Source organism: Streptacidiphilus sp. MAP12-16 (assembly GCF_041262165.1).
In the GTDB taxonomy this organism is placed as follows: domain Bacteria; phylum Actinomycetota; class Actinomycetes; order Streptomycetales; family Streptomycetaceae; genus Streptacidiphilus.
The window spans coordinates 278,210-324,080 of the sequence record NZ_JBGCBY010000009.1; the positions used below are offsets into that span (position 1 = coordinate 278,210).

At 70.0% G+C, this 45,871-nt stretch carries 47 protein-coding genes (1 of these 47 only partly in view); 21 read left to right on the top strand and 26 right to left on the bottom strand.

Annotation, left to right across the window (positions count from 1 at the left end; all coding sequences use genetic code 11):
* The 5 genes from ABIA33_RS14990 to ABIA33_RS15010 form a co-directional block, all read right to left on the bottom strand.
* Nucleotides 1–389: the start of a glycosyltransferase gene (locus ABIA33_RS14990; protein ID WP_370081492.1), read on the bottom strand. The gene continues 916 nt to the left of window position 1, outside the view; only the first 389 of its 1,305 coding nucleotides appear in the window; it begins with the start codon at nt 387–389; its stop codon lies beyond the left edge, outside the window.
* On the bottom strand, nt 386–1,366 hold the full coding sequence (locus ABIA33_RS14995; protein WP_370081494.1) for an NAD-dependent epimerase/dehydratase family protein: 981 nt from the start codon (nt 1,364–1,366) through the stop codon (nt 386–388). Before ABIA33_RS14995 ends, ABIA33_RS14990 begins: the two co-directional genes overlap by 4 nt.
* A 123-nt stretch (nt 1,367–1,489) precedes the next feature.
* On the bottom strand, nt 1,490–2,122 hold the full coding sequence (locus ABIA33_RS15000; RefSeq protein ID WP_370081496.1) for a sugar transferase: 633 nt from the start codon (nt 2,120–2,122) through the stop codon (nt 1,490–1,492).
* Entirely contained in the window at nt 2,101–3,066 is a 966-nt protein-coding gene (locus ABIA33_RS15005; RefSeq protein WP_370081498.1) for a glycosyltransferase family 2 protein, read from the bottom strand. Before ABIA33_RS15005 ends, ABIA33_RS15000 begins: the two co-directional genes overlap by 22 nt.
* Nucleotides 3,051–4,142, bottom strand: a complete 1,092-nt coding sequence (locus tag ABIA33_RS15010; RefSeq protein WP_370081500.1) for a glycosyltransferase — start codon at nt 4,140–4,142, stop codon at nt 3,051–3,053. Before ABIA33_RS15010 ends, ABIA33_RS15005 begins: the two co-directional genes overlap by 16 nt.
* A 189-nt stretch (nt 4,143–4,331) precedes the next feature.
* On the opposite strand from ABIA33_RS15010, the gene ABIA33_RS15015 reads away from it, so the two are divergent.
* A complete protein-coding gene (locus ABIA33_RS15015) occupies nt 4,332–5,288 on the top strand; it encodes a class I SAM-dependent methyltransferase (protein ID WP_370081502.1) in 957 nt (318 codons plus the stop codon).
* Here ABIA33_RS15015 and ABIA33_RS15020 read toward each other — a convergent pair.
* The gene (locus ABIA33_RS15020; protein ID WP_370081504.1) at nt 5,261–6,022 is read right to left on the bottom strand and encodes a class I SAM-dependent methyltransferase; all 762 of its coding nucleotides are present in this window, start codon (nt 6,020–6,022) and stop codon (nt 5,261–5,263) included. The two genes, ABIA33_RS15015 and ABIA33_RS15020, sit on opposite strands and share 28 nt — an antisense overlap.
* Before the next feature lie 263 nt (nt 6,023–6,285).
* Between ABIA33_RS15020 and ABIA33_RS15025 the strand changes: the two genes are divergently transcribed.
* Both ABIA33_RS15025 and ABIA33_RS15030 read left to right on the top strand, forming a co-directional pair.
* Nucleotides 6,286–7,791, top strand: a complete 1,506-nt coding sequence (locus tag ABIA33_RS15025; RefSeq protein WP_370081506.1) for a polysaccharide biosynthesis tyrosine autokinase — start codon at nt 6,286–6,288, stop codon at nt 7,789–7,791.
* 31 nt (nt 7,792–7,822) lie between these two features.
* The gene (locus ABIA33_RS15030; RefSeq protein WP_370081508.1) at nt 7,823–9,307 is read left to right on the top strand and encodes an O-antigen ligase family protein; all 1,485 of its coding nucleotides are present in this window, start codon (nt 7,823–7,825) and stop codon (nt 9,305–9,307) included.
* Here the strand turns inward: ABIA33_RS15030 and ABIA33_RS15035 are convergent.
* Together ABIA33_RS15035 and ABIA33_RS15040 are read right to left on the bottom strand one after the other, a co-directional pair.
* Nucleotides 9,213–10,337 carry a hypothetical protein gene (locus ABIA33_RS15035; protein ID WP_370081510.1) on the bottom strand — a complete coding sequence of 375 codons (1,125 nt, stop codon included), beginning with the start codon at nt 10,335–10,337 and terminating at the stop codon, nt 9,213–9,215. The two genes, ABIA33_RS15030 and ABIA33_RS15035, sit on opposite strands and share 95 nt — an antisense overlap.
* Nucleotides 10,334–11,803, bottom strand: a complete 1,470-nt coding sequence (locus tag ABIA33_RS15040) for a polysaccharide biosynthesis C-terminal domain-containing protein (protein ID WP_370081512.1) — start codon at nt 11,801–11,803, stop codon at nt 10,334–10,336. The genes ABIA33_RS15035 and ABIA33_RS15040 overlap by 4 nt, the downstream gene beginning before the upstream one ends.
* Before the next feature lie 213 nt (nt 11,804–12,016).
* On the opposite strand from ABIA33_RS15040, the gene ABIA33_RS15045 reads away from it, so the two are divergent.
* Genes ABIA33_RS15045 through ABIA33_RS15055 form a run of 3 tightly spaced genes read left to right on the top strand, consistent with a single transcriptional unit; the run spans nt 12,017 to nt 15,815 of the window.
* Nucleotides 12,017–13,258 carry a DegT/DnrJ/EryC1/StrS family aminotransferase gene (locus tag ABIA33_RS15045; protein WP_370081514.1) on the top strand — a complete coding sequence of 414 codons (1,242 nt, stop codon included), beginning with the start codon at nt 12,017–12,019 and terminating at the stop codon, nt 13,256–13,258.
* The gene (locus ABIA33_RS15050) at nt 13,255–14,769 is read left to right on the top strand and encodes a polysaccharide biosynthesis protein (RefSeq protein ID WP_370081516.1); all 1,515 of its coding nucleotides are present in this window, start codon (nt 13,255–13,257) and stop codon (nt 14,767–14,769) included. Before ABIA33_RS15045 ends, ABIA33_RS15050 begins: the two co-directional genes overlap by 4 nt.
* Nucleotides 14,769–15,815, top strand: coding sequence for an LCP family protein (locus ABIA33_RS15055; RefSeq protein WP_370081518.1), 1,047 nt, complete (start codon nt 14,769–14,771; stop codon nt 15,813–15,815). The genes ABIA33_RS15050 and ABIA33_RS15055 overlap by 1 nt, the downstream gene beginning before the upstream one ends.
* A gap of 1 nt (nt 15,816) precedes the next feature.
* Here ABIA33_RS15055 and ABIA33_RS15060 read toward each other — a convergent pair whose 3' ends face one another.
* Nucleotides 15,817–16,491 carry a LuxR C-terminal-related transcriptional regulator gene (locus tag ABIA33_RS15060; protein ID WP_370081520.1) on the bottom strand — a complete coding sequence of 225 codons (675 nt, stop codon included), beginning with the start codon at nt 16,489–16,491 and terminating at the stop codon, nt 15,817–15,819.
* 130 nt (nt 16,492–16,621) lie between these two features.
* Between ABIA33_RS15060 and ABIA33_RS15065 the strand changes: the two genes are divergently transcribed.
* Nucleotides 16,622–17,320 carry a LuxR C-terminal-related transcriptional regulator gene (locus tag ABIA33_RS15065; RefSeq protein ID WP_370081522.1) on the top strand — a complete coding sequence of 233 codons (699 nt, stop codon included), beginning with the start codon at nt 16,622–16,624 and terminating at the stop codon, nt 17,318–17,320.
* Here the strand turns inward: ABIA33_RS15065 and ABIA33_RS15070 are convergent.
* Entirely contained in the window at nt 17,264–17,560 is a 297-nt protein-coding gene (locus tag ABIA33_RS15070) for a VOC family protein (protein ID WP_370081524.1), read from the bottom strand. The two genes, ABIA33_RS15065 and ABIA33_RS15070, sit on opposite strands and share 57 nt — an antisense overlap.
* A gap of 456 nt (nt 17,561–18,016) precedes the next feature.
* On the opposite strand from ABIA33_RS15070, the gene ABIA33_RS15075 reads away from it, so the two are divergent.
* Together ABIA33_RS15075 and ABIA33_RS15080 are read left to right on the top strand one after the other, a co-directional pair.
* The gene (locus ABIA33_RS15075; RefSeq protein ID WP_370081526.1) at nt 18,017–18,520 is read left to right on the top strand and encodes a hypothetical protein; all 504 of its coding nucleotides are present in this window, start codon (nt 18,017–18,019) and stop codon (nt 18,518–18,520) included.
* A 947-nt stretch (nt 18,521–19,467) separates the two neighbouring features.
* A complete protein-coding gene (locus tag ABIA33_RS15080) occupies nt 19,468–20,928 on the top strand; it encodes a catalase (RefSeq protein ID WP_370081528.1) in 1,461 nt (486 codons plus the stop codon).
* Nucleotides 20,929–21,108: 180 nt separating this feature from the next.
* Here the strand turns inward: ABIA33_RS15080 and ABIA33_RS15085 are convergent, their stop codons facing one another.
* Nucleotides 21,109–21,669, bottom strand: a complete 561-nt coding sequence (locus tag ABIA33_RS15085) for a TetR/AcrR family transcriptional regulator (protein ID WP_370081530.1) — start codon at nt 21,667–21,669, stop codon at nt 21,109–21,111.
* 37 nt (nt 21,670–21,706) lie between these two features.
* Between ABIA33_RS15085 and ABIA33_RS15090 the strand changes: the two genes are divergently transcribed.
* Nucleotides 21,707–22,747 (top strand): epoxide hydrolase family protein, encoded by a 1,041-nt coding sequence (locus ABIA33_RS15090; RefSeq protein WP_370081532.1) that lies wholly within the window; start codon nt 21,707–21,709, stop codon nt 22,745–22,747.
* A gap of 214 nt (nt 22,748–22,961) precedes the next feature.
* On the top strand, nt 22,962–24,350 hold the full coding sequence (locus tag ABIA33_RS15095) for an NADP-dependent succinic semialdehyde dehydrogenase (RefSeq protein ID WP_370081534.1): 1,389 nt from the start codon (nt 22,962–22,964) through the stop codon (nt 24,348–24,350).
* A 441-nt stretch (nt 24,351–24,791) separates the two neighbouring features.
* On the opposite strand, the gene ABIA33_RS15100 is transcribed toward ABIA33_RS15095, so the two are convergent.
* Nucleotides 24,792–25,772: a YihY/virulence factor BrkB family protein gene (locus ABIA33_RS15100; protein ID WP_370081536.1), complete on the bottom strand. Its 981-nt coding sequence runs from the start codon at nt 25,770–25,772 to the stop codon at nt 24,792–24,794.
* A gap of 289 nt (nt 25,773–26,061) precedes the next feature.
* On the opposite strand from ABIA33_RS15100, the gene ABIA33_RS15105 reads away from it, so the two are divergent.
* The 3 genes from ABIA33_RS15105 to ABIA33_RS15115 all read left to right on the top strand — a co-directional run bounded on the left by ABIA33_RS15105 (nt 26,062) and on the right by ABIA33_RS15115 (nt 28,475).
* Nucleotides 26,062–26,958, top strand: coding sequence for an RNA polymerase sigma factor SigF (locus ABIA33_RS15105; RefSeq protein WP_370081538.1), 897 nt, complete (start codon nt 26,062–26,064; stop codon nt 26,956–26,958).
* A gap of 505 nt (nt 26,959–27,463) precedes the next feature.
* Nucleotides 27,464–27,865, top strand: coding sequence for an STAS domain-containing protein (locus ABIA33_RS15110; RefSeq protein WP_370081540.1), 402 nt, complete (start codon nt 27,464–27,466; stop codon nt 27,863–27,865).
* 112 nt (nt 27,866–27,977) lie between these two features.
* Complete coding sequence (locus tag ABIA33_RS15115) at nt 27,978–28,475, top strand: ATP-binding protein (protein ID WP_370081542.1); 498 nt, start codon at nt 27,978–27,980, stop codon at nt 28,473–28,475.
* Nucleotides 28,476–28,626: 151 nt separating this feature from the next.
* Here ABIA33_RS15115 and ABIA33_RS15120 read toward each other — a convergent pair whose 3' ends face one another.
* Entirely contained in the window at nt 28,627–29,355 is a 729-nt protein-coding gene (locus ABIA33_RS15120) for a VOC family protein (protein ID WP_370081544.1), read from the bottom strand.
* Nucleotides 29,356–29,469: 114 nt separating this feature from the next.
* Between ABIA33_RS15120 and ABIA33_RS15125 the strand changes: the two genes are divergently transcribed.
* From ABIA33_RS15125 to ABIA33_RS15135, 3 genes are all read left to right on the top strand, one after another.
* The gene (locus ABIA33_RS15125; RefSeq protein WP_370081546.1) at nt 29,470–29,616 is read left to right on the top strand and encodes a hypothetical protein; all 147 of its coding nucleotides are present in this window, start codon (nt 29,470–29,472) and stop codon (nt 29,614–29,616) included.
* A 125-nt stretch (nt 29,617–29,741) separates the two neighbouring features.
* Entirely contained in the window at nt 29,742–30,197 is a 456-nt protein-coding gene (locus ABIA33_RS15130; RefSeq protein ID WP_370081548.1) for a hypothetical protein, read from the top strand.
* A gap of 40 nt (nt 30,198–30,237) precedes the next feature.
* A complete protein-coding gene (locus ABIA33_RS15135) occupies nt 30,238–30,495 on the top strand; it encodes a hypothetical protein (RefSeq protein WP_370081550.1) in 258 nt (85 codons plus the stop codon).
* A 58-nt stretch (nt 30,496–30,553) separates the two neighbouring features.
* On the opposite strand, the gene ABIA33_RS15140 is transcribed toward ABIA33_RS15135, so the two are convergent.
* Both ABIA33_RS15140 and ABIA33_RS15145 read right to left on the bottom strand, forming a co-directional pair.
* Nucleotides 30,554–31,780, bottom strand: a complete 1,227-nt coding sequence (locus ABIA33_RS15140) for an aromatic acid exporter family protein (protein ID WP_370081552.1) — start codon at nt 31,778–31,780, stop codon at nt 30,554–30,556.
* Nucleotides 31,781–31,924: 144 nt separating this feature from the next.
* Entirely contained in the window at nt 31,925–32,095 is a 171-nt protein-coding gene (locus ABIA33_RS15145; protein WP_370081554.1) for a hypothetical protein, read from the bottom strand.
* A gap of 358 nt (nt 32,096–32,453) precedes the next feature.
* Between ABIA33_RS15145 and ABIA33_RS15150 the strand changes: the two genes are divergently transcribed.
* Nucleotides 32,454–32,783 carry a hypothetical protein gene (locus ABIA33_RS15150; RefSeq protein ID WP_370081556.1) on the top strand — a complete coding sequence of 110 codons (330 nt, stop codon included), beginning with the start codon at nt 32,454–32,456 and terminating at the stop codon, nt 32,781–32,783.
* Nucleotides 32,784–33,035: 252 nt separating this feature from the next.
* Here the strand turns inward: ABIA33_RS15150 and ABIA33_RS15155 are convergent, their stop codons facing one another.
* Complete coding sequence (locus ABIA33_RS15155; protein WP_370081558.1) at nt 33,036–33,947, bottom strand: NmrA family NAD(P)-binding protein; 912 nt, start codon at nt 33,945–33,947, stop codon at nt 33,036–33,038.
* 90 nt (nt 33,948–34,037) lie between these two features.
* On the opposite strand from ABIA33_RS15155, the gene ABIA33_RS15160 reads away from it, so the two are divergent.
* The gene (locus ABIA33_RS15160) at nt 34,038–34,784 is read left to right on the top strand and encodes a TetR/AcrR family transcriptional regulator (protein ID WP_370081560.1); all 747 of its coding nucleotides are present in this window, start codon (nt 34,038–34,040) and stop codon (nt 34,782–34,784) included.
* A gap of 205 nt (nt 34,785–34,989) precedes the next feature.
* Here ABIA33_RS15160 and ABIA33_RS15165 read toward each other — a convergent pair whose 3' ends face one another.
* Complete coding sequence (locus ABIA33_RS15165; protein ID WP_370081562.1) at nt 34,990–35,505, bottom strand: hypothetical protein; 516 nt, start codon at nt 35,503–35,505, stop codon at nt 34,990–34,992.
* Nucleotides 35,502–36,080: a hypothetical protein gene (locus tag ABIA33_RS15170; protein WP_370081564.1), complete on the bottom strand. Its 579-nt coding sequence runs from the start codon at nt 36,078–36,080 to the stop codon at nt 35,502–35,504. The genes ABIA33_RS15165 and ABIA33_RS15170 overlap by 4 nt, the downstream gene beginning before the upstream one ends.
* Nucleotides 36,081–36,301: 221 nt before the next feature.
* Here ABIA33_RS15170 and ABIA33_RS15175 point away from each other — a divergent pair, with 221 nt between their 5' ends.
* Both ABIA33_RS15175 and ABIA33_RS15180 read left to right on the top strand, forming a co-directional pair.
* Nucleotides 36,302–36,733, top strand: a complete 432-nt coding sequence (locus ABIA33_RS15175; protein ID WP_370081566.1) for a GNAT family N-acetyltransferase — start codon at nt 36,302–36,304, stop codon at nt 36,731–36,733.
* A 37-nt stretch (nt 36,734–36,770) separates the two neighbouring features.
* Nucleotides 36,771–37,376 carry a cation transporter gene (locus tag ABIA33_RS15180; RefSeq protein WP_370081568.1) on the top strand — a complete coding sequence of 202 codons (606 nt, stop codon included), beginning with the start codon at nt 36,771–36,773 and terminating at the stop codon, nt 37,374–37,376.
* A 286-nt stretch (nt 37,377–37,662) separates the two neighbouring features.
* Here ABIA33_RS15180 and ABIA33_RS15185 read toward each other — a convergent pair whose 3' ends face one another.
* The 8 genes from ABIA33_RS15185 to ABIA33_RS15220 form a co-directional block, all read right to left on the bottom strand.
* Nucleotides 37,663–38,463, bottom strand: coding sequence for a family 1 encapsulin nanocompartment shell protein (locus tag ABIA33_RS15185; RefSeq protein WP_370081570.1), 801 nt, complete (start codon nt 38,461–38,463; stop codon nt 37,663–37,665).
* Complete coding sequence (locus ABIA33_RS15190) at nt 38,463–39,506, bottom strand: Dyp-type peroxidase (RefSeq protein ID WP_370081572.1); 1,044 nt, start codon at nt 39,504–39,506, stop codon at nt 38,463–38,465. Before ABIA33_RS15190 ends, ABIA33_RS15185 begins: the two co-directional genes overlap by 1 nt.
* A gap of 167 nt (nt 39,507–39,673) precedes the next feature.
* Nucleotides 39,674–40,117: a thioredoxin gene (gene trxA, locus ABIA33_RS15195; protein ID WP_370081574.1), complete on the bottom strand. Its 444-nt coding sequence runs from the start codon at nt 40,115–40,117 to the stop codon at nt 39,674–39,676.
* Nucleotides 40,114–42,741, bottom strand: a complete 2,628-nt coding sequence (clpB, locus tag ABIA33_RS15200; protein ID WP_370081576.1) for an ATP-dependent chaperone ClpB — start codon at nt 42,739–42,741, stop codon at nt 40,114–40,116. Before clpB ends, trxA begins: the two co-directional genes overlap by 4 nt.
* Nucleotides 42,732–43,115 (bottom strand): chaperone modulator CbpM, encoded by a 384-nt coding sequence (locus ABIA33_RS15205; protein ID WP_370081578.1) that lies wholly within the window; start codon nt 43,113–43,115, stop codon nt 42,732–42,734. The genes clpB and ABIA33_RS15205 overlap by 10 nt, the downstream gene beginning before the upstream one ends.
* Entirely contained in the window at nt 43,112–44,104 is a 993-nt protein-coding gene (locus ABIA33_RS15210; RefSeq protein WP_370081580.1) for a DnaJ C-terminal domain-containing protein, read from the bottom strand. Before ABIA33_RS15210 ends, ABIA33_RS15205 begins: the two co-directional genes overlap by 4 nt.
* Before the next feature lie 7 nt (nt 44,105–44,111).
* Nucleotides 44,112–44,633, bottom strand: a complete 522-nt coding sequence (locus tag ABIA33_RS15215; RefSeq protein WP_370081582.1) for a nucleotide exchange factor GrpE — start codon at nt 44,631–44,633, stop codon at nt 44,112–44,114.
* A 6-nt stretch (nt 44,634–44,639) separates the two neighbouring features.
* Nucleotides 44,640–45,871: Hsp70 family protein (locus ABIA33_RS15220; RefSeq protein WP_370081584.1), on the bottom strand; the 1,232-nt coding region annotated here is incomplete at its 5' end.

Genomic DNA, 45,871 nt, shown 5'->3' on the forward strand with positions numbered 1-45,871 from the left:
CGACAGAGCCACGCCGCGAGCCGGCCCAGGAAGCCGCCCTTCGCCGAGTGCGTGTGCACGACCGCGAAGCGCTCGCGCCGGATCAAGCGGATCAGCCGGACCAGAACGAACAGGTCGGCGGGTGCGAGCACCTCGCGGAACCCGGGAATCTCGACAGTCCGCAGGCCGGCCGCCCTGGCGCGGTCCCACAGTTCGCCTCCGGGCACCCCGGCGACCCATACCTCGTACACCCGCGGGTCCATGCCGACGGCCGTCAGCAGCGTGTTGCCGCCGGCCCCGGCCCAGAACCGGGTGATCACGTGCAGCACCTTGACCCGCGGCGGTGTCGGCTGCGGCGGGAGCAGATGGGCCGGTGCGACCGGAGCGGGCGCGGCGGGCCAGTACGTCATCCCGGCACCGCCGCATGTGCCGCGAGTTCGGCTACCTCCGTGGCCCACCGTTCTTCGCGTTCGGCCAGAACCATGGCGGCGAGTCCCTCGCTGATGCCCACGCTCGGCCGATAGCCGAAGGCCTGCCGGGCCAGCGAGATGTCAGCCGCGGTGTGACGTACGTCGCCGTCCTGCACCGGGGTTCCGAGCACCCGCACGGGTGCGGCCAACTCGGAGACCTCGGCGATGACCTGGTTCATCGTCACCCGCTGGCCGCCGCCCACATTGGCGACACCGGTCCACGGGCCGAGTGCGGCCTGCCGCATGGCGGTCACCACATCCCGCACATAGGTGAAGTCCCGGGTCTGCTCACCGTCGCCGTGCAGCGGGAACGGTTCGCCGGTGAACGCGGCTCGGATCAGCCGGGCGAACGCCATGTCGGGCCGTTGGCGCGGTCCGTACACGCTGAACAGTCGAAGCGAGACCGTCGGGACCCCGAAGCAGGTCCGGTAGAGCTCGCACAGTTGCTCGGCCGCGAGCTTGGTCACCCCGTAGGGCGACACCGGCCTGGGACACAGGGTCTCGGCGGTGGGGTATGCCTCGGCGTCGCCGTAGACGGACGAGCTCGACGCGTAGACCAGTCGGTACAGGCGCGCCCCTCGGGCAGACTCCAGCACACACTGCGTCGCCTGGACGTTGCGGTCCAGGTAGAGAGCGAACTGGCGGCCCCAGGATGCGCGGACCCCCGGCTGACCGGCCAGGTGGTAGACGACCTCCGCGTCGGCGAGCAGCTCGTCCAGCGGCAGCGCGAGCACATCACCGCGTCTGAAGGTGAACCGCTCCCGGCCCAGCAGATGCGCGAGGTTTCGCCGCTTGCGCGAAGGATCGTAGTAGTCGGTCATCGCGTCGACGCCGACGACGTCGTCGCCGCAGGCGAGCAGGTGCTCGCACAGATGGGACCCGATGAATCCGGCCGCACCGGTCACGAAGGCTCGCACCCGGAACCACCTCCCTGCCTCCCTGGGTGGCCGCCGTTCGTCCGGTTCGGATCGGGCGGCTCCTTCTGCTCTGACGCTAGGTCAGCAGGGCTCGGGCAAGATCCCATCGCAGCACGAGATCGGCTACGTCATCCGCGCAGGTACGGCCAGCCGGCGCACGGTGCGCAGCACCAGTCCGAGTTCACGCACCAGCGTGGGCGCGGCGAGGAACTCGGCGTCGAGCGCCACCCGGCGCGGCACCAGCACATCGAGGTAGTACGCCTCGGGATCGCGGACTCCGTCGGGAGGCGCCGCGAGCTCCCGCGAGCGGAGCTGGACCGGGCCGGTGATACCCGGGCGGTAGGAGAGCACCCACCGGCACTCCGCGGGGTAGCGGCGGGCCAGCCCCAGGGTCTCGGGCCGCGGGCCGACCAGCGTCATATCACCGCGCACCAGGTTGAGCAGCTGCGGCAGCTCGTCCAGGCTGGTCCGGCGGATCAGCCTGCCCAGCGGCGTCACCCGCGGGTCGGCACCGGTGGTCACGTCGGGACCGTCCGATCTCCAGCGCATGGAGCGGAACTTGTAGAGGGTGAAGGCGATCCCGCCCTCGCCGACCCGCTGCTGGCGGAACAACGCCGGCCCCTGGCTGGTGACCCGTACCAGCAGGGTGAGTACGGCGAGCAGGGGCGAGAGGACCACGAGTGCGAGGAGTCCGCAGGCGATGTCCAGCGCTCGGCGGGTACGGGACGGTGTGGTCACGCGGCCGACGCGGTCCATGGATCGCTCCCTCGGTACGCGCTCGGCATCGACCGCAGCAGCCAGCGCAGGTAGTCCCGGTACCCGGTCGCGGTGTCCCGGACTTCCGCGCGGCTGCCCCGCAGCACCGCCCTGGCGACACGGGCGGTCAGCTCGACGGACAGGGTCAGGGCGACGAGCAGGCTCGCCTTCCAGCGCGGCCAGTGGTGAAACGCGAACAGGCTCCGGCTGCACAGTGAGTAGGAGAGCCGCAGGCCGCGGATCTGGTCCGAGCTGACGTTTCCGATGTGCTGCACCCGCGCGTCGCTGAGGTAGTACGACAGCCAACCGCGCCGGCGAGCCCGCAGTGCGAAGTCCACGTCCTCCTGGTAGAGGAAGAAGCGTTCGTCGAAGCCGCCGAGGTCGTCGAACAGGGATCGGCGCACCAGCGAGAACGCGCCGATCACCTGGTCCACCGCTCCGGAGCCGGTCAGCTCCGCGGCCGCCAGGTGATGCGGGGGGAAGACCGCGGGCAGCGCCCGGTCGAGGCCGGTCATCGTCCCGATGTACGAGGTCAGGGTGGGGAACCGGGAGCAGGAGATGCCGGGCTGACCACGCTCGTCGAGCATCCGGCCGCCGCAGATGCCGACGACCGCGGCTTCCTGGGTGCGCATGAACTCCCCTACCGTCCGCAGCGTGTCCGGGTACAGCTCGGTGTCCGGATTGAGGAACAGCAGGTAGGTGCCGGAGCAGTGCGCGGCGCCCTGGTTGCAGGCTGCCGCGAAGCCCAGATTGCGGCGGTTGTGCACGGTCGTCACCCGGAGCGACGGGAGCTCAAGTCCCTCGGCGGATCCGTCGTGCGAGGCGTTGTCGACGACAACGACCTGGTCGACCGGCAGGACCGAGCGGTCGCTGCGCTCGATCGAGCGGAGGCAGGCCTGGAGCCTGTCCCCGGTGTTCCAGTTCACGATCACGACGTCGAGCATCTGGGCACCATCCCGGGCTGCTCCGTCCCGAGTTCCAGAGCGGACTGCCACTCCGTCAGCCATGCCTGGTAGGAGTACTCCTGGCAGGTGACCTGGTGGGCCTGTGCTCCGTGCCGCTCTCGCGTGGCAGCGGAGCTGTCCAGCAGCCCGAGGATCGCGTCGGTCCACTCCCCCGGGCCGTGTGGTCCGGGCATGCCGAAGCGCGAGAGGATCTCGGCGTTGACCCCGATCGGGCTGGCCACCGCCGGCAGCCCGACGGCCCCGTACTGGAGCAGCTTGTATCCGCACTTCCCCCGGCTGTACGGAGTGTCCGGCACCGGCATCACCCCGATGTCGAGGTCCGCGAGGACGGTCCGCTGGACCGATTCGCTCCAGGCGAGGCGGTCGATGAAGTCCTCGATCGGGCCGAGCGAACGGCGGGTGGTACCGATCAGGGTCAACCGCGCACCGGTCCGGGCGTGCACCTGCGCCAAGGCGTCCGCGATGAGCAGGAGGCATCTCTCGTTGTCCCGCGATCCGACCCAGCCGAGCCGGGGCGGGTCGTGCAACGCGTACTGACTCTTCCGCAGATAGGCCGACGGGGTGACGCAGCTGGGAATCACCCGCACGTCGCGATGGAATCCCGACGCCCACTCGGCCAGGACCGGGCAGCCCGCGACCACCCGGTCGGCGCAGCCCACCGCGGTCAGCGCCTTGGCCGCCTTGGGGGCCAGCCGCCGTGCCAGGCCGCCGCTCCCGTAGTCCCACTGCAGGGCGTCGTCGAAGTCGTACACCGCGAAGTCAGCCCGGGTGATCAACCGTCGTTCCAGGCCGCCCCGGCTGAGCGGGGAAGCCTCGCGGTGGAGCAGCAGCCGCTGCGGTCGTGCGTTGGCGAGCTCGCGCAGCCTGAGTTCCGCCCGGGCCACTGCGGCCGGACGCCGGACCAACTGCGAGGGCCTGGCATCACTGCGGGCAAGGTAGCTGCTGACGACGAATTCGGTGTCGAGCAGGTCCAACCACTCGAAGACGCGTACGCGCGCACTGCCCGCGCCACGGCCGTAGGGCGTGACCACACAGTTGCGAACGGGGATGTCCATGGCCCTCACCAGGCGAGCGGCGGTTTTCTTCGGTCTGTTCCAGACTCAACGTAGGCGGAGGTCGGACGTCGACGGCTCCCGCATTCGGACGAGATCGGCGTAGCTGTTCGCCGTAGCCGTTCGCCTCAGCCGTTCCCCGTAGCCGTTCGCCGTAGCTGATCGGCGCGGCGCACTGCCTCGGGAGAGTTCATGCCGCTCATCGACCTGGACGCGATCAGACCGCTGCTGGTGTGCCCACGCTGCCGGTCCACGCTGCTTGCGGCGCCCCACTCCTTCCACTGCGCGGCACCCGACTGTCCGTACCACCCCGCGGGCTCCTTCCCGATGGTCGGACGGTGGCCGGTCCTGGTTGACTTTGAGCGCAGTGTGCTGCGTCGCGAGCAGGTGGGCCTGGCCGCCGGTGCGGCGCTCCCCCGGTCGGCGGTGGACCGGCTTCCGCCCGCGTTGCGCGGGCTGTGGAAGCCGGTCAATCGAGCGGCGGTCCGAAACGTCGACCGACTGTTGCGGTCGTTGCCAGGGTCAGCGCCGACTCTGCTGGTCGTCGGCGGTGCGACCGTGGGCAACGGGACGGCCGCCGTGTACCGCGACCCCAGGGTCCAGGTCATCGGGTTCGACATCGTCACAGGCCCGTCCACCCAGTTTTTGGCTGACGCCCACCAGATCCCGCTGGCCGACCGGAGTGCCGATGCGATCGTGGTCCAGGCGGTCCTGGAACACGTACTCGACCCAGAGCTGGTGGTCGCCGAGATCCACCGGGTACTCAAGGACGACGGTCTTGTCTATGCCGAGACCCCGTTCCTGCAGCAGGTGCACGCCGGCGCCTACGATTTCGTCCGCTACACCGCCAGCGGGCATCGCTTCCTGTTCCGAAGGTTCGCCGAGATCGACGCCGGAACGGTGGCCGGCCCCGGAACCCAGCTGGTGTGGAGCATCGACCACCTGGTCCGCGGACTGACCCGTTCGGCGACCGCAGGCCGGCTGATCCGCGCCCTGCTGTTCTGGCTGCGCCGCCTCGACGCCGCCGTCCCCGCCGCCTACGCGGCCGACAGCGCCTCCGCACAGTACTTCCTCGGCCGCAAAAGGGATCGCGAGATGTCGCCCGAGGAGATCATCGCGTACTACCGCGGCGCGCAAAGATCTCGCTGAGTCGTCCCGCCGAGTCGGTCCGCAGCGGCCGCGCTCTTACGGGCCACGCCGACCAGGATGTACCGCCACCGCTCGGGCGCGAGGCGATCGAGCAGCACCCGGTCCACGGTTCCCATGACCCGCCGTTGCCGCTCGGACCTGCCGAACGCCCCGAGCAGTCCGAGGGTCGTTCGGTCGAAGCTCTCGAAGCACGACAGGAGCCGGTCGGCCCTGTCCAACGGAACGTACTTCCACCCTTTTCCGCCCCAGCCGTAACGGCTGCGGAAGAACTCATGCACCTTGCTCCCCGGCGCGTTCTCCGCCAACCACAACTCGCCGCCCGGCCTCAGCGCCGCGTGCATGCCCAGCACTGCGCTCCGCTGCCGGTCGAGAGCGCCGTCATCTCCGCTCATCCCGAAGAATCCCAGCAGTGATTTGAACGCGACCACGTCGAAGATCCCGGTGTACGGCATATCGAGTACGTCGATCTGCTCATAGGAGACAGCGTCGCCGAACCCGTGCTCGGCATGCGACGCCCGTGTCTCGGCCGAGGGCGGCTCAGCGCCGGAACACACCACCCGGAAACCCTTGGCGGCCAGCCACAGCGAGAGGTTTCCGTGCCTGCCCCCGGCCCCGACCTCCAGAGCGGACCGGGCGTCTGGGCCCAGCGCACTGTGCCGCTCCCAGAACCCGAGACACCTGGCCCAGTTCTCGACGTCCCAGCCGATGCTGTCCTGAACGAGCCTCAGTCCCATCGCTCCTCGCACCCCTCGGATTGCTGATCAGACCGGTGATCGCAGAAGCAGGCTAATCCGGTTGCGCCGCGGGGGGATCTGTTGGCGGTGCGAGTTCCAGTACGACGTCTGCGGCCGACCGGCCGTCACGGTGGCGCAAATGACGTAGCCGAAGTCCTGCCGCTGGCGCATCCGGGCTCGACCGCGACTTCGTACGGTGAGTTCATCCGGCGGTCACCGTGCCCGATGGACGGCGTGGCCGATGCACGGACGGAGGATTCCCGATGGACCTACGCGACTACGTCCGAGTGCTGCGCGAGCGGTGGCGCATCGTCATCGCCTGCCTGGTGATCGGTCTGGCTGCGGCAGCCGCGGCGGTCGCGCTGACACCGCGGACGTACACCGCACACGCCCAGCTCTTCGTCGCCACCAGCGACGTGAACAGCGCCAACGCCTACCAGGGCGGCCTGTTCTCGCAGGAGCGGGTCCAGTCCTACACGCAGATCATCGACAGTCCGTCCGTCATCAACGGCGTCATCGCCACGCTGGGCCTGCACACCACACCCGAGCAGCTCGCCGGACAGATCAGCGCGACCGCACCACTCGACACCGTCCTGATCGACATCAAGGTGACGGACACCTCGCCGCAGCAGGCACAGGCCATCGCCAATGCGACGGCCTCCCAGTTCACGACCTTCGTGGCCGGGATCGAGCCGACGTCGCCGAACGGAGTCCCGCTGGTGAAAGTCAGCGCAGTCGGGCCGTCCGTAGCGCCGACCGCGCCGACCAGTCCCCAGTCGACGCTCTACCTGGGGATCGGGGCCGTGGTCGGCCTCGCCCTGGGCGTCAGCGGCGCACTGGTGCGCGCGGCGGTCGACACCCGGATCAAGACCCGCGACGACATCCGCCAGGAGCTCGGTCTGCGGACGCTCGGCGCCATCCCCTTCGACTCCTCGTCGCGCCGCACGCCGCGGTCTGCGGACGCATACCGGGACGCTTCCCGGTCGGCGCGGACCGAGGCCGTCGATCAACTCTGCACCAGCATCCGCTACCTCGGCGGAGACGATCCGGCCCGATCGATGGTCGTCACGAGCGCGCTCCGCGCTGAGGGCAGAACCACCACCGCAGTCGACCTGGCGGTGAGCCTGGCGCAGGCCGGCCGCCGCGTCATCCTGGTCGAGGGTGATCTGCGTCGGCCGCGACTGGCCGAACTCCTCGGCCTGGCAGGAACGATCGGGCTCACCGACGTCCTGCGGGGGACGGCCGAACTCGACAGCGCCCTGCAGGACTGGGGCGACGGCCTGCTGCGGGTCGTGGTCAGCGGCGGAACCGCGGCCGACCCCACCGAACTGCTCGCCAGGCCCGCCCTGGGCAACGTCCTGCGCGCCCTCGAGGCACGTGCGGACCTGGTGCTCCTGGACAGTCCACCGCTGCTGCCGTTCACCGACGGCGCCGTGCTCGCCGCTGAAGCCGGTAGCGCCTGCCTGGTCGTACGGTCGGGACGAACCTCCCGCGCGCAGGCGCACCGCGCGCTCGACTGCCTGGCAGCGGTCGACGCACGGATGCTGGGCGTCGTCCTCACCATGGCGTCCAAGGAGCAGTCGGACACTGCCCACGACCGCCGCAGCGACTCCGCGGACGGCTGTGCGGCGCCCTCCGGGCCGCGTCCGACACCCTGGAGCACGGGCCGGGACGGCGAACCCGAGTCGGCCGGGTCGCCACTGACGGACGGCGTGCCGGTACTGACGCTGGACCCGCCGAGCACCCGACTCAGCAACCGGCGCACCTAGTGGTACCCCGCGGAAGTCCTGCGAGGCAGCGATGTCACCGCACGCGGTAGCACTGGTCCTGGGGATCACGGCCCTGCTGGCCGTGATCCCCATCCTGCTCGCGGCGCGGCGCGCGCGGGCCTTCGGCGACTGGGACCTGACCGCCACCTTCGTCCTCGCCGTCGGGATGATCGCGAGTCTGCCCACCATCCTGTCCGGCCTCGGCACAACCCAGCCGGTGACCGTGAACGCCTTCGGCACCGTCCAAGTAGGGCTCTCGGCCGGCGCCTACCGGGTGGACCAGGCCGGAAACGCCGTTCTCCTGGGCGGCAGTGTGCTCTTCTTCGCCCTGAGGTGTTTCAGTGGCAAGGCGCGGCTCAATGTCGCGCCGCTGATCGCCGCCGGGATCTGTCTGGTCACCGCGACCTCCGATGCGCTGAACGGGCATCAGATATTCGCGAGCAGGCAGGTCGTTCTGCTGGTCGTGCTCCTGGCTGCCGCTGTCGCGCGACCGGGCCGCTCCGCCTTCCTCGGGGCGGCGGCGAGCGGACTGGTGTTGGTGGTGCTCGGCGGCATACGGGCGCTGGTGAACGCCAACGGCGTCTTCCGCGACTGCCGATCCGACAAGTGCGGTGTCTTCGGGGTCCTGTACACGGGCGTGTTTCCCAACGAGAACACCTTCGGGCTGGCCCTGGCACTCAGCATCCCGTTCGTCTGGATCGCGCTGCGCGGTCGGGTGCGGGTGGTCCTCGCCTGCTATCTGGCCTCGGTCGTGCTCGCGACCGGCAGCCGACAGGCCATCGCGACCGCCGTCGCCGCGCTGCTGTTCCTGCTGGTCCTTCGGCCCCAACTACCCGAGCCGTGGAGCCTGGACAAGGCCGACGCGAGGACCGGTGCGACGGGGAGAACCTGGGTGGTACTGGGTGGTGTCGCCGTGGCGGGGGGCGCGGGGTTCGCCCTGCCCTTCCTGAACCTCGGCCCCGACTCCTTGTCGCAACGGGAGGTCTTCTGGAGCGTCGCCAGGGAACAGCTGCCCGCTTCGCCGATCGTCGGGTTCGGCGCCAAGGCCTGGGCCGATCTCTACCAGGTGGGGCAGATCCCCGTGGCGCTCACCTATTCGGTGCACAACCAATGGCTCGACATCCTCTACGCGGGCGGGATCATCGGCCTCCTCGGCTTCCTCGCACTGCTTGCCTACCTGCTATTGCGGGGCGGCAGCGGCGGCCTCGCGGTCTCCTCGTGCGTAATCATCCCGGTGCTGGTCACCTCGTGCCTGGAACGACCGTGGTCCTTCGGCATCAATGACTGGCTCACCTTCACCTTGGTCGCCGCCACCCTGATCCCAGTGACGGCGCACGGCAGCAGAGGTAGCGGCACCCCCGCGCCGACGCAGCGGCCGACCGAGCGAAGGAGCCGACGGTCACTGTCAGGAGCCCACGCCTCTACTGCCCCGCTGGTCGGGCCAGCAAGGACTGCAACGGGCGCAGGGTCTCGTCCCAGGCCAGTCGGCTCGCCTGGGCGTGGGCTTCGTCGCTGATCCGCCGCCACTCCTGTTCGTCACCGAGGGCTGCCACGGCGGACAGGAACGTCGACTCGTCGTAGGTCACCGATCCGCGCAGCTGGTCAAGGTGGCGTCGCCAGGCGGGTACCAGAACCGGGAGCCCCTGCGCGAGGTACTGCAGGTGCTTCGCCGAGAAGCCGTCCCGACGCAGCTGGTCCTGCGTACAGGTGACCAGCCCGACCTGGTACCCCTGCAGCACCTGGGGCGGCGCGTAGCCTCGGTAGTTGAGGCCGAGCCTGGGGTCGGGCGGCGGACCCCCGTAGACGTCGATGTGGGGGTAGAGCCGGGACAGCCGCGACAGCAGCGGGAGATCGATGAACCGGGACCCCAGCGATCCGAGGTAGACGATCCGCAGCGGGTCCGCGAAACGGACCCGGCTGGGCGAAGGCGTGCAACCGAAGTTCAGGGTCAGCAGGTTGCGGCCGCTGATCCCGTAGTGCTCGACGGCATACCGCGCGTAGGAGTCCCAGTGGAAGGCCAGGTGGTCCACGCTCTCGAAGAGTTCTGCCTCCAGCCGGCGGAACTTCCGGTGCTGGCGCCCGGTGAGCCTTCCCTCGTAGAACACCTCGTCGGCCCACGGCGTGGGGCAGTCGTACAGCGTGCGTGCGGTGCCGGCCGCGGTCAGCGCACCAGCGTCGTAGGGATCCTCACAGATGATCAGGTCGAACTCGTCGAGCGGGAGGGCGGATCTGAGGATGCCGCGGCGCAGTCGGTAGTCCGCACGCAGGGCGTAGTAGGAGAGGAATCGCCGTCCTGCGCCCCAGTGGCGGAGCACCAGAGCGGTCATCGCCTCGGTCGCGTACAGCGCCATCCTCCTCGGCGCCGGTGCCGGCAGCCGACGGCCGAAGCCCGACGGCGACGTGGACGCCCGGCTCAGCAGGAAGGTGTCGACCAGGCGCACCTCGTGGCCGTGCTCCTGGAGGAAGCGCCGGATCTGGAGCGGCTTGAGTTGGTTGGCGTAGCCGTCCAACTGGCCGATGATCAGGACCTTCTTGGCAGCAGTCATCGAGGACCTCCGCCCTGCACCGCCAGGATCGCGGCCACGGAGAGGCCGGCCGCTGCCGGTAGGCCGGCCAGCATGAACGGCACCGTGCCGTGCCACCCCGTTCCCACGATGGGCAGTTCGCCCGCGACAGCCACCAGCACCGCGAGCGCGATCGCCAGGACCCATCGCCCTGGGATCGGTTGCCGGTGCAGTTCGGCGACCCGGCCGCACAGCACGACGAAGTACAGGGATCCGGCCACCAGTCCGACGGCGGTGGCGGCGACCACCCCGACCACCCCGAACAGCAGCGCCAGCGGCACGGTCAGCGCGGTATTGACCAGCGTCGCGAACCAGGAGTAGCGGGTCTCCAGTCCAGGGCGGCCGATCGCCCGGACCAGGCAGGTCCGCATCCCGGTGAGCGCGACATGCACGGTGTACCCCGCCAGGAGCGTGGCCGCCACCACCCCGCTCAGCCGCAGTCCCGGGCCCAGCCACACGGGCACGGCGAACACGACAGCCGCAGTCGACACTGCCCCGTAGGCGAGCACGGCCGGCAGCCAGCGGGACTGCAGCCGGTGGAACTCCCGCACCGCGCCGGGCAGGCCGTGCCGGGCGAAGCCGGTCGTCATCCGGGTGAGGATCGGCGGGAACGCGTAGAGCGGGAGGCTCCGCACCGCGGACGCGGCCTGGAGGCCGGCGGCATAGATCCCCACGAAGCGAATCGGCAGGACCGCGGCGATCACGAAGGCATCGATCTCGCCGTTGAGGAAGACCGTGAGACCGGACAGCTGCATCCGCAGGGCGTAGCCGCCGAAGTCCCGGCGCTCGCGCGAGGGCGGCAGCAGTGGACGGTGGATGGCGACGTGCCGCGCCGCCAGCACGAATCCGCCGGCCAGCAGGACCACGAACCTGAGGGCGGTGACGGCGGCCAACGCCGTCAGCGACCCGCCGTGACCGATGACCAGTACCACCCCGGCCGCGTAGACGGCGCAGGAGCAGAGCGTGACACCTGCCAGCCCCCGGAACCGGGCGTTGGCCTGCAGCAGCGAGGTGGCCGAGTTGGTGACCAGCGCCAGGGTGACCAGCGGGCCCAGGAAGCGCAGCACCTCGACGGCCTCGCCCCGCAGCTGGGGCGGGATGTGCAGGAGGGAGGCTGCGGGTGCCAGCAGCACGCAGAGACCGCTGAGGAGCAGGCCGAGTGCCGTGAACAACGCCAGCGATCCCAGAACGAGGCGCCCGGTCCCCGTGCGGTCGCCACGAGCGCCGTGGAACGCGTAGAAGCGCGCCAGCGAGGCGCTGACGCCGCCGTCCAGGGAGGTGAACGTCCACAGGAGCAGCAGGATCAGTGACCAGACACCGAAGCGGTCCAACCCGAGGTGACGGATCAGATAGGGCGTGAGCGCGACGTTGACCAGCAGGGGTGCGGCCTGAGCGATCGCGCTGTAGCCCACTCCGGTGAAGAGATCTGCTCCCGTGGCGCCGAACAACCGGCCGAGTGGGGTAGATCGAGCACGTGGGCGGTCGAGGATCATCAATGCCCTGCCCTCCAGCCTGTATTGGCAACGTACCTCGCGGGGTCCGGGCTGGTGGGGGGTGATCCTCAGATGGCGTACAAGAAGTCGTCCTGCCATCGGATCCCCCTCCAGCTCCCCGTGCCTAGGTTTCGTACAGGGACACGACCGGTACGAGGAGGTAGTGCGATGGGCACGTCGGCTTTCCACCGTGGAGCGTCGGCGGCTGCCGACGAGCCTCCGGTGCCGTTCGCGCGAACCGAGATCTGCCCTGAGGCCCGGCTGGCCGCGCAACTGGTGCTGGAGTCGGGTTGGGTCAGCGCCGGTCCGCAGACAGGGCTGTTCGAGCGCGAGTTCGCCGACCGGGTCGGGGCCCGGCATGCGGTGGCGGTGAGTTCCTGCACTGCCGCGATCGAACTCGCGCTACGAGCACTGCGCCTGCCCGAACGCAGCATGGTCATGGTGCCGACGTTGACGTTCTGCGGGGCCGCCCAGGCGGTGGTGCACGCGGGACTGCTGCCGTTGCTGGTCGACGTCGAGCCGGGTACCGGGATGCCGTCGGCGGCCACGGTCGCCCGGGCGGCCAAGGACTGCGGGCAGCCGCAGGCGATGATGGTGATGCACTACGGCGGGGCCCCCGCGCCGCTGGGCGAGCTGGCCGAGGCTGCCGGGCTGCCGATGCGGCGGGTGGTCGAGGACGCCGCCCACGCTCTGGGGACCTATGTGGGCGACCGCCCGGTGGGTGCGCTCTCGCAGGCTGCCTGTTTCAGCTTCTACGCCACCAAGAACCTGCCGATCGGCGAAGGCGGCATGGTGACCACCGACGACGGCGATCTGGCCGAGTCGGTCCAGCGGGCGCGACTTCACGGGATGTCGGCGGACGCCTGGCGACGCCACCTCCCGGGCGGACGGTGGCAGTACACGGTCGACGACGCAGGCCTGAAGGCCAATATGACCGAACTTCAGGCCTCGATCGGGCGGGCGCAGCTGCACCATCTCAGCGACTGGCAGCACCGGCGCGAGGACCTTGCCGCCCACTACACCTCTCGGCTGCGTGCCGTGCCCGGGCTGGCCCTGCCGTCCGCGCCCCCCGAAGGCCGGCACGCCTGGCATCTCTACGCGGTGCGCGTCATGGACCACTACGGGATGCACCGGGACGAGTTGGTGGCACGGCTGGCCGAGCAGGGCATCGGCACGTCCGTGCACTTCATCCCACTGCACCACCTCTGGTACTTCCGGCGCAGCGCTCTGCGGCCGCCGAGCGGACTGCCTGGCGCCGACGGGCTCTTCCCACAACTGCTGTCGCTGCCGCTGCACCCCGGCCTCACCGAGGACGAGGTCGACCGGGTCTGCGACGCGCTCGCCGGGCTCGCCCGTGGCTCGGCGTCCGGTGCCGCGGAGGCGCCCCGAATGAAGGCGGACTCCTCATGACTACCTCCCCGGCCATGTCCGCGCAGACGCAGCAGCATCCCAGTACCGCCCTGCGCACCCTCATCGTCGGCGCCGGCGAGGCCGGTTGGGCCCTCGCCCGCGACCTGCTCCGGGTACCGGAGTTCGGCCTCGCCCCGGTCGGCTTCCTCGACGACGACCCGGCCAAGGCCGGCAACAGGATGCTGCCCCTGCTGGGCAACCTGGACCAGACCGAGTCGGCTGTCACGGCCCACTCGATCGAGGCCGTGGTGGTGGCGATCCCCGGTCTTTCGGCCGAACGCTTCCAGCAGGTCGCCGCAGCCGGGGCGGCGGCGGGCGCCAGCGTGCGCTACCTGCCGTCGTTCATTGCGGCGCTGCGCCGCGACGTGGTCGGTGGCGACCTGCGCGCGCTGGACGTCAACCGGCTGATCGGCCGCCAGGAAGTGCATGTGGTGGGTGCGGAGGCCCGGCGAACGATCGCCGGGCGGCGGGTCCTGGTGACAGGTGCCGGCGGCTCGATCGGCAGTGAACTGTGCCGTCAGGTCTACGGCTTCGGTCCGAGCCGGCTGTTCCTGCTGGACCACGACGAGTCCAACCTGCACCGCCTGCAACTGGAACTGTACGGCTCCGCCGTGAACGTCGACGACGTGGTGATCTCCGACATCCGCGACCGGGCCCGCCTTGAGCAGGTGTTCCACGAGCTGCGGCCCGAGGTCGTCTTCCACGCGGCCGCCCACAAGCACCTCCCGATACTGGAACACCACCCCTGCGAGGGTGTGAAGTCGAACGTGCTCGGCACCGACCACCTGGTCCAGGTCGCCATCGAGACCGGCGTCAGGCGATTCATCCTGATCTCCACCGACAAGGCGGCCGACCCGATCTCGGTGCTGGGCGCGACCAAACGGCTGGCCGAGATGATCGTGCAGGCACGGCACGCGGCACCGACGGTCTTCGCCGCCGTGCGGTTCGGCAATGTGCTGGGCAGCCGCGGCTCACTGCTCGACGTTCTGGCGGAACAGTTGCGGTCTGGGGCGCCGGTCACCGTCACCCATCCGGACATGACGCGGTTCTTCATGACCATCGAGGAGGCCGCCGGGCTGGTCCTCGAAGCCGCTCGACTGGCCACCGGCGGAGAGGTGTTCGTCCTGGACATGGGCGAGCCGGTGCGGATCCTGGACCTCGTACGCAAGTTCGCCGAGCAGATGAACACGGAGCAGCCACCGATCCGCTTCACCGGCCTGCGGCGCGGCGAGAAGCTGAGCGAGTCGCTCTTCTCCGAACGCGAACAGCGCCACCCCACGGCGCACCCGAAGATCCAAGCCGCCATCCCGTGCTCGCTGAGCGCCACGGCCCGCGTCGCCCTCGGCATCCCCGACCTGTACGCCGCCGCGGAGCGCAACGACGCCGCCGAGGTACGCAACAGGCTCGCCCAACTGCTGCCGGGCTTCCCGGTTCCCGCTTCGGCGAGCCTTCCATCGGCGTCCGCCGAGCGGCACCTGGTGGCAGCGGCCCCGTACCCGGACGACTTCTGATGTTCGGCCACCGCTCCCCGCACCGGCGCCGGAACATCCTCCTCGCGATCGGCGCCACACTGGCCCTCCTGCTGATGCTGGGCGCAGGCGGCCTGTGGTGGGGCACCAACCACTACGCCGGCCAGGTGCAGCGGATCGCAGGCGCACTGCCGACCGTCCCCGCGTCCCAACGTCCGGCCAAGCCCCCCGAGGCCGCGAAGTCGATGACCTTCCTCCTGGTCGGGCTGGACTCGCGGGCGGATCTGCCGACCACAGGCAACGCGGCCAAGGCACCGCTCTGGGTGTACGGAGCACAGCGCACTGACACGATCATGCTGCTGCACCTCACCTCCGACGGGCGGAACGCCTATGTGGTCTCGATTCCGCGTGACACCTGGGTGCCGATTCCCGGACACGGCTCAGCGAAGATCAACGCGGCGTTCTCCTGGGGCGGCCCGCCGCTGCTCATCGAGACCGTGGAGCAGTTCACCGGCATCCGGATCGACCACTTCGGCGCCATCGACTGGAGCGGTTTCAAGTCGCTCACCGACGCGGTCGGCGGGGTCACGATCACCATCCCGAACAACTCCTACGACCCCCAGCAGAACCGCCACTGGACCACCGGCACCTACACCATGAACGGCGCAACCGCGCTGGCCTACGTACGCCAGCGCTACGGCCTGCCCAACGGCGACCTGGACCGGATCGCGCGGCAGCAGAACTTCCTGCGGTCCCTGATGGCCAAGACGGCAGGCCAGCTCTCCTTCACCGATCCGTTCGGGCTCAGCCGGGTGCTGGACGCGGTCAGCAAGGCGGTCAGCGTGGACGACCAGTTGTCCAACAGCGCGCTGCGTGACCTCGCCCTGGGCCTGCACGACGTGGGCTCAGGCAATGTGACCTTCGTGAGCGCGCCGCTCGGGCAGTTCATCACCGTCGACGGACAAGCCGCGCTGACGCTGGACCCGCGCAGCACCCCCGCACTGTGGAAGGACGTCAGCACCGATCGGCTGCCGGCCTGGACCAAGCTGTACGGCACCAGCACGCTGCTGCCGGCCACCGTCCGCTGACTCATCCCGCCCGCAACTCGACGCCGAGCCGGTTGGCCAGCGCGACGGCCTCCAGGCGGGAGTGCACGCCGAGCTTGTCCAGAACGCTCTGCACATGGGTGCGCGCGGTGTTCGTGGTCATGCCCAGCGCGTGCGCGATCTCGATCGTGCCGTCTCCCTCGGTGAGCCGCCGCAGCACCTCCAGTTCTCGCTGGGTGAGCCAGCGAAAGGGCTCGCCCAGTCCGTCGCGCCGGGCTCGCGCGTGCCGAATGGTCTCCAGGGCCAGAGCCGGTTCGATGAACAACTCGCCCGCGACCACCCGGGTGAGCGCCTTGTCCAGCATGTCGATGCCCTGATCCTTGCTCAGATAGCCCACGGCTCCCGTCTCCATGGCGGCCGCCACCAGCACCGGATCCGGGTCCCGCGACACCGCGAGGATCCGCACCTCCGGCGCGTACTTGGCGATCAGACCGATGGTGTCCACGGCCCGTCCATCCGCCAGATGCAGGTCCAGGACGCACACGTCGGGGCGGTGTGCGAGAACGGCCCGCACCAGTCCGCTGCGACTCGTGGCGGTGGCTCGGACGCGGTAGCCGCAGTCGACCAGGGCCAGTGCCAGTGCATCCACGAACAGCCGATCAGCCTCGGCCACGACCAGCTCCGGCGCGTCAGGTCGAGGTGGCGGATGATCAGTCACGACAGACCTCCCACCGGTCGCTACCAGCTGCTCCGGTCGCTCCGGTCAATCCGGTCACTCCAGGGAAGCAGAAGCGTGCGCACTCGGCCACCAGTGGCAGCCGCCCGGGCCCCATGGCAACCTCGGACTCATGCCGGGCACAATCCGAATCCTGGTCGTCGACCGACGCCGCACAGTGGCTGAGGTACTCGCGAGAGGACTGCAGCAGAGCGGAATGGCGAGCAGCGCGGTCGCCAGCCTCGCGGAGGCGCGCAGGCTCGTCGCGGCCGGCCAAGGCCATGCGGTCGTCACCGATATCGGCCTGCTCGCCGCCGAGAGCTACCCGCCGACGGGTCTTCCCTGGGTCCGAGAGCTGGGCGTACCGGTCATCGTGCTCAGCGAGGGCAGCCGGACCGACGACCTCGCCGGCGTCGCGGTCCGCGCCGGTGTGCGCGGCTGGGTGCCCAAGAACAGCTCCCTGCAGCACTTGCTCACGGTGATCGGAGGCGTACTGAGGGACGAGACGTGGATCCCGCCCCCTCTCCTCACCCGGGTGCTCGCCGAGTTGATGACGATGCGTGAGGACCAGGAGCAGGGCTCGGAGTTGCTGGCCACGCTCACCACACGCGAGCGCGAAGTTCTGGGCCTGCTCTGTGCGGGTCTCAGCCGTCCGGAGATCGGTCGGCGCCTGTTCCTGTCGACCAATACGGTGCGCACACATGTCCAGAACTTGATGATCAAACTTGACGTGCACTCATCTGTGGCCGCGGTGGCCCTTGCCAACCGCGTCGGCCTACCCAGCGCCCTCCAGGATCAGGAGGCTGAGGGCATGGACACGCGAGAGGCATAGCGTCAGTTCCCGACGTGCGGTTCGCTCCGACGAGTTCAACCTGTGCAACGCGCGGGAGCCGATCTCTCCCGGTCGTTTTCCTTTGGCCGCTTGCGAGATACGGACCGTGTTGCCCGAGGGGTGGTCCCGGAACGCGCAGTCGCACGGGCCCCAGGACTGGCCGATGGGCTCCTGAAGCACCGCGGCGCCGGAGGCTCGCACCTTCTCGAAGGCCGCGTCGACGTCGTCGGAGCGGAACACGATGTTCGGCAGGACCCCTTGGTGAGGAGTTCCTGCAGCGCGTCACCGTCGGCCTGTGAGCGTCCTGCATGAGGCACGGAGAGCACGATCTCGAGTCCGGGCTGCGCGTCGCTGCCGAGCGTGACCCAGCGGAATCCGCCCGAAGCCACGTCGTTGCGCACCTGGGGACCTCCTGCACGCGTCGGTCACACTCATGCCCGCCCGCAGCAGCGCCATCGCCTGCTCAACCCGCCGGGTCATGCGCACTGGCCGAGGTTCATTGACACGGTGTCGGCTCGGGCGCCTTCCGGGACAGCCGTACGGGGGAAGTAGCGCCGCCGCGTGAGTGACGAAAAGCGGTGACGGATTATCACTGGCCCGTTAATCACATATTCATTACTTCGTAGGAGTTCTTTAGGTGCAGGGTCCGGGCGACCTCCATCCGCACGGGCCCCTCTCTCAGGAGGTAGAAGAAATATGCGCGCAAAGCGCTTCGTGTGCGCCATGGCCGCGGCCGGCGCCGTCGTCCTGGTTGCATCCCCGACAGCGAGTGCCGATGACGGTGCACGCGGCCGAGTGACCGTGCAGCCGAGCAGCGTCGACCCGGGCGACACCGTGTGGGTCTTCGACGGCGGCCAGTGCCACACCAAGGAGGCTGTGGCCACCTCGGAGGCGTTCTGGCAGCCGATCGAGCTCGAGCACCGCGACGACGGGATTCTTGCCGGCAAGGGCAAGATCTCCCCGACCGCCGAGCCGGAGAAGTACGACGTCTGGGTCAAGTGCGGCGACGAGAAGTTCAAGGGCTGGGTCTGGGTCAAGAAGGGCGACGACCGTCCCCACGGCGGCGTCAGCACGGGTAGCGGCGGCGCCATCGCCGGCACCAACTCGGCGGAGATGGCCGCGGGTGCGAGCCTGCTCGCCGGCTCTGCCGGAGCGGGCGCGCTGATGATGCGTCGTCGCCGTGCCGGCGGGGCGGTCTGAGTCTCCTCCCGCACATCGTCCGGCCGCGGCACCCGCCTGATCCAGGCGGGTGCCGCGGCCACGTCCACGAGCGGGGTGGCGAAGAATCCTCCCGGCCGTAGCCGGGAGGGAGTGGGATCGTCCGCACGACTGGTCGGGCCAGCCGCGAACCGAGCAGCCCGCCGATCGAGGGCGCGTCGAAGGCGCGGCCGTACTGCCACGGCGCGAACCCGAGTCGGCCGAGCATCAGGACGGCCAGCAGCGGCTTTCTGCACGACCGGATCGGCCATTTACACCGCCGAACGCCTGCAGATCTCACGAACGGCGGTACGCCGCATCGCCGACCGCAGCCGCGCCATGCAGCACCAGTACGAGCAGCGCTACCACACACTCAGAGCCAAGGCAGTCGCCACCGCGGCAGCGGTCATCACCCCTGCCCTCGCCGCACAAGCCGCCACGCTGCTGCGATGACCTCCCGTCACCCTGTGCCATCCCAGTCGACGCCGCCTCTGGTGGTGCCCGGAGACGAATGCCCCGGTGCGTCCCCAGCTCAGCCCACTGTTTGACGCGGCGCGGTGCCTGTCTCACGTCCGGGACCCTCATCCGACGAGCGACCTCACCATGTGCCGGTCGATCCAAAGACCTCGCTGGCAGGGGTTGAGCGCAGGACGCCGGTGGGCCTGTCTGGGCTCCGCCCCGCGCCCCGGCGCTCCCTTGGGGAGGGGGACGTCCGAGCGCGCCTCCGCCTGCGCAGACAAGCTCGGCCACCCGTAGAGTGACAGATGGTGGTAATTCGGATGTTCCGGCTAGTCGGCGGACAAAATGGCCGCTGGCGGCGGTGGCAATCCGCGCCGGATGAGCATTCACCGTCCTAGCGGGCGTGTTGGCCGTCGTCGGGATCTCCGCGAGCGTTCGATCCGGCTGTGTCGCTCGACCCCACCGTTAGCGGCCTGCAAGGAGACACACGTATGAACGACGTACAGCCCGAGCCGACCCAGACGACAGATTCCGGCATTCCGATCGAGAGCGACGCGTATTCGCTGACCGTCGGTCCCGATGGCCCGATCCTGCTGCAGGACAGCTACCTGATCGAGCAGATGGCCACCTTCAACCGGGAGCGCATAACGGAGCGCCAGCCGCATGCCAAGGGCAGCGGCGCGTTCGGCCGGTTCGAGGTCACCAATGATGTCAGCGCCTACACCAAGGCGGCGCTGTTCCAGCTTGGGACCACCACCCGGATGGTCGCCAGGTTCTCCACCGTTGCCGGGGAGCGAGGCAGCCCTGACATGTGGCGGGACCTGCGCGGCTTCTCGCTGAAGTTCTACACCAGCGAGGGAAACTACGACATGGTCGGCAACGACACGCCGGTCTTCTTCGTCAAGGACCCGCTGCATTTCCAGAACTTCATCCGCTCCCAGAAGCGCCGCGCCGACAACAACCTGCGCGACAACGACATGCAGTGGGACTTCTGGACCCTGTTGCCTGAGACCGCGCACCAGGTGATCTGGCTGATGGGCGACCGCGGCTTCCCGCGGACCTGGCGGCACATGAACGGCTACAGCAGCCACACCTACATGTGGATCAATGCTCAGGACCAGCGGTTCTGGGTGAAGTACCACTTCAAGACCGACCAGGGCATCGAGTTCTTCACCCAGGACGAGGGCGATCGGCTGGCCGGGACCGTCCCCGACTATCACACCAAGGATCTGTACGAGGCGATCCAGCGCGGCGAGCACCCGAGCTGGACGCTGCACATGCAGATCATGCCGTTCGAGGAGGCCAAGACCTACCGGTTCAACCCGTTCGACCTGACCAAGGTGTGGCCGCACTCGGACTACCCGCTGGTCGAGGTGGGCAAGCTGACCCTCGACCGCAACCCCACCGACAACCACACCGAGATCGAGCAGGCCGCCTTCCAGCCGAACAACCTGGTGCCAGGGATCGGGCCGAGCCCGGACCGCATGCTTCTGGCCCGGCTGTTCTCCTACTCCGACGCGCACCGGGCCCGGCTCGGCGTGAACTACGAGCAGATCCCGGTCAACGCACCCATCGCGCCTGTCAACACCTACAGCAAGGACGGGGCGATGCGGATGGTGAACCGGACCGACCCGGTGTACTGGCCGAACTCCAAGGGCGGCCCGCAGGCGGACGATGAGCACTACAAGCCCGCGAGCTGGTACGCCGACGGCGAGATCATGCGCGCTGCCTACGTCCAGCACGCCGAGGATGACGACTGGGGCCAGGCCGGCACGCTGGTCCGCGATGTGATGGACGACGCCGCCAGGGACCGGCTGGTCAGCAACATCATCGGGCAACTGCTCAACGGCGTCACCGAGCCGGTGCTGGAGCGCGCCTTCTGGTACTTGGGCAACGTGGACAAGGACCTGGGCGAGCGGGTCGAGAAGGGCGTCCGTCGCGGGCAGTCCTGATCGGAAGATCGCTTCGCGGGCCGGACCCCGCAGAACCATACGTCCAAGGAGATTCCCGATGAACCGCCTGCGATGGCTGGCAGTGGTTGTGGCAGCTCTGATCGCCATGGGAGCGGGATACCTTCTCTCCTACCTCGTCGGCTGATCACCCCGCGGCAGCCGGAGCACCGTGCCGACGCATCACCCGTCGGCGAGGCGTTGGATGGTGGTGCTCAGCCAGGCCTGGAGAGCAGCGGGGTCGCCGAGCTCGGAACGCAGGACCCGGCGGCGAGTCGAGACGCCGAGCACGAAGGCGTCGATAGCCGCGGCCCGGCCGCGGGCGTCCGCGTCGTCCAGGCCGCCCTCGCGCAGGTAGCGGTGCAGCGGCTCGAGCGAGTTCGTATCGAGGAAGGCGGCCAGCGCCTCCGCCGCCTCCGGGCGTTCGCCGGACGCGCGTTGCAGTACGAGCAGCGGGTCCTCCCCGGGTGCGCCGAACCAGCGCTGGACGATGCTCGCCGCGAGGCGTGAACCCAGCGCGGAACGCTCGCCGTCGAAGGAGTTGGAGACCGGGATCTCCACCCGGGTTGCCGCCAGGAAGAGGCCGTCCTTGCCGCCGAAGTAGCGCGTGATGAGGTTGGGCGACACGCCGGCCGCGTCGGCCACGCCTTTGACCGTGATCGCCGTGTACCCGTGCTGGGCGAACTGGTGTCGCGCGTGCTCCAGGATCCGCTGCCTGGTTGCGGCCGCATTGCGCAAAGTCATGTGTACGAGCATACACATCATGTGTACGCTGATACACATGAACGACGAGATGCGTGAACGACTCCAGCGGACGCGGCGTGTAACGACCCCGTGGAGTGACGACGGGTCACGCGGCATCCGCGGCACCCACCTCGACGAACTGCTCGAACGCTGGGCGAACGGGTACGACTGGGGCGTGCACGAGCGCCGCATCGGCGAGTTCCCCTGGGTGACGGTGCAGGCAGGCGACACCGACCTGCGTGTGATCCACCAGCGGTCTGCGGATCCCGGCGCCCCGGTTGTCGTGCTGCTGCACGGCTGGCCGGACTCGGTGCTGCGGTTCGAGCGCGTCCTGCCTTTGCTCACAGACATGCACGTGGTGGTTCCCGCCCTGCCGGGCTTCCCGTTCGCGGCCCCGCTCACCATTCCCGGTATGTCGGTCAACCGGATCGCCGGGATCCTCGCGGACGCTCTGGATGAGCTCGGTTACTCGCGATACACGGTGTCCGGTGGCGACGTGGGTGGCACCGTCGCGGAAATCCTCGCAGCCGAACACCCGGACCGGGTGGCTGCCCTGCACCTCACGAACACTGCCCCGCAGCGTGCGCTCACGGCGGACCCGGCGAAGCTCGCGCCCGACGCGGCGGCCTACCTCCGCCGGTCGGCGCAGTGGTTCCGGACCGAGGGCGGGTACATCGCGGAGCAGTCGACACGGCCGAACACGCTCGCCGTCGCCCTCGGTGACTCACCCGCCGGCCTCGCGGCGTGGATCGTCGAGAAACTGGAGTCCTGGTCCGACGAGTCCGCCTTCACCCCGGACGAGCTTCTCACCTGGGTCACCGCCTACTGGGTCACCGGCACGATCGGCACCTCTTTCGCCACGTATGTCGAACCGGTCACCCTCCCTGACCGGATCGACACGCCGACCGTGCTCTCCGTGTTCCCACGCGACATCAAACCGGAGCCGCGAAGTTACGCCGAGGCGTTCCTGAACGTTTGCGACTATGTGGAACACCCTGCCGGCGGCCACTTCGCAGCCTGGGAACAGCCCGAGGCCTACGCCGACGACGTACACCGTGCGGTCAAGCTGGGCGGCTGAAACGAAGCAGGGTGTAGTTCTCACCGGGGGAAGGTCGCTGATCAGGCTGTGGGGCGGTGGTCGTGTCGGTCGGCGGTGGGGTAGAAGCATTCATGGGTGCAGCGCCGGCGACAGGGAGCAACGCCGCGGTAAGCCGAAGACGTCCCGCAGGATGTGCGTCAATTCCTTCGAGGCAGGGCAGGCAACCTCACAGGAACGAAGGGAGACTGCCGGTATGCCTATCGCAACTGTCAACCCCGCCACAGGGGAAATCCTCGAGACCTTTGAACCGCTCGACGCCCAGGGTGTCGAGGAGCGCCTGACACGGGCGGCCGCGGCGTTCGCCGACTACCGGACCACCGGCTACGCCGAGCGCGCCGCCCGGCTTCGTGCCGCCGCGGACCTGCTGGACTCCGGCGGCGAGGAGACCGCTCGCACGATCACCCTGGAGATGGGCAAGCCGATCGGGCAGGCCCGTGCCGAGGTGGCCAAGTGCGCCAAGGCCATGCGCTGGTTCGCCGCACACGCTGAAGGCCTGCTCGCCGACGAACACATCGATCCCGCTGACGTCGCCGACGCCGGCGCGTCGGCGGTCGTGGTGCGGTACCGGCCACTGGGGCCGGTGCTCGCGGTGATGCCCTGGAACTTCCCACTGTGGCAGGTGGTCCGCTTCGCTGCCCCCGCACTCATGGCGGGCAACGTGGCGCTGCTCAAGCACGCGTCCAACGTGCCGCGCACCGCCCTGTTGCTGGAGCAGTTGTTCACCCGGGCCGGATACCCGCAGGGGTGCTTCCAGACCCTGCTGGTGGGGTCGGACGCGATCGAGGGCATCGTGCGCGACCGGCGGGTGGCGGCAGTGACGCTCACCGGCAGTGAGGCGGCAGGCCGCGCTGTCGCCGCCGTAGCGAGCGACGAGGTGAAGAAGAGCGTCCTGGAACTGGGCGGCAGCGACCCGTTCCTGGTGCTGCCCTCGGCCGACGTGGAACGCGCCGCACAGGTGGCGGTCACGGCCCGGGTGCAGAACAACGGGCAGTCGTGCATCGCGGCCAAGCGCTTCATCGTCCACAGCGACGTGTACGAGCCCTTCGCGGCAGCCTTCGTCGAACGTATGTCCGCGCTGCGTGTCGGTGACCCGCTGGACGAGGCTACCGAGATCGGGCCGTTGGCCAGCGAGAGCGGTCGGGCGGATCTGGAGGCACTGGTCGAGGATGCCCTGCGGCAAGGCGCGAAAGCACAGTGCGGAGGGCAGCGGCCTACTGACCGCCGCGATGGCTGGTTCTACGAGCCGACGGTGCTCACCGGTATCGCCAGCGGAATGCGCATCCACCGCGAGGAGTGCTTCGGTCCAGTCGCCACCCTCTACCAGGTCGGCAGCCTCAACGAGGCCGTGGAGCTGGCCAACGCGACGCCCTTTGGCCTCAGTTCCAACGCCTGGACCCGGGACCGCACCGAGCAGCGGATCCTGGAACGGGACCTGCAGGCGGGCGGCGTCTTCTTCAACGGCATGACCGCCTCACACCCGGCCCTGCCGTTCGGCGGCGTGAAGCGTTCCGGGTACGGCCGGGAGCTGTCCGCGCACGGGATCCGCGAGTTCTGCAACATCACCACGCTCTGGTACGGCTAGACCACCAGCGAGTCCGACGTGCCCGCGTGAGGACGGCTCAACTGGCGTGACGCCGCGAGACGGTGCCGCGGCCGCCCTATCGCTCGTCCTCGGTCAGGCCGCCCCACGCCCCGTAGGACTCCCCCGGCATGAAGGGCGTAGCGCCGGCAGGCGAGTTGGACCAGGCAGCTGGCGCACATTCTCTCCGCCGCGTCATCCGACCCGGCCTTTCGGGTGACGTGCGGAAGGATCCCGACGGGGGAACCGGGATCCTTCCGCACAGGGCCGCCGGGACCACGGGGGCCAAGGTCCGCCGGTCGGCCACATCGATCGCCTTACCCGTGCACGGCGGATGAAACGTGTGCCGGCGGCATCGCGGTCCGGACCAGGGCGCGGCGAGTCAGTGGGCGCCCACCCGGCGACCGGGGATCGATACGCCCGTCTCCGCGATCGGGCGGCCTCTCAGGCTGTGCCGCCGGCTTCGGGGTCATCGTCGGTGAACACGTTCTGCACCCGCTGCTCGGGGCGGCGTTCCTCCTGCTTCACCAGCGCCGCCAGGACCTGGCGGTCGGCCCGAGTCAGCGGTGGCTGCATCAGGCCGCGCGGCCACAGCCGCCTGGCCCGCACCACATTGGCCTCCGCCGCGTACACGGTGATCTGCGCACTCAGATAGAGCCAGGAGATCAAACCCAGGACGGTGCCGAAGAAACCATAGACCTGGGTGGCGTGCCGCAGTTGATGGGCCACCAGATAGCCGCCGAAGCTCTGCAGGACGGTCCAGGCGGGACCGGCCACCAAGCATCCCGGAAGAAGGTCCCCAAATTGCACCTCCTCCGGGGTCAGGATCCGGAAGCAGAGCAGGTAGAGGCCGGTGTTCACCGCCGCCGAGGCGACCAGGGCACCGGCGACGGCCAGTGCACCGTGCGCGAGGAAGCCGGCCAGCGCGGCGGTGGCCGTGCTGAGCAGCAGACCCAGGCCGAGCGCTACGAACAGCAGCAGGCCGCGCCCCAGCCGGGGGAGGAATCCCGGGCGCTCCACGCCAGGGATGTTCCACACCTGGGCCATCGCGAACTGCAGGGCCTGAGTGACGCCCAGCGCTCCGTAGAGCAGGCCGAGGGTGCCGATGACCACGGCGATGCCGGCGCCCTGCAACGAGTGCACGTTCTGACTCAACTGGCTGCCGATGATCGGGAAGTCGGCCAGCGCCGAGTGCAGTACCGCGCGCTGGGCGCTCTGGTTGCCGTGAAGCACGAAGCCGAGGCCTGTGGTGAGCAGCAGCAACAACGGGAAGACGGCGGCGAATCCGTAGTAGGTGACCAGCGCGGCGAGCTGGCCGCCCCGGTCGTCGCCGAACTTCTTCACGACGCCGAAGACGAATGCCGAGACCCGCCCCCGCTGCTGTGCCCGGTCCACGGCGCGGAGCGCGCGCTCCACCGGGTTCATGACGCTGAGGCCGATGCACCGTCGTGGGTTTCACGGACGTCCGTGCGGGCGCTGCTCATGGCCTTCCTCCTGGAGTCCGGCGAAACGCTGTCGCTGACCGTTACTGCTCGGCTGCCCTGAACTGCACCGTTGACACCTCGGCCGACGATGGGCGACACCACGCGTCAACCGAGAAAAGTAAGGGTTTGGTAAGCGCGACCATAGTCCGGCCGATGGAGGGTAGGGGACCTGGCGGAGTACGCACCGACCACGAATCCCGCTCACGATGCACGGAGGAAGAGGGAGCATCATGTCCCCGCAACTCACGGCTTCGACTGACGCTCGAACCCGAACGGTCCAGACCGCCGCACGGACCGAGGCGCAACGTCCAGCTGAGCAGGTCTTCCAGATCGAGAAGATCGACAACCCCTCCGCCTGCTCCCCCGCCGACGCCCGGGCCCTGTCCAAGGCCCTGTTCGCCAGGCTGCGCGAGGCGGAAGAGGGCACCGCCGAGTACTCCTACGTCCGGGGCACGCTGATCGAGCTCAACCTGTCGCTGGTGAAGTTCGCAGCCCGTAGGTACCGCACCCGCAGCGAGCCCATCGAGGACATCATCCAGGTCGGCACGATCGGCCTGATCAAGGCCATCGACCGGTTCGACCTCGACTTCGACGTGGAGTTCACCACCTTCGCGCTGCCCACGATCAGCGGTGAGATCAAGCGTTTCTTCCGCGACACCAGCTGGATGGTCCACGTGCCGCGCCGCCTGCAGGAACTGCGCCTTGCGCTGGCCAAGGCCGGCGACGAGCTGGAACAGCAACTGGACCACTCCCCCACCCCCGCCGACTTCGCCGCCCACCTGGACCTGACCGAGGCGGAGGTCATCGAGGGCATGACCGCGGGAAACGCCTACACTCCGCATTCCCTGGACGCCACCAGCGGCTACGAGGACGACGGCGCGCCCACCATCGTGGACCATCTGCTGGTCGACGACCCGGCCTTCGAGGCGGTGCTGCATCACGAGACACTCAAACCGCTGATCGCGGGCCTGCCCGAGCGCGACCGCGCGATTCTCTCCATGCGCTTCGGCGCCGACATGACCCAACACCAGATCGGCGAAGCCCTGGGCGTCTCCCAGATGCACGTCTCCCGGCTGCTCGCACACATCCTGCAACGCCTGCGCACCGGCCTCCTCGCAGAGGACTGACCCCGGGCACGGGTTCCCCTCGCTTTCGAACCCCGTCGATGAAGTCGATTTGTATTTCAAGGGCGGGATCGTGCTGCGGCACGGCGAGCCTGCGGTCGATGTGCCGGGAGGTGGAAGTGTGGTGGTCGGGGTCATCGCGGCATCGCCGGGCCGTCTTTCGTGGCTGTCGCATCCTGCGCTGTCCCACCAGGCTGAGACGGACGTCTACGGCCTGAGGGCCGGCGCGCTGCGACCTCACCCTCAGCGAGCCGGCCCACGCGTGGTCGTTGGTCCTACCGGTCCTACCGGTCCTACCGGAAGGGGGAACTTGGCGATGTCCACGAAACGGCGCGCTGGTGGACCGCGAGCGCCCTGCTGTCGCCGTCGCGCCTCGAGGCAGCTGTCGAGGCAGCTGTCGAGGCACAGCCTTTCGGCATAGTGTCTGCACCGAACGATGTCCGCACCGACCGGCGTTCCCTGCAGACGACCCTCCCCTGGTGGGGACGGCAGACCACGAAGGAGAGTCATGGACGGCACTGCCGCCGATGCATCCAGCTCGAACGAACCGGTGCAGATCCCAGCGGTCGCCGCGGGACGGCTGACGGTAGAGGTCAGGGATCTCGGTTCTGCGGTCGTCGTCGCACCCGTCGGCGAGCTGGACCACGACACGGCGGACGTGCTGCGCGAGCGACTCGACATCTGCCTCAGTGCTGAAGCGCCATGGATCCTCGTGGACTGCCGCGAGTTGAGCTTCTGCGACTCCACCGGCCTCAATCTGCTGCTCGCCACGCGATCGAAGGCCGAGTCGTCCGGCACCAGGATCAGTCTCGCCGAGCTGCACTCCACCATCAGCCGACTGTTTGAGCTCACCGGTGTGGACGCGGTCTTCGAGATCTACTCGACCGTTGACGAGGCGGTGCGCTCCTAGTGTTCCGATTCGCAGGGACGGCGGGGTGTTCGGAGCTCCGGCGCGGGCAGGCGTACGAACGAATCACCGGGCGCCCCCAGCGCCGCAGGACCCCGCGAAGGGATGAGGTCGGATGAACTCGAGCCAGCCTCACCAACGCTCCACCCGCAACGGCGCGCTGCCGCGGGCTTCCGCGGACGGCCGGGTCCCGGACGGCCAGATCCGCCGGCTGGCGCTGTTCGGCAGCAAGGGCGTGGTCGGCCGATGTCGGGACTTCGCCCGCGACGGCCTGCGTGACTGGGGCTGGCTCCCCGCCACCGGCGACCCCGACCGGCAGGCGTCGGCCGACGACGTGCTCCTCGTGGTCTCCGAGCTGGTCACCAACGCCTGCCTGCACGCCGGAGGCCCGACCTCGCTCCAACTGCGCGGCTCGGCCGGCCTGATCAGGGTCGAGGTGCACGACGCCAGCACCAATCGCCCCCGACCGCGCACCCCGCAGGACCTCGCAGGCCCCGGAGGCCACGGCCTGTACGTGATCGACCGCCTCGCCCGCCGCTGGGGCGTGACCGTGCACGAGGACGGCACCGGCAAGTCCGTCTGGGCCGAAGTGGTCGCACCGCCCGGCCCTTGACACCGTCTGTTGAACCACATGGCGGTTGGACCTTCCTGACCAACCATGCCCGCGTGCTCGCCGCGATCTCGCAGGACCCCGGCACCCGCGTGCGGGACATTGCCTCGCGGGTCCAACCACTACTGGCAAGCAACCGCCCGCGCGAGCCCAGTCAGAGCGGGGCGATGAGCGAGAACCGGGCGCCGTGGGGATCGCGCACGGAGGCGGTGGGGCCGTAGGGCGACGGGGCCGGCGGGGTGATGATCCGGCCGCCCAACCGCTGAGCGTGTGCGGTCGCGGACTCGACGTCGTCCACTGCGAAGGAGATGTGCCAGTGTGCGGTCTCCTCCCCGTCGACGGCCTTGACAGTGCGCAGAGCAGCGACGTTGTGCCCCTGCACGCGCACCACGACGCGTTCGTGCTCCCAGTGGACCTCCAGTTGCTCGGGACCGAGGTGGTCCCAGTCCAGCACGCTGCCGTAGAACATGGCGGCGCCGAACGCGTCTTCGGTGCTGAGCTCCACCCAGTTGGGTGCGCCGGGCAGGCGCAGGTGGCGAGCAGGTCCGGCCGTGCCCTGCCACAGGCCGAAGGCCGCGCCGCCGGGGTCGGTGGCGATCGCCAGGCGTCCGCCGGTGAAGTCCATGGGTCCGATGCCCACCGTGCCCGCGCGCTCACCCACCCGGCGCGCGGCGGCGGCGATGTCGGTCACCCCGAAGAACGTGGTCCAGGTGGCCGGGAACTGCCATCGTTCGGGCAGGGCAGCGATGCCGGCGACCTTGGTGGCGCGGGTGAGGGCGTACGCGTACGGGCCCGTCGGCTCGGAAACGGTTTCGAAGCTCCAGCCCAGGAGCGGCCCGTAGAAGGCCTGTGCTGCTGCCACGTCCGGGGTCAGCAAACTCACCCAACTAGGGGCCCCGGGCACGCACGGCACCGGGGGAACTTCCTGCATCATCGTCATCGCCCCATATCTCGTTGCCCCTCGCCTTCCCCGTCCGACCGCCGGTGGAACCGTTCCGTGCTGCAGCAGGCCGTCGACGTCACCCGCCCGGCCGAAGGCGGCCCCGACACCCGGCTCTTCCGCGGCTCGCCGCGCCCGGTCGGATACGTTCATGGACGCAACGGCCTCCATCGGACGGGCGGCTCACCGCTGCGCGCCGGGTGAACCCGGTTCGGGAGCGCCGCGTTCACATCCGGGTTTACATCCGGCGCGCTGGGCAGACGCCCTGCGACAGCGCCCCCGACCCGCAGCGCGGTCCTCGGTCCGGACCGCAGAGCCAGGAGGTTCCGGTGCCCCGCTCCCGACGCGACACAGCATGTGTCCGACCGCCCGGCGGACCCCGCATCGCCGTCGAACTCGTAGCCTGGTGGGTGCTGCTGTTCCTGCTGTACGTGGTGTTCATCAGCACCCTTTCCGCGCTGGAACTCTGCGTGGGCGCCGGGGTGTCGGGGCTCGCGGCGGTGGGTGCGTGGACAGTGCACCGGGCCGCGCAGCCCACAGCCGGGCCCGCCGGTCAACTCGCGGCGGCGCTGCGCGGGCGACCCACCCGGGGCCGGTTCCGGCCCGTGCGGCTGCGCGAAGGCGTCGGGCCGTCGTGGGCCTGCGCGCTGCTCTCCGGTACGCCCGGCAGTTGCGTCGTCGCGATGGACGAGGAGAAGGGCGACGGAGCGGTGCTGACGGTACACACGTTGTTCCCGGCCCGCTCGAGGCTCGAGCGGGCGCTCACGCAGGCGGACGACGCGTGAACGCGGCGAGGGCGGGCAGGCGCGCAAGCAGCGAGTTGTAGTGACCCGTCACGAAGGAGAGGGCAGGGACATGGGGATAGGCGGTTGCATCGGCATCTTCGCGCTGGGCGCGATTCTGACGTTCGGCGTGAACTGGCATGTGTCAGGGATGAACATCCACGTGGTGGGGGTGATCCTGATGGCCGCAGGACTCATCGGCACACTCGCGACCGTCGGCATGTACCGTCGCCGCCGCCCGCCCGTCGGAGGCCCGATGGAAGGCGAGGAGATCATCCGCGAGCGGCACTACTACGATTGAGACGCAGCGGAGGGCAGCCGGTCCGCGGCTTGGCCCCTCGGCCGGCCGTCCAGCAGCCTCACCTACGGCGGCGGAAGCGAAGGTGCTCGCCGCGGGCGAACCGCCTCAGGTTGCCGAGGCGGTTGAACCTCGCACTCTTGAGCGCGGAGACACGGTCCAGCTCCTCCATGAGTCGCCGCGACCGGTGCTCCAGGTCCAGCTCGTCGAGGATGCGGTCGACTTCTGCCAGCAGCGAGCCGTACAGCTGCCACGCATGGGGGCGCTCCTGGACCCGGTCCAGCAGCATGTCAGCCACCTTCTCCCGACTGGCCCCCGCAGCGGAAAGCTCCGTGGCCAAGCGGGACTCGGCCTCCTCGGCGTTGCTGCTGGCCTGCGCCGTCACCAGCACGGCGAAGCTGACCAGGGCTGCGCCGATATGGGCGAACAGCTCTTCCAGCGCGAGCGCGACCTCACGGGGGAACAGCGGCTCCCCCTGGTCCCGTCGCTTGGCGAGGTCGGTCAGCGAGCGGGCCAGGACGCGCACCACGACCACGCAGATCTCGAGGGTGTCCAGCCCCGTACGGAGAACCAGACGGGACAGGAGGCCCTCCGGGGTCCTGGGATTCAGCCGCAGGCTGTCCTCCGCCTGCCGCAGTGAAGCGTCGACGGCGGCGATGTCCTGGTCCAGCCTGCGGGCCTCGTGCAGCCGGGCGGCAGAGCGTCCGACCTCAGACGGTCTGTCCAGCTCCTCCGCGATACCCAGCAGCAGATGGCGCCCGCGTCGGGCGAGGTCCTCGAGGGACTCCCCCGCGGTGTCCACCCAGACTGGAGGAGCGAACAGGAAGTTGAACAGCAGACCCACCCCGGCGCCGATCAACGTCTCCAGCACCCGGTCCCAGGCCTGGGACGCGAGTCGGGTCACCCCGAGCACGAGCATCGCGCTGATCGCGACCTCACTGACGAACTCGTCGACCCGTACGAAACGCCCGACGGTCAGGGCAGCGAGAATGATCAGGCCCAGGCTCCACCACGACAGCCCCGTCACGGAGCTGAACCCGATGGCGATCAGGACCCCGATCACGACGGCGTTGACGCGACGGATGCTGGTGGTGAGCGTCGAGTACAGGGTGACCTGGACGACCAGCAGCGCGGTCAGCGGCGCGGTCAGCGGGGCCGGTTCACTGCTGAGGCGCTCCGCGACGGCGAAGGAGATCGTGGCCGCCACCGTCGCCCGCACCGTCTGTTCCACGACGGGGTTCCTGCGACGCTTGGCCAGCCCCGTGACCGCACCACTCACACCACGCATTCCTCGACTATTCCCACGCTGAGCTCGCGGCGACACAAGCAACGACACTGCGGGCGTCCCAATGGCTCAGCGGGAGGAGGCGCGGCGGCGATGACGGCGGTCCTGAACGGTGGCCACCGCCGAACCCGGGGCCCGTCGCGCCGATCATGCCAGGCGGCGGGGCCAGGGATCGGCGATCCGCATCAGCCGGCCGTCGTGGACGTACCAGCTCACATGGCCGCCCAGCTCCACTTGGCAGCGCCACTGGACCGGCCGCCCTGCGGCGTTCCACGACCACGCCCAGACCACGCCTTCTTCCCAGCTCCCGTCGCGCATCGCGACCAGGACGTCACGACGCCGCGTCGAACATGGATCGGTGACCAGAGGAGGAACCGCGCGCGCCAGCAGGACTGGCCAGTCGGCCGGAGTCTCCTGGTGGAGTGAGCGGTTTGGAGCAGGGTGCGTATCGAACATAGATTCGATACTGCCACTACGGGCCCGCCCGTACCAATCCGCCGTGCGTGTTCGCGGTGTGGCGACCCTTGACCCGGTCGAGGTCGGCGACCACGTGTCGGACGCCGCCGCCGGAACCACCGTTCGACTCCGCGTGGGTCTGCGCCGACCAAAACACGTTGGCGCGCGATTCCGGCTCGGTGGGGCGTCTGAGACCTCAGTGACCGGGCAGAAGCAGGGCATGAGTGAAGTTCTGGTGGAGCAGGACCCCGGACGCATCGACCCTCAGGACATGGCCGTCATCTTGGCCGTGCTGGACGGCATCGCCGTGTCCGCGGAACCGACCCGACCGGTCGAGGTCGCATCCGAGGGCAGCTGGACGCTGTGCGTGCACTGGCTCCAGAAGGGCCCGGTGTCGGCGGACACCGAAGCAGCGCTGCCGGCGGCACTGACCCGCATCCGCGACCACTTCGTCACCCGCGAACGCACCCCACCCTCACGGATGGAACTCCGAGGGCCCGACCACGAGATCCTCCTGACCGTCGGATCCGGAAGTCCCGCAGCCGGGTAGTGGGAGCGTTCGATTCACGCCCGGGGGCTCAGCCCTGAACCCTGATCAGTTCCAGGGCTGCCTCGATGCCGCCCCGCAAGGTGTGGGCACCTCGCAGCCGGTCCGCCGCACCGCGGATGCCTGTGGCGGGAAAGCACGACGCGGGGCGCGCCCTGTTCGGGCGCGTCACTCTGCAACCGCGCCTACCCGAACCGCGCCTACCCGCGATCTCCGCGGCGCATCCGTCAATGGCCCGGCACCCCCACCCTGCGACTACCCTCCAACGCCGCGCGCGCCAGCCGTTCGGCCACCGCGATCCGCCGCCGTTTCGGGCAGTTGCTCGCGCAGGACCGTGCTCAGGGCGATGGGTTCGCGGCCGAGCAAGGTTTCCAGCGTCGAGTCGACGGCCGCGAATTCGCCTGCGCGACTGGCTGCGAAGATGCCGAGCAGTTGGCCTGCCGTCTCGGCAGGGACGCCGCCGCCCACCAGTTGCTGCCGAAACTGCTCGTCCGGTGCGGTGGTCCTGGTGATGGTGCGGCCGGTGACGTCGGTGGCGATGCGAGCGATGTCGTCGAAGGTCAACGCCTGCGCTGCGGTGAGCGGGGGCGTGGGCCCGTCGATGCGGCCCTCGTCGGCCAGGATGGCGGCGGCTGCGTCGGCGAGGTCGGCGTGGGCGGTCCAGCTGACCGGTCCGTCTGCCGGGAGCACGACCTGGCCGGACTGCATGGCGTGACCGAGGAACTGCACCGCGCTGGCGGCGTAGAAGCCGTTGCGCAGCGAGGTGAACGGCACACCGGAGGCGCGCAGCGCCTCCTCGGTGGCCGCGTGGTCGCGGCAGGGCTGGAACTCCGACGAGGCGCTGGCGCCCATGTGGCTGGTGTAGAGGACGCGTCGAGCACCGGCCGCGACGGCCGCGTCGATCGCCACACGGTGCTGCTGCACGGCCTCTTCGCCCATCCTGTCGACAGAAACGATCAGCACCTGGGAGGCGTCCTCGAAGGCGTGGGCGAGGCTGTCGGCGTCGGTGAAGCTGCCTTGCCGCACCCGTACCCCTTGGTCGGCGAACGCTTGTGCCTCGAGCGGGACGCGGACGCTGACGCCGACCTGGCCCGCAGGCACGCGGGTCAGCAGCCGTTCGACGATCTGGCGTCCGAGCTGTCCGGCGGCTCCGGTCACGATGATCATGTTGCGCTCCGGCGATCTAGTTCCAGTGGAATCAGAATCAGGGTATCACTGATACTAACGACGGAAACACATGTGCTGTATCGTCGATATATGCCGCCACCTTCACGCGTCAGGAACGACACTGCCGCCGCCGACTCCGACCCCGCAGCCGGAGGCCGTGAGCAGACCCGACAACGCGTCATCGAGGCAGCCGCCGACCTGCTGACGCGCGAGGGCCGTGACGCCGTCACCACCCGCGCGGTCGCGGTGGCGGCAGGCATGCAGCCACCGGCCATCTACCGGCTGTTCGGCGACAAGAACGGGCTACTCGATGCGGTCGCCGAGCATGGCTTCGCCACGTTTCTCGCGGCCAAGCACGTCGACCCCGACCCGCAGGACCTCATCGAGGACCTACGGGCGGGCTGGGACCTGGCAGTCGAGTTCGGTCTGGCCAATCCCGCCCTGTACACGCTGATGTACAGCGAGCCCACAAGGGCCACGTCGGCCGCCTTCAAGGCCGGCATCGAGATCCTGATGGGCCGTATCCGGCGCCTCGCCGCGGGCGGCTGGCTCCGCGTTGACGAGGAGCTTGCGGCCACGCTCATCCACGCCACAGCGCGCGGCGCGGTGCTCACCTGGCTGTCCCTGCCCGAAGACCGGCGCAATCCGGCCCTGTTGACCGCTCTGCGGGAGGCCATGGTCGCCGCCGTAACCAACCAGGAGCCGGCCGTGCCGGACGCGGGCCCGGCCAGCGCCGCCCGGGCCCTGCGCGCCACGCTGCCCGAACAGACGACGCTCAGCGGCGCGGAGCAGCATTTGCTGAGGGAGTGGCTGGACCGCCTCGCCTCCGAGGGTTGAGGCGCCACGGCTCGTGCGTTCTCGCGGGTGCGCCGAGGGCAGCGGGCGCGGGCCCCTGCCCGGGCGGCAGGCGGTGAGGTTGCACTGGTAGCGGCCCACCGTAGCTGCCGAAGACGATCGACCAGGGCGTTGTCGATGGCCGCGGCTCCCTTCGGCTGCGGATCAGCCCTCGGCTCCTACCGGTTGGGGCGCTCTTCCGCCCGTTTCAGACCTCGAGCAGGCGGTTCAGCAGCCGGCGGTACTCCTGCAGGGCGATCCGCATCGCCTCGGTGGACACGCCGGCGTCGTGCGCGGCGCTGCCGGCGGAGCGGCTGGTGTCCCATCGGTCGCGCAACTCGCCCTGACGTGCCGAGACCGACTCGGCCAGTTGCCTGGCGACCTGCTCGACCAGGCTCGCGGCCTCCTCGACGGCGTGGCGCGGGTCGTCCACGAAATCGCCCTGGATGGTCCGCCAGCGGTCGCGCAGTTTCTCGGTCGCCGATTCCTGGAAGAGCCGCTGGGTAGCGCCGAATTGGGACACCGCCGGGTTGCGCGGATCGCCCCGGTCCGGTTCGGACGCCGAGGAATCGGCCACCGGGGCTGCCTCCTCGGGCTGCGCAGCCACCTCAGCAGGTTCCTCAGCAGCCACCTCAGCGGCCGCCACCTGCTCCGAGGGCTCGTTCTCGCGGAGCGCGCGGCCCTGGAGGTTCTCGCCGGGCGCGGCGAACCTGCGGTCATTCATCGATTCGTCCTCTCAGTCGTCTCGTTCGTACGGTTCGTACGCGCCTCCGCTGCGGCGTCATCGCGCACGAGTACGTCGAAGGTCTCGCGGGCCCGTACGAACGCCTCGCGCAGTTCCTCGGTGCTGGCGCTGCCGCCCTGAGCGCGTTCTGCTGCGGCGCGGGAGGAGCGGTAGCCCTCCCGGGCCTGCGCGTGGCGCACCGACAGCGCTGCGTAGTGATCGTCGTCCGGGTAGCCCAGGTCCCGCAGCAACGTGGTCAGCAGTGCGTCGGCATCGAGGACGGCCTTCGCCGGCGCATCGACGAACTGCTCCTGCAGCGTGGCCCACTGGGCGAGGAAGCGCTCGCGCGCGGCGGCGTCCAGCGGTCGTACCTCGATCTCCTTGGCGCGCCTGATCCGGTGCTCCAGGTCCCGCTCCGCCGCCTTGGCATTACCCTCGTGCTGGGCCACCGACCGGTGGTACTCCGAGCCGAACTGCCGTTGCAGGCGCCGGCTGCGCAGACGCGGCTGCATGACCGCCAGTGCCGGCGCGGCGACCAGGACGACGGCTGCCACCACGACCCATGTGATCAACATGCGTTCCTCTTCCCGCTGTTCGGGTGTCTCGCCGCGCGCTGGTCCCAACGCGCATCCCTGTCCGGCGACTTACCGAATCGGCGCCGAGTAAACGAGAAGCCTGGAACCGCTGCTGGATCTGCGGCCGTGTCGTGCGTGTCCATACCGGCGCGCACTGTCCCGGTGACGTCCGAGACGATATCCGTTGGCACGTCAGCAGCCCTGACTGCTTGGATCCGGGCATGAACACTCACCTGCCGGACGGCTACGAGATCTCCACCGACCGCGCGCGCCTCGATGCCGCGCTGATCCACCAGTGGCTGTCGCAGGACGCCTACTGGGCGCTCGGCCGTGGTCGCGAGAAGCAGGATCTGGCCATCGCCGGCTCGCTCAACTTCGGCGTCTACGACACCGCGTCCGACGCCCAGCTCGGCTACGCCCGCGTGGTCACCGACCTGGCCACCTTCGCCTGGCTCTGCGACGTGTACGTCGCACCCGCCGCGCGCGGCAAGGGTCTCGGTACGGCCTTGGCCGCCGCTGTGCGGGACCACCTCGCCCCCTACGGTCTGCGCCGCATCCTGCTGGCCACCGCGGACGCCCACGCGGTGTACGCCAAGGTGGGCTTCGCGCCGCTGACGACGCCGCAGAAATGGATGGCGCTCGGCGAGCAGTGAGCCGACCGGCCCGGGACCGGTTTGGCACACTGCTGCGGTGACCATCGAGAAGACAACGACCCGAGAAGCCCTGCTCAAGCGCGGCTTCGCGCTCGAATACAGCACGCTCGGCTGGAACGTGGTGGGCATCGCGGTGCTCGCCGTCGGCGCCGTCAGCGCCCGCTCCGTCGCCCTGGCCGGCTTCGGCCTGGACTCCCTGATCGAGATCGGCGCCTCCACCGTCGTGATCTGGGAACTGTCCGGCAGCGGCGAGGACCGGCAGCGCAGGGGCCTACGGCTGATCGGCTACGCCTTCGCCGCCCTGGCGCTGTACCTGCTGGTCCAGTCCACGCTGGCGCTGGTCTCCGGCTACCGCCCGCACCACTCCACCCTCGGCATCGTGTGGACCGCGATCACCGCGGCAGTGATGTTCGCCCTGGCCGCGGGCAAGGCCCGCACCGGCGCCGCCCTGGACAACCCCGTCCTGAGGACCGAAGGCCGGGTCACCTTCGTCGACGGACTGCTCGCCACAGCGGTCCTGCTCGGGCTGGTCCTGAACTCGGCGCTCGGCTGGTGGTGGGCCGACCCGGCCGCCGGCTACGTCCTGGTGTACTACGCCGTCCGCGAGGTGCGGGAGATCTTCTCCGCCCACCCGGACGAGTGACGCCAAGGGATCAAGAACTGTCGTCGTCACCCGCCTGGGCCTGTTGACCGACCCGCCACGCTGGTGGCGGCCGTGGTGGCTCTGTGGGCGACGCCGCAGGCGATCGGTGGCTGACCGTGAGATGCCCAAGACCGACCGGCAAATGGAGGGTGGGAGAAGGAGCGGGTCGAGGGCCGAGTCCAGGCGGTGCCGACGAAGGAGCCATGGCGGAGCCCTGGCGACTGAGGAGAAGCCGTCTGGGCGAGAGCCATCGGCCCGCGACGCCGCCCTCCATTTGCCGGTCGGTCTAAGCGTGGGCCAGGGCCACGACAGCCTCGTCGGTGTAGGTCAGGAACGTCAGCGACTCCTGCAGGTAGAGCTGGATGTTCTGCGCGTCGTGGGACAGATACCCGATGCTCAGGTCCTGCCCGAGGCGCAGCTCGAAGTCTCCGCCGCGGGCCGACAGCAGGACCGCGCCGTCCAGGGCCGGTGCCCAGACGATCTCCCCGTCCAGCAGCCTGGCCAGGTGGCTGTGCACCGGATACCCGTAGTCGGAGGTCTCGTTGACCGCTGTGAAGGCGTCGGCCCCGAGCAGCAACGAGTACGGGCCGCCCACCCCGGCCAGCCGCAGGGCGGTCAGTGCGCGGCTGACGGCGTTGGGGTACTCGCGGACGTCGGCGGGCAGCACCAGCGGCGGATTGGACGAGCTCTTTCTCAGCCCGGTGATGCCCGCCGCGGGAAATCCGTCGAACACCGCCCCGTCCTCGGCCAGCGCCATACTCCTGGCAGCGGCCTTGACCGGCTGCCAGTCCGAATCCTTCGCACCACGCGCGACGTCGTCGACAGCACTGCGGGTGACGGTGAACGGCACCCGCAGTTCGACCAGCGGCTGCGCCTGCCGCAGGCTGGCGACCACGCCCTCGGCCGGAGGCTGGATCTCATGCAGGTGACCGGTCCCGGCGGCGGCCAGCTCCGTGCCTTCGGGCCCGATCAGGTCCAGGACCCGGCGCGCGGCCACATGCAGGACAAACGTGCGCCGCGCCTCCTCCTCGATCTGGCTCCAGGCCTCGGCCGAGACGGGCGCGAGTTCTCGGTGCAGGTTGTCCATCAGGATGTGCTCCTTTTCAGGCTGCCGATACCGAGGGAACCCGTGGACCCTGGCGACACCGACAGGGCTTCGGGCGCGGCGGGTGTCGCCGGGAGGTCCGGCAGGTTAGCCAGGAAGTCGGCGGTGGGGGTGAAGAAGAGCCCGCCGGTTGTCGCGGTGGAGAAGTCGAGGATCCGGTCGTGGTTGCCGGGCGGGCTGCCGAGGAACATGTTCTGCAGCATCTGCTCGGTCACCGCGGGTGTGCGGGAGTAGCCGATGAAGTACGTGCCGAACTCGCCCCGCCCGACGGCGCCGAAGGGCATGTTGTGGCGCAGGATCTGCTGCTGGGAGCCGTCCGGCCCGATGACGGTGGTCAGAGCCACGTGCGAGTTCGACGGCTTGACGTCGTCGTCCAGCTCGATGTCCGACAGTTTGGTACGGCCGACCGCACGCTCCTGTTCCTCCACCGGCAGCTGGCTCCACGCCTCCAGATCGTGCAGGTACTTCTGCACGACGACGTAGCTGCCCCCGGCGAAGTCGGGGTCCTCCGCTCCGATCAGCACCGCGAGCTCCGCAGCGCGGCCGGTCGGATTCTCGGTTCCGTCGACGAACCCGATCAGGTCGCGTTCGTCGAAGTACTTGAATCCATGGACTTCGTCGACGACGGCGACCGCCCCGACCAGGCGGCTCGTGATCTGCTGGGCCAACTCGAAGCACAGGTCCATGCGCCGGGCCCGGATGTGGAAGAGCAGGTCGCCGGGCGTCGCCGGGGCCCGGTGCCGGTCGCCGACCAGCTCGCGAAAGGAATGGAGTTCGGCCGGCTTCGGGCCGCCGAACAACCGGTCCCACGCCGTCGAGCCGATACTGGTCACGCATGCGAGTCCGGCCATCGGCACACGGAACCCGACCGACCGCTGAAGTCCCGCGAGGTCGGCCAGCAGCTCCCGGACGATCGGTTCGCCGCCCGGGTCGATGGTCACCACGAGGAACACCGCGGCGCTGGTCAGCGGAGTCAGGACGGGTTGCGGCTCGGCGTCGAGCGCCAGCGGCGGCACTGGCGTCATGCGTGCACACTCCAGAGAGTCTGTTCCGGCGAGTGGATCTGTTCTGGCGGACCCGACCAGGCGTCCGGGGACGCCGCGCACCGCCCGCGCTCACCCCACCACCCTCGGCCGCTCCCCGGACCCCCGCCATCCGGGGAGTCCGTTCGTGCAGCCTCCGGGGAGTGCGGTCACGCGTGCTGGACGCTGTCTGTCAGGGCCTTCTCCACCCATTGCCGCAAGGCGGGGGCGGGGGCGGCTCCCGCCTGGCGGGCGATGGTCCGGCCGTGGTCGAGGACCAGCAGGGTGGGCACCGCCTGCACCTCGAAGCGCTGGGCCAGGGCTGGTGACCGGTCGATGTCCACCTTGACGAGCTTGATCCTGCCGGCCAGTTCGGTGGCGACCCGTTCGAGGGCGGGGCTGACCATCCGGCAGGGGCCACACCAGGTGGCCCAGAGGTCCACCAGGACGGGCAGGCTCGCCTGTTCGGCGACCGCGGCGAAGTCCGCGTCGCCGGCCTCGGCGATCCAGGGCAGGGGGGTCTGGCAGTTGCCGCACCTGGGGCGGCCCTGCGCGGCGGCGGGGACCCGGTTGGTCTTGCCGCAGTTGGTGCAGCGGACGGTGATGGCACTCATGTGGACTCCTGCGGATCGTCCTGGAAGGTGACGACCAGTTCGCCGTCCCGGGCGTCGACCACGATGGTCGCGCCATCGCGGACCTCTCCGCCGAGCAGCGCACGCCCGATCTTCGTCTCGACCTCGTGCGAGATGAAGCGGCGCAACGGCCGGGCCCCGTAGACCGGGTCGTAGCCCTCGGCCGCGATCAGGTGGCGCGCCTCCTCGGTCAGGACGAGGTTGATGCGCTGCTCGGCGAGGCGGCGGCGCAGCTCGTCCAGGAGCAGGTCGACGATGCGTTCGATCTGGGCGAGGCCTAGCGGATGGAAGAGCACGATGTCGTCGACGCGGTTGAGGAATTCCGGACGGAAGTGGCTGTTGAGCTCGCCCATCACGAGATCCCGTGCCTCGGGTTTGATCTCGCCGGCGGCGGTCGCGTCCTGGAGCAGATACTGGGAGCCGAGGTTGGAGGTCATGATGACGACCGTGTTGCGGAAGTCGACGGTGCGTCCCTGCGCGTCGGTGATCCTGCCGTCGTCGAGCACCTGGAGCAGGGTGTTGAAGACGTCGGGGTGGGCCTTCTCGATCTCGTCGAAGAGGACGACGGAGTAGGGCTTGCGGCGCACCGCCTCGGTGAGCTGGCCGCCCTCCTCGTAGCCGACGTACCCGGGGGGCGCTCCGACGAGGCGGCTGACGGTGTGTTTCTCCTGGTACTCGCTCATGTCGAGGCGGATCATGTTGCTCTCGCTGTCGAAGAGCGCGGCAGCGAGGGTCTTGGCCAGTTCGGTCTTCCCGACGCCGGTGGGGCCAAGGAAGATGAACGACCCGATCGGTCGGCGCGGGTCGCGCACGCCCGAGCGGGCCCGGATCACCGCGTCGGCGACCAGCTGGACGGCCTCGTCCTGGCCGATGACCCGCTCCCGCAGGATCTCGTCCAGGCGGAGCAGCTTCTGCCGCTCGCCCTCCTGGAGCCGGCTGACCGGGATGCCGGTCCAGGCGGAGACGATCTCGGCGATCTCGTCGGCCGTCACGACCTCGCGCAGGAGCCGGGTCTCGCCCTGTTTGGCGGCGAGTTGCTCCTCCTCGGCGGCGAGGCGGCGCTCCAGCTCGCTGATGGTGCCGTAGCGCAGCTGGGCGGCGCGGTTGAGGTCGTACTCACGCTCGGCCTCCTCGGCCTCCTGTCGGGCGCGTTCCAGCTCCTGGCGCACTTCCTGGACCCGGCGGATGGCCTGGCGCTCGGCCTCCCACTGCGCGCGCTTGGCGTCCACCTCCCCGCGCAGGTCCGCCAGTTCGCGGCGCAGGTCGTCCAGGCGGGCCCGGCTGGCCGGGTCGGTCTCCTGGGCCAGCGCCGCCTCCTCGATCTCCAGGCGGGTGGCCCGCCGGGTGAGTTCGTCGAGTTCGGCGGGCATTGAGTCGATCTCGGTGCGCATCCGTGCGCAGGCCTCGTCCACCAGGTCGATGGCCTTGTCGGGCAGGAAGCGGTCGCTGATGTAGCGGTGGCTGAGGGTGGCTGCGGCGACCAGCGCGCCGTCCTGGATCTTGACGCCGTGGAACACCTCCAGGCGCTCGCGGATGCCGCGCAGGATCGAGATCGCGTCCTCGACCGTCGGCTCGTCCACCAGGACGGTCTGGAACCGGCGTTCCAGTGCGGCATCGGACTCGATGTGCTTGCGGTACTCGTCCAGGGTGGTGGCGCCGATCATGTGCAGTTCGCCTCGGGCCAGCATCGGCTTGAGCATGTTGCCGGCGTCCATGGCGCCCTCGGCGGCGCCCGCGCCGACGACGGTGTGCAGCTCGTCCACGAAGAGCAGGATCCGGCCCTCGGCTCCCTTGACGTCGGCCAGGACGGCCTTGAGCCGCTCCTCGAACTCGCCGCGGAACTTGGCCCCGGCGACGAGCGAGCCCATGTCGAGGGAGAACACGGTCTTGTCGCGCAGCCCTTCGGGGACGTCGCCGCGCACGATCCGCTGGGCGAGGCCCTCGACGATGGCGGTCTTGCCCACGCCGGGTTCGCCGATCAGCACGGGATTGTTCTTGGTCTTGCGGCTGAGGATCTGGATCACCCGGCGGATCTCCGCGTCCCGGCCGATGACCGGGTCGAGGCGGCCGGTGCGGGCCTCCACCACCAGATCGCGGCCGTACTTCTCCAGCGCCTCGTAGGCGGCTTCCGGATTGGCGGAGGTGACCCGCTGGTTGCCGCGCACCCGGGTGAGCGCGGAGAGGAAGCTGTGCTTGGTGACGCCCTGCTCCGCCAGCCGGCGGCCGGCCGCGCTGGACGATCCCTCGTCCACCAGGGCGAGCACCAGGTGCTCGGTCGAGACGTACTCGTCCTTGAGCCGCTTGGCCTCCTGTTCGGCCCGGTCGAGCAGGCGGGCGAGGCGCTGAGTGACCATCAGCTGGCCGGGCGCGGCGCCAGGGCCGGTGGTGCGCGGGCGTTTCGCGAGATCGGCTTCGCCCGCCGAGCGCAACGCGGCCGGGTCGGCGCCGGCCTGCTCGAGCAGCCGGGTCGTCAGGCCGTCCGGCTGGTCGAGCAGGGCCAGCAGCAGATGCTCGCCGTCGACCTCGCTCTGGCCCAGCCGCACCGCGAGGCTCTGTGCTGCTTGGAGGGCTTCCTGGCTCTTCTGGGTGAGGCGACTCATGTCCATGGGGGTCGCTCCTCGGCGGATCGCTCACTGCGACGCAGCGCGGTCTCCAGTCGGTCGATGCGGTCGAGCAGGTCGAGGACCAGCCCGATGGCCGCGTAGTTGAGGGACAGCCCGGTCCGCAGCCGCTGGACCCGGGCGATGGCCGCCGGGGCGCCGGCGCGGAACCAGAGCCGGCCGAGGCCGTCCCGCTGGGCGTCCACCAGCCCGAGCGCGACGAAGCGGCGGACCAGGTCCGGCGCGAGGCCACTGCGAAGGGCGACGGTGTCCAGGCTCAGCCGGTAGGGATCAGCCGGGTAGATCCGCACCAGCGCATAGTGGGCACCGGTGTCGGCCTTTTCGGCAGCTCCGGTGGGAGGACGCTGTTGGGCTCTCATGTCTGCTTCCTCGGGTCGAAGGTCGAGACGGCGGCCAGCTCCTCGAACAGTTGGCGTTCGCGCGGCGTCGGCGAGGGCGGAACCATCACCCGGATCTCGGCGTAGAGGTCGCCGGGCGAACCCTTGGGATTGGGCATTCCCTCGCCCCGCAGCCGCAGCCGGCGGCCGGTGGAGGTGCCCGGCGGGACGTGGACCTTGGCGGTACCGCCCGGAGCGGTGACCGGGACGGTCGCCCCGAGCGCGGCCTCCCACGGGGTGACGGGCAGGTCGACCTGGATGTCGCGGCCGGAGAGGCGGTAGCGCGGGTGCGGGGCGATCCGGACCGCAAGGTAGAGATCGCCGGAGGGGCCGGGGCCGCGGCCCCGGCCGCCCTCGCCCGCGAGCCGGATCCGCTGGCCGTCCACCACACCGGCGGGGATGCTCACGTCGTAGCTGCGTTCACCGCCGGGCCCGCCGAGGCTGATCTTCCGCCTACCTCCCCGGTACGCCTCCTCCACGGTGAGAGTGAGTTCGGCCTCCTGGTCGGCGCCCGGGACCGGGCCACCCGCACCCCGGCCCGCACCCCGGCCCGCGCGGCCGCCGAACATGCCGCCGAAGAGCTCCTCGAAGTCGATGCCGGAAGCGTCGAAGTCCCCTTCGGTCCAGACCTGGGGCCCTCCTCGGCCCGCACCACGGCTGCCGCGGAAGGGGCCGCCACCGTACGGACCGCCTGAGGGACCGCCTCCGCCGAAGCCCTGGGCGGCGGCGCGCTGGTCGTAGTCCTCGGGGATCTGCCGGAAGTCGGCGCCGAAGCGGTCGTACCGGGCCCGGGTGTCGGGATCGGACAGCACGCTGTAGGCCTCGTTGATCTCCTTGAACCGCTCCTCGGCGGCGGGATCGTGGTTGACGTCCGGGTGGTGGCGGCGGGCCAGGGTGCGGAACGCCTGCTGGATCTCGTTCGCGTCGGCGGTCCGCGGGACGCCCAGCACCTCGTAGTAGTCGCGTGCCATGGCGGCCTCATTCCTGCTTGCGGCTGACCACGACGGCCGCCGGGCGCAGCTGGCGATCGGGTTCGCCGTAGCCGGGGCGCAGCACCTGGACGACGGTGCCCGGTGCGGTTTCCGGGGCGTCGACCACGGAGACCACGTCGTGCAGCGTGGGGTCGAAGGGGACGCCGGTCTCCTCGTGGCGCGGATAGCCGAGGCTTCTCAGCACCTCGACGGCCTGGTCGCGGACCGCCCGGACGCCCTGGACGATCGCCCCCGGGTCGGCGCCCGCGTGAGCGAGCGCCAGTTCGAGGTTGTCCAGGACCGGGAGCCAGGCCGCGGCGACCCTGGCCCGCTCGGCCTCCAGTTCGCGGGGCCGCTCGCGGGCGTGGCGCTTACGGAGGTTGTCCAGGTCGGCGAGGGCACGCTTCCAGCGGTCCTCCAGCTCCTCGATCTCCGCCGCAACCGGGTCCTGCTCTGCCGGCGAGTCCCTTTCCGAGGGCTCCGGCAGAGCCGCCTCCTTGGGAGGTCGAGCCTGCTCGTGTTCCGACATGGCGCCTCAGCCCCGGTCGAACTCGGCGTCGATGACATCGTCGTCGCCACCCGAAGGCCCGCCCGGGGAGGCACCGCCGGCCGCCGGACCGGGCTGGGCTCCGGGCTGAGCCCCTCCGGCGGAGTGGGTGGCCAGTCCGGCGAAGACCTGCTGGAGCTCGGAGGCGAGGCTGCGGGCCCGGTCGACCGGCACCTCCTCCTTGACCGCCGTGCGCGCCTCCTCGACCAGCAGCTCGGCGCGGGCGCGCTCGTGCTGCGGCGCCGCGTCACCGAGCTCGCCAAGCCGGCGCTCGACCTGGTAGGCGATCGCGTCCAGCTCGTTGCGGGCGTCGACGGCCTCGCGAAGCACCTGGTCCGAGGCACGATTGCGCTCGGCCTCGGCGATCATCCGCTCGACCTCGCCCGGGTCCAGGTTGGAGCCCTCGCTGATGGTGATCGACTGCTCGGCGCCGGTGTCCTTGTCCTTGGCACTGACCTTGAGGATGCCGTTCGCGTCGATGTCGAAGGTGACCTCGATCTGGGTCTCCCCACGCCGCGCGGGCCGGATGTTCTCCAGCCGGAAGCGGCCGAGCACCCGGTTGTCGGCGGCGAGTTCCCGCTCGCCCTGCAGCACCACGACGTCCACGGCCGGCTGGTTGTCCTCGGCCGTGGAGAAGGTCTCGGAGCGGCGGGCGGGGATGGTGGTGTTCCGCTCGATGATCTTCGTCATCACGCCGCCCGCGGTCTCCACACCCAGCGACAGCGGGGTGACGTCGAGCAGCAGGACGTCCTTGACCTCGCCCTTGAGCACACCGGCCTGGACGGCGGCGCCCAGCGCCACCACCTCGTCCGGGTTGACGGTCATGTTGGGGTCCTTGCCGCCGGTCAGGCGCCGTACCAGCGCCTGCACCGCCGGGATGCGGGTCGAGCCGCCGACCAGGATGACCTCGTCGATGTCGTTGTCGGTGACCTTCGCGTCGCCCATCGCCTGCTTCACCGGGCCCAGGCAGCGCTCGACCAGGTCGGCGGTGATCTGCTCGAAGGTGGAGCGGCGGACGGTCTCGGTCAGGTGCTTCGGCCCGGAGGCGTCCGCGGTCACGAACGGCAGGTTCACCTGGGTCTGGGTGACCGAGCTCAGCTCGGTCTTGGCCTTCTCTGCCGCCTCGAAGAGCCGCTGCAGGGCCTGCGGGTCCTTGCGGAGGTCGATGGCCTCGGTCTTCTGGAAGCCGTCCGCGAGGTGGTCCACCAACCGGCGGTCGA

Coding starts and splice junctions, on each gene's coding strand:
- ABIA33_RS15000 (WP_370081496.1), bottom strand. CDS start 2,122: ATGGACCGCGTCGGCCGCGTGACCACACCGTCCCGTACCCGCCGAGCG.
- ABIA33_RS15005 (WP_370081498.1), bottom strand. CDS start 3,066: ATGCTCGACGTCGTGATCGTGAACTGGAACACCGGGGACAGGCTCCAG.
- ABIA33_RS15010 (WP_370081500.1), bottom strand. CDS start 4,142: ATGGACATCCCCGTTCGCAACTGTGTGGTCACGCCCTACGGCCGTGGC.
- ABIA33_RS15015 (WP_370081502.1), top strand. CDS start 4,332: ATGCCGCTCATCGACCTGGACGCGATCAGACCGCTGCTGGTGTGCCCA.
- ABIA33_RS15020 (WP_370081504.1), bottom strand. CDS start 6,022: ATGGGACTGAGGCTCGTTCAGGACAGCATCGGCTGGGACGTCGAGAAC.
- ABIA33_RS15025 (WP_370081506.1), top strand. CDS start 6,286: ATGGACCTACGCGACTACGTCCGAGTGCTGCGCGAGCGGTGGCGCATC.
- ABIA33_RS15030 (WP_370081508.1), top strand. CDS start 7,823: ATGTCACCGCACGCGGTAGCACTGGTCCTGGGGATCACGGCCCTGCTG.
- ABIA33_RS15035 (WP_370081510.1), bottom strand. CDS start 10,337: ATGACTGCTGCCAAGAAGGTCCTGATCATCGGCCAGTTGGACGGCTAC.
- ABIA33_RS15045 (WP_370081514.1), top strand. CDS start 12,017: ATGGGCACGTCGGCTTTCCACCGTGGAGCGTCGGCGGCTGCCGACGAG.
- ABIA33_RS15050 (WP_370081516.1), top strand. CDS start 13,255: ATGACTACCTCCCCGGCCATGTCCGCGCAGACGCAGCAGCATCCCAGT.
- ABIA33_RS15055 (WP_370081518.1), top strand. CDS start 14,769: ATGTTCGGCCACCGCTCCCCGCACCGGCGCCGGAACATCCTCCTCGCG.
- ABIA33_RS15065 (WP_370081522.1), top strand. CDS start 16,622: ATGCCGGGCACAATCCGAATCCTGGTCGTCGACCGACGCCGCACAGTG.
- ABIA33_RS15075 (WP_370081526.1), top strand. CDS start 18,017: ATGCGCGCAAAGCGCTTCGTGTGCGCCATGGCCGCGGCCGGCGCCGTC.
- ABIA33_RS15080 (WP_370081528.1), top strand. CDS start 19,468: ATGAACGACGTACAGCCCGAGCCGACCCAGACGACAGATTCCGGCATT.
- ABIA33_RS15085 (WP_370081530.1), bottom strand. CDS start 21,669: ATGACTTTGCGCAATGCGGCCGCAACCAGGCAGCGGATCCTGGAGCAC.
- ABIA33_RS15090 (WP_370081532.1), top strand. CDS start 21,707: ATGAACGACGAGATGCGTGAACGACTCCAGCGGACGCGGCGTGTAACG.
- ABIA33_RS15095 (WP_370081534.1), top strand. CDS start 22,962: ATGCCTATCGCAACTGTCAACCCCGCCACAGGGGAAATCCTCGAGACC.
- ABIA33_RS15100 (WP_370081536.1), bottom strand. CDS start 25,772: ATGAACCCGGTGGAGCGCGCGCTCCGCGCCGTGGACCGGGCACAGCAG.
- ABIA33_RS15105 (WP_370081538.1), top strand. CDS start 26,062: ATGTCCCCGCAACTCACGGCTTCGACTGACGCTCGAACCCGAACGGTC.
- ABIA33_RS15110 (WP_370081540.1), top strand. CDS start 27,464: ATGGACGGCACTGCCGCCGATGCATCCAGCTCGAACGAACCGGTGCAG.
- ABIA33_RS15115 (WP_370081542.1), top strand. CDS start 27,978: ATGAACTCGAGCCAGCCTCACCAACGCTCCACCCGCAACGGCGCGCTG.
- ABIA33_RS15140 (WP_370081552.1), bottom strand. CDS start 31,780: ATGCGTGGTGTGAGTGGTGCGGTCACGGGGCTGGCCAAGCGTCGCAGG.
- ABIA33_RS15145 (WP_370081554.1), bottom strand. CDS start 32,095: ATGCGCGACGGGAGCTGGGAAGAAGGCGTGGTCTGGGCGTGGTCGTGG.
- ABIA33_RS15150 (WP_370081556.1), top strand. CDS start 32,454: ATGAGTGAAGTTCTGGTGGAGCAGGACCCCGGACGCATCGACCCTCAG.
- ABIA33_RS15155 (WP_370081558.1), bottom strand. CDS start 33,947: ATGATCATCGTGACCGGAGCCGCCGGACAGCTCGGACGCCAGATCGTC.
- ABIA33_RS15160 (WP_370081560.1), top strand. CDS start 34,038: ATGCCGCCACCTTCACGCGTCAGGAACGACACTGCCGCCGCCGACTCC.
- ABIA33_RS15165 (WP_370081562.1), bottom strand. CDS start 35,505: ATGAATGACCGCAGGTTCGCCGCGCCCGGCGAGAACCTCCAGGGCCGC.
- ABIA33_RS15170 (WP_370081564.1), bottom strand. CDS start 36,080: ATGTTGATCACATGGGTCGTGGTGGCAGCCGTCGTCCTGGTCGCCGCG.
- ABIA33_RS15175 (WP_370081566.1), top strand. CDS start 36,302: ATGAACACTCACCTGCCGGACGGCTACGAGATCTCCACCGACCGCGCG.
- ABIA33_RS15185 (WP_370081570.1), bottom strand. CDS start 38,463: ATGGACAACCTGCACCGAGAACTCGCGCCCGTCTCGGCCGAGGCCTGG.
- ABIA33_RS15190 (WP_370081572.1), bottom strand. CDS start 39,506: ATGACGCCAGTGCCGCCGCTGGCGCTCGACGCCGAGCCGCAACCCGTC.
- trxA (WP_370081574.1), bottom strand. CDS start 40,117: ATGAGTGCCATCACCGTCCGCTGCACCAACTGCGGCAAGACCAACCGG.
- clpB (WP_370081576.1), bottom strand. CDS start 42,741: ATGGACATGAGTCGCCTCACCCAGAAGAGCCAGGAAGCCCTCCAAGCA.
- ABIA33_RS15205 (WP_370081578.1), bottom strand. CDS start 43,115: ATGAGAGCCCAACAGCGTCCTCCCACCGGAGCTGCCGAAAAGGCCGAC.
- ABIA33_RS15210 (WP_370081580.1), bottom strand. CDS start 44,104: ATGGCACGCGACTACTACGAGGTGCTGGGCGTCCCGCGGACCGCCGAC.
- ABIA33_RS15215 (WP_370081582.1), bottom strand. CDS start 44,633: ATGTCGGAACACGAGCAGGCTCGACCTCCCAAGGAGGCGGCTCTGCCG.